Origin of the sequence: Sinorhizobium sp. BJ1 (assembly GCF_002531555.1) — a bacterium.
Classification (GTDB): domain Bacteria; phylum Pseudomonadota; class Alphaproteobacteria; order Rhizobiales; family Rhizobiaceae; genus Sinorhizobium; species Sinorhizobium fredii_B.
The window spans coordinates 1-57,671 of sequence record NZ_NWTH01000026.1 but is presented as its reverse complement, the minus strand read 5'-3'; the positions used below and the strand labels follow the sequence as shown (position 1 = coordinate 57,671).

The following is a 57,671-nucleotide window of genomic DNA, read 5'->3' as shown; positions in this document are numbered from 1 at the left end:
TCGAGGAGACCAGGGCTTCCTGGCGCGGCGCATTGCTCTGGTCGCCCGCCACCCGGTCGTAGACCGCCTTGTCCTGGTTCGGCACCATCTTGCCGCCCTTCTGTTCGGGCACGATCTTAACCGGGTCCTTGTCGGCCAGGATGATCTTGGGGCCGTCGCCGGACAGGACCGCGCTGCTCCCGCCCATCCAGGCGTAGACGGCGGCACCCCCGAGGATGATGACACCGGCAACACTTGCGGCGAGCAGCATCGTGGCCTGCGAACGGCGGCCGTAGCTCTGTTCAACAAAGTCGTCCGCCTCGGCCCGCGGCATTGCCGCCAGCCCCTCGGCGTCTTGCGCCGCGCTTCGGCGCTCCGACATCGACCGCTGGAAGTCCTCTTCCATCGCCTTCTCGAATTCTTCGAAATCGTTGAGCGAAGCGAGCGGGGCGCCGCCGTTGCCCGCTGATCCGGCGTGCGCTGCGGGCGCGAGGTCGGCCTGGTTGGAGCGCACACCGCCCTTTGCAGCCGAAGCCGGCGTGCTGAAGAGCTGTGCCATTTCCGCGTCGATGTCCAGGTCGAAATCACCCGGGTAGGAAACCGGCTTCTCCTCGGCCTCCAGTGACGGCAGCTGCGGGACATCGAGATCGGCGATCGGTGCGACACCGCTTTCCATCTCGCCGATCATGGCGGGATCGAAGGGCAGCGGACTTTCGGACGTTGTCTCTTCAACCTCGGTGACCGCAGGCGCTTGAGCAACTAAGGGCGCCGGTGCCTGTTCGCGACGCGGTTCCGGCTCGCTCGCCGGAGCGAGTGCCTGCAGGAACGGCTGAGCAGCCGGCTCGACCAAGGCAGGATGACCCACCACCGGCGGCGCTTCTGCAACTGCCTGCGGCTCATCGTCTTTCGACATATCCATATCCAGCGCAATGTCGGCGAGTTCCAGCTCGAAATCATCGAGATCGAAGCTCGGCTCGGCCTCACCCTGCGGCAGCCTGTTTTGCGCGATCTCCGGTTCCGGTTCGGCGACTGCCTCCGGCGGGACGACCGGAGCGACCGGTGTCTTCACCGCCTCCGGAGCCGACATCGGCGTGGCGAAGGCTCGCTGCTGAGACGGACCGGCGCTCGAGGCAACCGGCGTCGCGCGGCTGAACGTCGGCGTGAAGGGATAAGTGTTCTTTTTTGCGACAGGGGCCGGAGACGCCGCCTGCGCCGCCGCGGTTGTGACCGCAGCGCCTGCCGCGACAATCGGCATTACCGGAAAGCGCTCCACATCGGCGAGCAGCCGATCGACATGGTCCGAAGCGGCCGGCTCGGACGGCATCGGCGGCGATACATGCGCGGCAATCGCCTCGGTGACGGCTGCCTCCTGCGGTAGATCGGGTCCGGCCATATCGAGATAGACCGGTTCCGCGATATTCGCGCGCTCGGCAGCCTTGCCGGCGGCAGCGAGCCTGGAGGCAAGCGGCTCCTGCCAGTCTTCGAATGCCGGCAGCTCCGGCGTCTCGGCCTGCGGACCGGATTCCACCGCATCGACGCGGTGTGCCGGCTCCGCCGACAGATCTTCGTAGCCGAGCGACAGCTCGAGTTCGCGTTCCAGGTCGACCGTGGAATCGACGTCCTGCGTCGCAACAACTTCCGTCTGGTGGTCGTTGGCGATCTGGTCTTCGGAAGCCGGGGACAACGCTACCAACTCGTGGGCCACCTCGTCGACGGGTTCGACGTTCGGCGCGGAACGCTCAGCGCCTTCAGGTTCTTGGCTTTCCAGCACCGGCTCGGCACGCGTGCCGGCAGACGCGTTGGCGGCCGGATGCTCGACGAGCCCGCTGTCGGGGTGAACCGGCGCCGCGCGCGGGGCGTCGTAGCTGTCGAATGCGCGCAGCAGCTCGTCTTCGAGGTCAAAAGTCGGATCGCGCCGGATCGCCTCCTGGTGCCGCTGCAACTCCTGCAGTTGCTGAACTGCTGGCCGAGCATCGTAACCGACAATGCGGGCAAGTTCGCTCAACGGATCATCATCGGCCAATCTATCGACTTCTGCCGGCCCGCTTCGTGCGAATTGTTTGTCTGCCATAGTTTCCACTCACAACTGCCTGCGTTGAATTGCCAGCGCATTGTGGGGAAATGGTGACACTACTTACCGCATCTCTTCCGGTGCCGAGGTGCCCGTAACAGACAGACCCGACTTCAATACCGAGGCGACAGCATGCACCAGCCCGAGTCTGGCAATGCTCAATTGTCTGTTCTTATCGTTAACAAAACGTAATTCCGGATTTTCCTTACCTTTGTTCCAGAGTGCGTGGAAGGCTGCAGCAAGATCATACAGGTAAAAAGCGATTCGATGAGGCTCCTGCGAGAGTGCTGCAGCCTCGACGACGCGCGGATATTCTGCGAGCTTGGCGACGAGCTGCAGTTCGGCAGGATCAACGATAGCCCCGATCACTGCACCGGCAAGATCGATCGAAGCCAAATCGAGATCGGAGAAAGCTTCTTTTGCCTGGCGGAGGACCGAGCAGCAACGCGCATGCGCATACTGAACGTAGAAGACCGGATTGTCCTTTGACTGTTCCGTTACCTTGGCAAAGTCGAAGTCAAGCGGCTCCGAACTCTTCCGGTAGAGCATCATGAACCGGACCGGATCGCGACCGACTTCGTCGACCACGTCGCGCAGCGTCACGAATTCGCCCGAGCGCTTCGACATCTTCACCGGTTCACCGTTACGGTAGAGCTTAACGAGCTGGCACAGCAGTACCGTCAGCTTCGCCGTCCCCTCGGATATTGCCCGCGCCAGCGCCTCCAGGCGTTTGACATAGCCGCCGTGGTCGGCGCCAAGGACGTAGATCATCTCGTGGAATCCGCGGTCGAACTTGTCCTTGAAATAGGCAACGTCGGCGGCGAAGTAAGTATAGCTGCCGTCGGACTTGATGAGCGGCCGGTCGATGTCGTCGCCCACCTCGGTCGAACGGAAGAGCGTCTGTTCGCGGTCTTCCCAATCTTCCGGCAATTGGCCCTTCGGCGGCGGCAGCGTGCCTATGTAGACATGGCCCTTGAAGGTCAGGTCGTTGATCGCCGTGCGAATCCGCGCCGCGCCGTTGTCGTGCAGCGTCCGTTCGGAGAAGAAGACATCGTGATTGACGTTGAGCGCCGCCAGGTCCTCGCGGATCATCGCCATCATCGCGTCGATCACGCGCTCCTTGACGAGCGGCATCCATTTGTCTTCCGGCATGATCCGCAGGCTCGTGCCGAACTCGTCGGCAAGCGCCTCGCCGACCGGCACGAGATAATCGCCGGGATAAAGCCCCGCTGGAATCTCGCCGATTTCCTCACCGAGTGCCTGCCGGTAGCGCAGGAATGCCGAGCGGGCGAGCACGTCGATCTGCGAGCCAGCGTCGTTGATGTAGTATTCCTTGGCGACGTCATAGCCAGCGAAGGCGAGAAGATTTGCCAGGGCGTCGCCGACGACGGCGCCACGGCAATGGCCGACATGCATCGGCCCGGTCGGGTTCGCCGAAACATATTCGACGTTGACCTTCCGCCCGGCGCCGACTGTGCTGCGTCCAAAATCCGTCCCTGCCCGAACCATCGCCGAAAGAAGCTTCTGCCAATAGGATACCGACAACCGGACATTGATGAATCCCGGCCCGGCAACGGTGACCTCCGCCACCTCCGGGTCCTGGCGCAACTTCTCAACGATAAGGTCGGCAAGGGCGCGCGGGTTCGTGCCGAGCGATTTGGCGAGAACCATCGCTGCGTTGGTCGCAACATCGCCGTGGCTCGGATCGCGCGGCGGCTCTATGCTAACCCGTCCGAAGTCGATTTCGGATCGCTTTTCACGAACGATATCAAGCGATTCCAGAATTCTCTTAATTCTTGATTCGAAGTCTGTGAAAAGGTTCATCTGATCCATCCGCTCTTTCCAGGCCAACTGGAAAATGGCGCAAAACTATAAAAGGAGGCCGGGTCCGTAGGGAACCTGCAGCCTCCGCGCGGCGCGTCACTACCGCAAATCCGGCGTGTGGTCAAACAAGCGCCGGTGCACGCTGATCGCGAAGGTATCGGTCATGCCGGCGAGATAGTCGCCCACATGGCGCGCTCGGGCCGGCTCGGCCATCCCGGCGATCTGGTCGATCCAGTAGTGTTCATTCATCAACAGCGGGTCGGCCATGAACGCCCGATAGAGGTCGGTGACGATCGATGCCGCTGCCTGGCGCACACGCATGACCTCCGGGTGACGATAGATGCGCGTCATCAGCAGGTTCTTGATCTGCCGGTCGGTCCCGCTCATCTCCTCGGAGAAGGTCGCGATGACCCGGCCGGCGTTACGCACGTCGCTGGCGCTCTTGGGGCGAACTTCGCGCAGACGCGTCTGGGCGACGCCGATGACGTCCTCGACCATCGCGGTGATCTGCCGGCGCATGATCTCGTGGGTGAAGCGGCTGGTTTCCAAGGCGGGATAACGGTCGTGCACCTCGCGCATCACCCGGGCCAGGAACGGAACCTCTTCCAGCATCTCGAGCGTCAGGTAGCCAGCGCGCAATCCATCGTCGATGTCATGGGTATTATAGGCGATATCGTCGGCGATTGCGGCCACTTGGGCTTCGAGGCTGGCGAAGCTCGCCAGTTCGAGATCGTGGACGGCGCAATAGTCAAGGATCGGTTGCGGCACCGGGCCGCGGATTCCCTCGCCTTCCGGCGTCATCAGCGGCCCGTTGTGCTTGACCAGGCCCTCGAGGCTCTCCCAGGCGAGGTTCAAGCCATCGAATTCCGCATAGCGACGCTCGAGCTTCGTGACGATGCGCAGCGACTGGGCATTGTGATCGAAGCCGCCATAGGGCTTCAGCATCTCGTGCAGCGCATCCTCGCCGGTGTGGCCGAACGGCGTGTGGCCGAAGTCGTGGACAAGCGCCACCCCTTCGGCCAAATCCTCGTCGAGCTTCAAGGCCCGCGCCAAGGCGCGCGCGATCTGCGCGACTTCGATCGTGTGCGTGAGACGCGTGCGGTAATGGTCGCCGTCGGCGGCAATGAACACCTGGGTCTTGTGTTTCAGGCGACGGAAGGCGGTCGTATGGACGATGCGGTCGCGGTCGCGTTGAAAATCGGAACGTGTCGGACTGGAGGCTTCGGGATAGAGCCTGCCGCGCGACGCCCAAGGATTGGAAGCGAAAGCTGCGTGCTCACCATAACCGAAGCCCAGGGCCTTTGTGTCGAAAGCCATTTCACACCTGCGATGCCGTCCCATTGACGGGACATTCAAGCCTTCATACCTATAGTATGCGTTGCAGGAAAGCGACGAGGGAGTCGCCGCTTAATGACCGGGACACCCCGCGGCTCGCTTCTCAAGCGCAGCAATTGTAACGCCAGGACGCTAACGAATCTCTCCGGTTCTTGACCCCGGCAGGAGGCCAGACATGATGCAGGAAACAGTGACGCTTTCGGATGCGGCCGCCAGGCGCATCGCCACGATACTTCAGACAGAACACGACAAGACGGCGATGCGCGTCTCCGTCGAAGGCGGCGGCTGTTCCGGCTTCTCCTACAAGTTCGACCTGGTGGACCAGGAGAACGATGACGATCTCGTCCTCGAAAAGGGCAATGCCAAGGTGCTGATCGACAGCCTCTCGCTGGTCTATATGGGCGGCTCGGAAATCGACTTCGTCGACAATCTGCTCGGCCAGTCGTTCCAGATCAAGAATCCGAATGCCGTCGCAAGTTGCGGCTGCGGAACAAGCTTCTCGGTCTAGAGGACCTCCTCCACCCACCCCAAGTGCTAGAGATAGGGCGAACCGAGCCAAAGAAGGCGGTTCGCCAGTCGGTTCAGCAAGGGCTGCGCGTCAAGGCTTGCGAGCGTCACTTCCGCGGCCGACTCGCGTACCGCGCAGAATTTGTCGCTGATCGTCCTCGCAAAATCCTCGTCGAGAATCTCGACATCGAATTCGAAATTGAGGCGGAGCGAGCGCGGATCCAGGTTGCTCGAGCCGACATAGGACCAATGACCGTCGACGACGACCAATTTCGAATGGTTGAAGCTGCCTTTCGCCCGCCACACGCGACAGTGACCTTCAAGCACCTGGTCGAATTGCGCGGTCATTGCACGATCCACAAGGGTCAGATTGTTGACAGCCGGCACGATGATATCGACTTCGACGCCTCTGCGCGCAGCCGTCACCAGCGCGCTGATCAATTCCCTGTCGGGAAGAAAATAGGGCGACATGACCCGGATGTGCTTGCGCGCAATGGAGAAGGCCCCCATCAGCATCTTGTGGTTGGTCTCATTGGTGCTGTCAGGTCCCGATGGAACGGCTCGCATCAGCACGGATGGCGTATCGCCCCGCTCCTGAAGGTCGGCCAGCCCCCAACTCTCGCCCGCGAGCAGTTCTCCGCTCGAGAACTGCCAGTCTTCGGCCGCCACCTGGAAGATGTCGGCAACGATCGGTCCGGTAACGCGGAAATGCGTGTCGAACGAAGCGGCGATGCCGGCCATCTCCGTCGTGAAGCCCGCCCGTATGTTCATGCCGCCGGTAAAGGCGACCCCACCGTCGATGACGACGATCTTTCGGTGCGTCCGCAGATTGGCATAGGGCAGCCTCAGGCCCATGATGATGTTGCCATTGAAGACTGCGGTCGTGACCCCTCCTTCCTGCAGATAGCTGACGATGCTCGGCACGGAATAGCGAGCACCGACCGCGTCGATCAGCACCCGCACGCTGACGCCGCGCTTGACCGCGGCGATCAGTGCATCGGCGAAACGAAGCCCGATCTGATCGCGATCGAAGATATAGCTTTCGAACAGTATGCTGCGGCGAGCGCCGGCAATCGCCTCGAGCATCGCCCCATAGACGTCGTCGCCGCCCTCCAGCATGGCGATGTGGTTCCCGGTCGACATCGCGAAACGCGACACCCGGTCGCCGAGGATCTTCATCGCCGCGAATCGCTGTCCGAATCGCACCGCAACGTTTTCGTCCGTGACATCGAAACCGAGAAGCGGATCCGGACCGCTCGTGCGCAGCAGCGAGCGTTGCAAGCCGATCGAGGAGCGGCGAATGCGGTTGATGCCAGCAACCGCATAGATGGCTGCCCCGATTACAGGCGAAAGCAGGACGACGCCGACCCAACCGGCGGCAGCGCGTACATCGTCCTTCGTCATGGCCGCATGAATGATCGCCGGCACCCCCAGTGCGAACGACAGGAGCGCCAGGAAATGCGGCCAATAATTCTCGATGAACGCGATCATGCGCGGGACTATAGACGGACCGAATGAGGAATCAATTCCGCCACCGACGGCTGCATTTCCTTATGCGAACGCACGGAAAATTCGGCCCGTTGCCGATCACCTCCCAGCGAAGCGAATGTTGCAGCTATCGGATTTGTCAAAAGAAATGGCAGCCGCTACAACGACTCGGCGCCAACGCGAGACCATAAAAGAAAGGCAGATGCGGCCCCATGAAGATCGCCACCTGGAACATCAACGGCGTCAAGGCGCGGCTCGATGGCCTCGTTGCCTGGCTCAAGGCATCGAACCCGGATATCGCCTGCCTGCAGGAAATCAAGTCGGTCGATGACACCTTCCCGAGGGAGGAGATCGAGGCGCTCGGCTACCACATCGAGACGCACGGTCAAAAAGGCTTCAACGGGGTCGCGCTGCTTTCGAAGCTGCGTCCGGACGAAGTCAACCGCGGACTGCCGGGCGATGATTCCGACGAGCAGTCACGGTTCATCGAAGGCGTCTTTTCCGTTGCGGGCGGGGCGATCCGCGTTTGCTGCCTCTATCTGCCGAATGGCAATCCGGTCGAATCGGAGAAATACCCCTACAAGCTTGGATGGATGCAGCGGCTCGCGTCCTTCGCCAAGGAGAGACTGTTACTCGAGGAGCCGCTCATCCTCGCCGGCGACTACAACGTCATTCCGGAGGCCCATGACTGCTGGGATGTCAATGTCTGGCGCAACGATGCGCTCTTCCTCCCCGAGACGCGCGCAGCCTTCCGGCGGCTGCGCAATCTCGGCCTCACCGACGCCGTTCGCACCACGACGGACGAAGTGCCGCTCTATTCATTCTGGGATTATCAGGCCGGATGCTGGCAGAAGAATTTCGGCATCCGCATCGACCACCTGATGCTGTCGCCCGAGGCGGCCGACAAGCTCGTATCGACATCGATCGAAAAGCATGTCCGCGCCTGGGAAAAGCCGTCCGACCATGTGCCGGTCGCCGCCCAATTTGCATTCTGAGTAGGCTTGAGAATCGAAAAGCGAGGCGTCCGCCTCGCTGCATGCCGGTCGGAGACGTTATAGGAGCCGGCTCGGCCCGCTCACTCGTCGGCCTGCGGATGCATATTCTGCGCCATAGCGATTGCGACGCGGCGGTCGTCCTCGGTCGCGAGCGAGAAGGCCTGCTCCTGCATAGACTGGAGCCATAGCCTGTCCTTCGGCGAACATTGGTCGAGCGCCGCCGTCATGTAGGCGAGCCCGCGCACCGTCTGCCCCTCTTGAAAGATGACGTTTCCAAAAACGCCCATGGCGCCGGCATGGCCGTTCTTGCGCGCCCGGTTCAGCCATTTCTTGGCCTGCTGGACATTGACCGTGCCGCCCTCGCCCGAAAGCAGCATCCGTGCCAACTGGAACTGCGCCTCGGCAATGCCGAACGTCGAGGCCGCCTGGAAATAAAGCTGTCTTGCCTGCGGCAGGTCCGCCGCTACTGGGCTGTCCGGAATGCCGCGCCGGTAATAGCCAGCAAGCGCGATCAGCGCGTTGACAAAATAGCCGGTATCTTCCGAACCGGGCTCGACGCCCTGCTGGGCAATCTCGCTGTAGATCTTGAATGCTTCGAGATCGTTCTCGGCGACTCCGTCGCCATAGGCGTACATATTGGCAAGCGCCCAGCGCGACCCCGTATGGCCCTTCTCGGCGGCGTAGCGATAGGCCTCGACCGCCTCGTCCTTGCGGCCGTTCTTGTAGGCGGAGAAGCCGAACTTGAAGAGCGCGAACGGACCGGATTCCTTCGTCACGCCCGCGGACGGATCGAAGGCTCGCGCCGGCCCGGCGGCGGCGCCAACCGCCAGTGACATGCCCAGTACCGCCACCCTAAGCGACTTGAATTCACCCGTGCGCATCACAATCAGTTTCTTCCGTTCCGGCCGGCTACGCCGACCCAAGCACCATCCACAACATCGACCATGCCCTGTGTCGTCCGAGCGCTCTCTCGCAGCGACGCCGGTCGGCTCATTCGCTTGCCGCGCTCGTCAGCCTTGCCGCGATCGATATCGGTCCGACCACGCGCAAAGCGCCAGTTGCTAGGGGATGTCTTGGCGGCACACAAACTCAGTTCACCTCAAACGCAAACACGGCACTCGCACGTCTGTCGCTAATATCGCTGCTCCCATTTTGTGGCGGGAAATGGACATATCCGACACGGACAGGATACTAGCAAACCATAGTAATAAATGTGTTGCTGAATCGTCACATTCGCGATTGCTCATAAGAGGCGGCCGAACTGCGCCGCCCAGCCAAAAAGAAAGGCCCGGCGAACCGGGCCTCGAGATGCTGATCGATGGAGATCAGAACCTGACTTTTAGCGATGTCGAGATCGCCCCGACGAAGTCATTGTCGAAGTCATAGGAGACGTCGTCGCCAATGACCTCGCCTTGGTAGGTGACCTGCCCCGAACTGCCGCTAGTCATGATCCCAGCGACGCCAGCGAAGCGAAGTTCGACATTCTGGGTCGGCGCGTAGGTCACGCCTGTCCCAAGCAACCAGGTATCGGTTTGCGCTCCATAGCCATGGCTCGTGCCGCGGTCCCAAGTGAGACTGATGGCTCCACTCCACTGATCGTTGAACTTGTGGCCAATGCCGCCGGTGACTGTCCAACCATCACGATACAGCAGGTCAAGGCTCGTGCCGAACCTCCCAAAGCCCGGTTCATTTGGCACGAAGCGCAACACTTGCAACTGGCTCCAGTCAGTCCACTTAACCGAACCAAAGGCCAGCCACCCGGGAGCAATGCCGGATTGAACCTTGAGCTCCAGCGAATCTGGCATTGATGCAGAGCCGTGGACATCATACTTGCTGCCGCTGACTACTCCAACACCGGGGATCACAAAACCGACCTGACGTAGGTCGATGGAGCCGCTGAGGTTGTCGAGGTCGACAGCACTATTATAGACGAGGCTCGCCCGCATGGCATATTCGGGGATTTCGTAGGCGACACCCGTCCGCCAGCCCCATCCGCTGTCCTCAAGTTCAAGCCTTCCGACGCCCGAGAATGGGAGCCCGGTACCGGTAAAATCCTGTACAAGCCGCTCTTTAAAGCCGCCCACTTCCTGGTAGAAGACACCTCCGATAACGCGCATAAAACCGGGCCCCATGTCCCATTTGTAGGAGCACGTCGCCGCGTAGTTATTGCTCTCGACTTTGGTTTCAATATTGTTGTTTGCGCCGGCCCAGTTTTGGCCGGGATTGGTGTGGGCGCCCCAAGGCTGCGAGTAGTCCGCCATACAGTCAACACTGTCACCCAAAGCAGCCTTAAAGCCGATGCGGGGCGCCCAATAACTCTCCGTCTCATCTGCAGAATTGGGACGGTAGTTCAAGTCACCACCCCCGAATGTCTCCGCGACCGCATCCGAATTTGCGGGGTTCGTATCGACGACATTCTTCAATTCACGCTGAGGATTGACGTAAGTCGCCGTCGCTTCCGCCGCGAAATCCGAAGGATCGAACAAGAGATCGATATTGTAGCCGCTGCGCTCGAGCCCCCCCGCCTGCGCAGCCGACGCGACGAGCATTCCGGCAAACGCTGCGAGAATGCTCTTCTTCAATCTATTTCGAGCCATTCAGCTCCTCCCCTGCATTTCATGAATGCGGCGTTTCACCTCGCGCCGCCGCACTTGGGCTGAATATTCGTCACGATCCGGTGATTGGCAATTCGCGGCGCGGGGCCTGAACCCGACAGATTCGGTCATCAAATTTACGTAAGAATTTCACGATTCGGCCATATTCCCAAGTACACGAAATGCATTTCCCACTTTCAGTATGAACTCTCCCCAGTTTAAAAAAGAATTCTAACAAACCAGCAATGTGTGACGTCACGACAACAACATTGCTTTTTGCAAAGCAGCCCGGATAAGGCCCCTTGGAAAAGGTCTCATCAAAACCCATGCGTGTAATTGTCCCATTGATCGCCCGGAGCGGACCGATTCGCAGTTGCACTGCGACGAACAAAAATCCGCGGCATTTCTGCCGCGGATTCGCGTCTTCATCCTAGCACGAAGAAGGCTAACCTGCTTCCGAGACGCGGCTTAGAGCGACTCCAAGCGAGTCCTTCTGCAGGGTGAGTTCTGCCAATCGCTCCCGTTCCGCTTCGACCAGTTCGGGTTTTGCGTTCGCGACGAATTTTTCGTTGGCAAGTTTGCCGAGAATTCTCTCGCGCTCGACCTCGACCTTGGCGATTGCCTTCTCTAGGCGAGATTTTTCGGCTGTGAGATCGATGAGGCTGCCGAGCGGAAGGCATGCCGTCGCCTCGCCTATGACGATCTGGGCGCTGCCGCGCGGCGCCGCCGCCGCGTGCTCGATGCTCTCCACCCTTGCCAGCCGCTTGATCGCGGAGGCATGCCGATCGAGCCGCTCGCCCGTCAAGCCCTTGGCGCCGACGATCACCAGCGGCGCCATTGCCGCGGGCGGAACGTTCATTTCCGCCCGCACCGAGCGAATCCCGGAGACGAGATCGATCAGCCAGTTGATCTCGTCCGCGGCCAGATCATCCGCGTAAAAGGCCCCCGGCCATTCGGCGTGGCACAGAAGCGTCGCCCGATCGCGTCCCGGACCGGCGGTCTTTTCCCAAAGCTCCTCGGTCATGAAGGGCATGAAGGGATGCAGCAGCTTGTAGGTTTCATCCAGAACGTAGGCGACGCAGGCCTGCGATTCGCGCTTGGCGGCCTCGTCCTCGCCGCTGAAGACAGGCTTCAACAGTTCGAGGTACCAGTCGCAGAACTGGTTCCATATGAAGCGGTAGAGACTTCCGGCCGCGTCGTTGAACCGATATCCCTCGATCGCTTCCGTGACGTCGCGGATCGTGCGCGACAGCTCGGTCAGGATCCAACGGTTCACCGTCAGCGAGGCGGCTTCCGGAATGAAGCCGTCGCTGCTCGTGGCGCCGTTCATCTCGGCAAAGCGCGTGGCGTTCCAGAGCTTGGTGCCGAAGTTGCGGTAACCGGCGATGCGGGCGGGATCGAGCTTCACGTCGCGGCCCTGGGCCGCCATGATCGCCAATGTGAAACGCAGCGCGTCGGCACCGTATTCGTCGATCAGTTCGAGCGGATCGATGACGTTGCCCTTCGACTTCGACATCTTCTGCCCGTTCTTGTCGCGAACGAGCGCATGGACGTAGACGGTGTGGAACGGCTCGACCGGCGTTCCATCGGCGTCCTTCATGAAGTGCAGGCCCATCATCATCATCCGGGCGACCCAGAAGAAGATGATGTCGAAACCGGTAACCAGCACATCGGTCTCGTAGTATTTTTCGAGCTCCGGCGTCTCCTTCGGCCAGCCGAGCGTCGAAAAGGGCCAGAGGGCGGACGAGAACCAGGTATCCAGCACATCCTCGTCGCGCGTCAGGATTTCACCCGGCTTGAAGTTCTCGAGCAGGTCCTCGACATAGGCCTTCATCGGTCCTTCATGCGCCAGGTAATGCTGAATCGCCGCGTGCAGCGCCTCTTCCTCCGTCTTCTCGACGAAGACCTGACCGTCCGGGCCGTACCAGGCGGGGATCTGATGGCCCCACCAGAGCTGACGCGAAATGCACCAGGGCTGGATATTCTCCATCCACTCGAAGTAGGTCTTTTCCCAATTCTTGGGAACGAAGGCCGTGCGCCCTTCCCTGACAGAGGCAATGGCTGGCTTGGCCAGCGTCTTTGCGTCGACATACCACTGCTCGGTCAGGCGAGGCTCGATCGGCACGCCGCCGCGATCACCGTGCGGCACCGTGTGCTTGTGCGGCTCTATATGGTCGACGAGACCCGCGGCCTCGAGGATCTCGACGATCAGCCGGCGCGCCTCGAACCTGTCCTTGCCCTCGATCTGGTCCCAGGCACCGTGGAGCGCTGCCGGGTGATCCAAGCCCTCGAGGAAGTCCTCATTGTTCTTGATCGAGATCCGTCCGTCGGGCGTCAGTACGCTGACCTGACGAAGCCCCCTGCGCTTGCCGACGTCGAAATCGTTGAAGTCGTGTGCCGGCGTCATCTTCACCGCACCGGTCCCAGTCGTCGGGTCCGGATATTCATCGGCGACGATCGGTATGCGGCGCCCGACGATCGGCAGGATGACGTGCTTGCCGACGATCCCCTTGTAGCGCGGGTCGTCCGGATGCACCGCTACACCCGTGTCGCCAAGCATCGTTTCCGGGCGCGTGGTGGCAACGACCAGGTAGTCGCGGGTTTCCCACTCGGTGGCGTTGCCGTCTTCGTCGAAGGCGACCGGATGCTGATAGGTGACGCCCTCTTCGAGCGGATAGCGCAGATGCCAGAGATGGCCGTTGACCTCGACCTGCTCGACCTCGATGTCCGAGATTGCCGTCTGCAGTTTCGGATCCCAGTTGACCAGACGGGTGTCGCGGTAGATCAGCCCTTCCTTGTAAAGGCTGACGAAGACCTCGATGACCGCTTCGGACAGCCCCTCGTCCATGGTGAAGCGCTCGCGCGACCAGTCGCAGGAGGCGCCGAGCCGCTTCAACTGATTGAAGATCAGCCCCCCGGATTCGGCCTTCCATTCCCAGACCTTCTCGATGAAGGCCTCGCGTCCCATCTCGTGGCGCCCCGGCAGCTTGCGCTGTGCGAGCTGCCGCTCGACGACCATCTGCGTGGCAATGCCGGCATGGTCCATGCCCGGCTGCCAGAGCACATCCTTCCCGCGCATGCGTTCGAAGCGCACCATGACATCCTGCAGCGTGTTGTTGAGCGCATGGCCCATGTGCAGGGAGCCGGTAACATTCGGCGGCGGAATCACGATGCAGAAGGTCTCGGCACCCGGATTTGCGCCGGCGCCGGCACGAAACGCGTTTTCATCGTCCCACGTCTTGGAAATACGCGGATCGACGGATGCGGAATCGTAGGTCTTATCGAGCATTTTTTGACCAATTTTGGAGATTGATGTCTGCGTTTTGTAAACCGGAACGGCCTGGGCAAGTCAACACACACGGGAAAAAGCCGCGACGATTACGGTTTTATCTTGTCGAATCGCGAGTGTCTGGCAGCGGCTTGCGTCTGAACTGCTCTACCGGATAGAATCTCGGACTTGCGTCCCGCCGCTATCTTGAGCGCGTAACAGCTCAGCGACGGGGGCCGCGTGCGACCCGTTCGATTTCTTCGCGAACCAATCGCTCGACCAGCGTCGGCAAATTGTCGTCGAGCCATTCCTGCAGCATCGGGCGAAGCATGGCTTCGGCAATTTCGTCGAAAGAGCGCCTCGGCCCCCGGTCCACCGCATGCGCCAGATCGTCAAAAGCACGCGCCACCTGACGGCTCACGGCCGGTGAAACGATCGCGCCGCCGGTCATCTCATTCTCTGCAGCCGCTTCCGGAGCGGGCGGGTACGATGGAGCCGCTGGCACGGCGGCCACCGGCGCAGGCTCTTCGGCAAGGATGCGCGACGAAGCGCCTTCGGGCGCCTGTTCGGCGGCGGCCGAAGGCGCTTTCGCAAACGACACTGCCGCCATTCGCGAAGTGATCAGCGGGCTGTCCTCGACCGGACCTGCTGGCTCCGGGTTTGTCGGCTCCTTGGCGCCGTAATGCGATGCATGCCGCTCGGAGGCCGCTCGCACGCGTGCCGCCACATCGGCAAGCGAAAGCGGCGGCGAAGAGGATGCAGCCGCCGCGCCGGCGCCGCTATAGGTCGGCTCGGCGCCCGATGACGAGATGCGAGAAGAGGCATGGTGGTCGGATGAATCGAATACCGCAGCATCGATTTCAGAGTCGATCGTCAATTCGATCTCGTCGTCCGTACCTTCCTCGAAGTTTTGCAGTGCAGAGGCGCCGGCAAGACCAGGCTCGTTGTTCTCGATGATCTTGCGAATGGATGCCAGGATCTCATCCATCGAAGGTTCTCGTGCGACATTGAGCTGTGCCATTTCCATCCTCGTTTGCTGCGGACGAGCGCGAGTCAAAAGCTGTCCGCGTGCCGATTTCGAACGAACCTTATGTGAGTTCGCGAACGAAACAAATGTCGCGAATCAGCTGAGGAAATTGTTGCACAGATTTGTTTTTTTCAGCAGGCGCCACAGCAACGAAAGCAAATCGCGCGCCCATGATAACCCATGGGCGCGCGATACTTCGTTACAATAGGAGCCCTCTGCTTAAACCGAAGCGGGTTCAAGCAGAGCGAAGCGTGGAAATCTCAGCGTCCGTCGACCGTACGCAGGCCGAACCACTTATCCTTGACGGCTTCGTAATGCTGTTCCGGGCGATACTCGGCCACTTGCAGACCTTGAACCGAGACGGTCAGCTTGCCCATGGCCGCGAGCAGCGCGTAGCTCGCCACGACGGCATCGCGCTGTGCGCCGGCGAGCGATTCCTGCGCATCCAGAACGTCCTGCTGCGCGTCGAGCACGTCCAGCGTCGTGCGCTGGCCGACCTTGCGTTCTTCGATGACGCCTTCCAGGGCGAGGTTTGCGGCCGAAATCTGCGACCTGCTGGCCGTGATCCGGGCAAGGGCAGATTCGAGCTGGGCATGGGCCGTAACGACCGTCTGCTGCACCGAGGCGCGTGCGGAATCGACGAGGATGCGCTGCTGACCCAGAACTTCCTTCGCCTGGCGAATCTGGCCGTATTCAGCGCCACCCTGGTAAATCGGAACCTCGACACGGGCAGTAACGCTCGCGGTGGTATCGTCGAGGCCGCCGCCGGAATTGCCGGTGTTGCGCGTGACCGATCCCTGAAGAACGACACCGGGCAGCATCGTGCCTTCAGCCGATTTCACCTGGAAGCCCGCCGAGTCGACGTTGTACTGGGCGGCGATGATCTGCGGGTTCTCCCTCAGGCTCGTGGCTACCGCCTGATCCAGAGACCTCGGCATGCCCTTCGAAGCCGGCCTCGGCTGCCGGATGCCCGTCGGAGCGGCACCGACGATCTGGACATAGACCGCCTCACTCTGCTTCAACTGTGCAACTGCCGAAACCAGCAGCGACTGCGCATTGGCGAGTTCCGCCTGCGCCTGGCTCACATCCGTCCGGGTCCCCTCGCCCACATCGAGGCGAGCCTGAGCGGCATTCAACTGCTCCCGGAGGAAGGCCAGGTTCTGACGTCGTATGGAGACGATCTGCTGGTCGCGGGCGATGTTCGCATAGGACTGGGCGGCCGACAGAAGAATCTGGATCTCGTTCGCCTTCAGCGTCTCCCGTCCGGAGAATACGTCTGACTGCGCCGCCCTGACGTTGTTCAGGGTCTGAAATCCATCGAAGATCATCTGGGTGATCGATATCCCGACCTGCCCGTCATGAAAGTTGAAAGTTCCGTCCTCTCTTTCGACGCGCGTCAGCGTGCCGGTCGCCGAAGCTGCAACTTGAGGGCGGTAACCGGACTTGGCTATCGGAACGCCTTCGTCGGTGGCACGCAGGCCGGCACGCGCGGCATTCAGATCCGGATTGTTGGCATAGGCCTTGGCCATTGCCCCGTAGATCGTCTCAGCGAGCACGGCGTGCGGCGCAAGCAATACGCTGGTCGAGACAGCCGCCCACAAGGCTGCTTTGCGGACAATCGACACCATCTTCCCTCCGTTCAGCCAGGCGGCACGCACCCGGCAATTTCCAGCAGACCAATCCTCATGGGCGGCCTGTTCAATTCCATGCAACGATCCGCCCAGCCACCCCTCGGCGGGCAAATCACCGCTTCTTTCCACTTTGAACCCCGGATTCGAACTTACGACAACCGTGCACTGCATACGAGGGGGGTATTTCAAAAAGAAACACATGGTACGTTGCCGATTGGCAACATTGCAGATTTGGTCTTCACATGCGTATGCTGAGGTGCCTCAACAAGGGGCACCTCAGAAAATGAACGACCGCGCGCGATGGAAGCCAGGCAGCGGCTTCACCGACGTGTTGAAATCGGATCGCTCGGACGTCCTGCCCGATTCGCGTACATAGAGTTTCGCACGCGATGCGTTACCAAACCCTTCAACGGCGACCAGGCGGCCGCCGTCTCGAAGCTGCTCGAAAAGGGAAGCGGGAATCACTTCAACCGCGCCGTTGATGAAGATCACGTCATAGGGCGCTTCGGCAGCGTGTCCCTTGGTGAGATCGCCAGTCGCGACCGTAACATTGCCATAGTCGAGACGCGCCAGCGTCTCGGTCGCTGACCCGGCCAGCGACTCATCATTCTCCAGCGCCACGACGGAGCCGGCGATGAGCGACAGCACCGCGGAAGCGTAACCGGTCCCCGAACCGATCTCGAGCACCTTGTCCGATTTGCTGATCTCAGCGAGCTGCAGCAATTTGGCCAGCGGAGAAGGCTCCATGAGGTAGCGCGGGGCGGTGCCGCCAGTGAGCTCGATATCGGTATCGATATAGGCCAGTTCCTTCATCTTCGCTGGCACGAATTCCTCGCGTGGCACCGAGAGGAAGGCAGTCAGAACCGAATGGGATGTCACATCCGTCGTTCGGATCTGATTGTCCACCATCTTAATGCGCGCTGCTTCGAAGTTCATGATACTGCCTCGTGTGCGAATGGACGCGGCGCCGCCGACCCGGCACCCCGCGCGATCTTAGCCTGGCTGCGTGACAGCCTCTTCCTAAGCTCATAATTCGCCACACCGCCGGTTTCAAGCGACCGCGGCATTCAGCCCGCAAAAAGCGAAGCCGCCAGCGGGCAAGGCTGGCGGCTCGATGCGATCGGATTGACGACGGTTGACAAGGCGAGAGCCGTCAGCGCCCCGGAGCAGCCTCGAGCCCGACGAGCGCTATCTTGGCGTAGCCCGCTCCCTGTATGAGGTTCATGACCGCCATCAACTCGCCGTAGTCGACCAGCCGGTCGGCGCGAAGCAGGACGCGGGTTTCCTTGTTTCCGTTCGTAAGCCGGTCGAGTTCTGCCACAAAGGCGTCGCGTCCCGTCTCCTCATTGCCGATCGCGAGTGAGAGGTCCGCCTTCAACGTCACGAACACCGGCTTGTCGTCGCGTGGCGTCGGCCTGGCGACCGATTGCGGCAAGTCGACCTTCATGTCGACCGTCGCCAGGGGCGCCGCCACCATGAAGATGATCAAGAGAACCAGCATCACGTCGATGAACGGCGTGACATTGATATCGCTGTTCTCGTCGAGATCGCCGCTGCCTTCGGATATTCTTCCCGCCATGACCCTCACCCGATCCTGGCGATCGACGCATCGGCACCATGGCCGTAACCATCCTGCCGGCGCGGCTGCGTCTTGCGGATATGACGATGGTCGAGATCGCGGCTGACGAGCCTTTCAACCGCGGCGGCGGCATCCGCCAGGATCAGCTTGTACCCTCCGACCGAGCGGGCGAAGTAATTGTAGATCACCACGGCCGGGATGGCCGCGACAAGCCCGATGGCGGTCGCCAGCAGGGCCTCGGCGATGCCGGGCGCGACGATCGCCAGATTGGTGGTCTGCGCCTTGCTGATGCCGATGAAGGAGTTCATGATCCCCCAGACTGTGCCGAACAGGCCGACGAAGGGACCGACCGAGCCGATCGATGCGAGAATGCCGGTGCCTGCGCTCATCCTTTTGCCGGCGCGGATCTCGATGCGCGCGAGCAGCGAGGCGACACGTTCCTTGACGCCTGCTACCGGCGCTTGATCCAGCACCGCCTCGGAACGGGTGATCTCGTCGATTGCAGCAGCGACCATCTCGGCAGCCGCTCCAGTCTTGCGGTCGAGTTCCACCTCGGCCAGACCCTTTGCTGCACTGAGCACGCGAGCCGCGCGCTTCATCCGCGATTTCGCAAAGGCAAGCTCCAGCGTTTTGACGAAGAAAATCGCCCAAGTGACCACCGAGGCCAAAGCAAGAGATATCATCACGCTTTTGACGACCACGTCCGCTGCGAGGAACATGCCGACCGGCGACAGGTCGTGCGGAAGGATGGGGGCGCTTCCGACGACGCCTTCGGCTGGCAACGGCGTCGTTACGGGAGCCGGATTGCTCTCCGCCGCAGCCGGAGCGGCGGTCTGCTGCCCGACCGGCGCCGATGGTGCCGTCTGGGCTACGACCACAGCCGGACCCGAAAGGAAAATGGCAAGCGTAGCCGCCAGCAACATGTTCAAGGTCGGTCGGCTCCGATTCGACATCTCGTTCCTCACAATTTCGCGCGCTTTCCGATCGACGTCGGCGCGTCAGGCAGATCAATCTCAACAGGTCGCCGCTCTTTACGACAAACCAGGCTCCGATGACAAGGATTTCTGGAGTATAATAATCAGGAATAACGGCGGGGCAACGCCGAAACGGAACGGCGCGCCGCGGTACTTCCTAAATCGCGCCGCATTCGAACGTATTCGTGCGGCGCGCTTTAGGATCTGTTTGCGTGCATGTCGTCATCCCAATACCGCTGCACACTTTTGGGCGACATGCACTAGTATGCCGCCTGTTGCGAGGCAAAAGTGTCGCTGCGCCAGTCATAGCGGCGATGCTGCTGCCAAGGCCTCTGCGTCGATGGAAACGACGTCACAATGCGAAAGCGCGCAGGCCGCGCCGCACTAACAGCCGCACTAACATAAATCTCGACCGCACCGGTCTGCCGTAATGTCCTGCCCGTCACGACCAGTGACTTATCTGACGAACAGGTCGGCAACGTCCGCCGCGTTGCCGCGACCAGCAGATCGACGCGGCCGCACAGGACGGCGAAGATATCCGGCGCATCGACCACGGCAACCGTCCAGCCTTCTCGGCTGCGGCCGACGCACCATTCGTCCTTGCGGCAAGAAAAGGCTCCTGGCTTCGCGGCAGCCAGGGCCGTCGTCGCCTTGGCGGCACTCGCCACGCTATCGATCTGTTGCGAGCCTGCGCCATTCCGCGCGGGGCGGTCGACACCGTTCTTAGGGGCCTGGCCTGAGGCGGACGTCTCGACTGGCGCGGTATGGTTGTCGAGGGCAAGCGCCCGTTGCCATTGCGAGAAGATGAACTCCGGCGGCCGTGCCTTGTTGGTAGCGATCGCGTCGCCGGAGATCAGACCGACTAACTGGCCGTCCTCGGATATCGTGATCGAGGGTCGTTCCGCCTGGCGTTCCAGCGCGATGGATGACCCGCCCAGAAGGATCAGTGCGGCACCGGCGGAAGCGAGACGGGTCCTCAGCACGCAGAGCAACACGCCGCCGAAAGCGAGCAGGAAAAAGCCTGTGACGCCGATCCGACCGGTGACCCACTCACCATCGAGCGCCGCTACATAGCGCGCGACGGCAAGCATCCAATCCAGCCCCTGCCCCATCACCATCAATGGGTAAGATTCGAGCCCAAAGGGCATGAGCAGCATGGCAAAGAGGCCGAACGGCATGATGAAAATGCCGATCAACGGGGTCGTGAGCACATTCGCCAGCAGGCCGTATGCCGGCAGGCGGTGGAAATGCGCTGCGGCATAGACGGCAGTGGCCAGGCCGCCTATCAGCGATGTCGCGACGGTGGCGACGACCGGACCGGAGACTTGGCCGAGGCTCAGTCGAGACGTCTTGGCCTCCGCGTTCCGCAGCCGATGGTCGCGCCAGCGGGCGTAGCCGGCCACGAGCGCCAGGGTCGCAGCAAAGGACATCTGAAAGCCGGGACCGGCGACTGCCGAGGGCGACCACACGATGATGATGAGCGCGGCAAGCGCGACATTGCGCAGGCTGATCGAGACGCGGTCGAAAAGGACGGCGACGAGCATGATCGAGATCATGATCCAGGATCTGAGGGCCGACACCGCGCCGCCGGAAATCAGGATGTAGAGGAAAACCATCAGCAGCGCGCCCGACGCTGCATATTTCTTGATCGGCCGCTTCGCCGCAAGGCCGGGGACCAGGCTCAGCAGCGTTCGCGCGCCGATGAGGAAGGTGCCGGCTGCCAGTACCATGTTGAGCCCGGAGATCGCAAGCACGTGCGAAAGCCCGGCGGCCCGCAACGTCTCGACGGTTTCGCGACTGATGGCGCGTTCCTCGCCGGTGACCAGTGCGGCAGCGATGGCGCCGGTATCCCCGCCGATCGCCGAGCGAATCCGATTGCCGACCGCTTCGCGCAACGCCGCCAGGCGGGCGCTCGCCTGCAATGAGAGGGGGAGATCGGCGCTATCCTCCGCCCTGCGCGGCGCACCGTAGAAGAAACCGACGGCGCCCACGCCTTTGAAATAGGCATCTAACGTGAAATCGTTGAGGCCCGGCAGCGCCGGACCGGAGGGCGGCGAGAGACGAACCCGGCCCTTGATACTCGAGCCAATGGGGAAGGGTTCGTGGCGACTGCGTGCCAAAAGCGTCGCCTGCTCGGGGGGCCTGCGAAGCTTCGGCCCGGACGTCCGGACGATCTCGACCAGGTAGCGCCATCGCCCCTTGTCGTCCGGCTGACGCCATAGCACCGTCCCGCGCAGGTTCGTCGTCACCGGACCATCGAGGATAACAGTATCGACACGGCGCGTCTCGAGCGCGGCGAGCAGCATGCCGGCTGCCAGGAGAGTTGGCGCGAGCGCCAGCGGCCGCCACGCACGCATTTTTCCCCTGCACAGCGATGCAGATATGCCGAAAATGCAAAGCAGCGCTGCGAGTTTAGCAATACCGACGGTCTCTGGCAGCGAAAACCACAGAATGGCGCCAAGCGCGAGAAGCACCGGGATCAACACGAAACCATGGCCGAAATCATCTTCCTCGAGCAGCGCTGAGCGCAGAGGACCAGCTATGGAGCCCGCCGCAGATCGGAGCCGGCCGGCAGAAAAGCGGCGATCGAGCCTCGCCGAGGGAGGTTGACCTGCCTTGATCTGCGGGAGTTCGGCAGTCTGAAGGACGACCTCGGGGCCGGAGAGACGCCATGCGCTACGTTCCGTGTCGCGCATCGCTGCCTGTCCCTGCCCCTCCTGCATTTCGTTCCGCTCTGTCCCTCAGGCTGCCCGCATCGATCCTGCAACCAAAGGAAACGTATTGCAATCGGAAGACTAGCTGCCGAAAAAATAGGCAGAACTTCGAGGATAAGGCTGCCCCGCCAGATTAGCGATCATTGATCTTTGCGGATATATTGCCATAGCATACGATTGTTGCGCCGCCATATGCACATTTTCGCATCGCACAATTTGCCTTTCGTACAGCTTGGCAGTCGAAAGTAAATCATATAGCAAAATCGCAACGCTTAATTTGGTGGCACTGGACGACGTGCCACAGCGCCACTAGACGGAGGGCCCCATGTCAGGAACAAACGCGACGATCTCTATCGATGGAAAAACAGCGGACCTCCCGGTACGATCGGGCTCCATCGGTCCGGACGTGGTCGACATCGGCTCGCTCTACAAGCAGACCAAGATGTTCACCTACGATCCTGGCTTCACGTCGACGGCATCGTGTGAATCCAAGATCACCTATATCGACGGCGACGAGGGCGTATTGCTGCACCGTGGCTACCCGATCGAGCAGCTTGCCGATCACGGTGACTTCCTCGAAGTCTGCTATCTTCTGCTTTACGGCGAGCTGCCGACCAAGGCGCAGAAGGACGACTTCGACTATCGCGTGACGCATCACACCATGATTCACGAGCAGATGTCGCGGTTCTTCACCGGCTTCCGTCGCGACGCCCACCCGATGGCCGTCATGTGCGGCTGCGTCGGGGCGCTGTCGGCCTTCTATCATGACTCGACCGACATCACTGACCCGCATCAGCGCATGGTCGCCTCGCTGCGCATGATCGCCAAGATGCCGACGATTGCGGCAATGGCCTACAAGTACCATATCGGCCAGCCCTTCATTTATCCGAAGAACGACCTCGACTACGCCTCGAACTTCCTGCGCATGTGCTTTGCCGTGCCCTGCGAGGACTATGTCGTCAATCCGGTCCTGTCGCGCGCGATGGATCGCATCTTCATCCTGCACGCCGACCATGAGCAGAACGCCTCGACCTCGACCGTTCGCCTTGCCGGCTCGTCGGGCGCCAATCCGTTCGCCTGTATCGCTGCCGGCATTGCCTGCCTGTGGGGTCCCGCTCACGGCGGCGCCAACGAGGCGGCCCTCAACATGCTCGCCGAGATCGGCAGCGTCGATCGCATTCCGGAATTTATCACCAGGGCCAAGGACAAGAACGACCCGTTCCGCCTGATGGGCTTCGGTCACCGCGTCTACAAGAACTATGATCCGCGTGCGAAGATCATGCAGAAGACGACGCATGAGGTGCTGGCCGAACTCGGTCACAAGGACGACCCGCTCCTCGAAGTAGCGATGGAGCTCGAGCGCATCGCACTGACGGACGAGTACTTCATTGAGAAGAAGCTCTACCCGAACATCGACTTCTATTCCGGTATTACGCTGAAGGCGCTGGGCTTCCCCACCACGATGTTCACCGTTCTCTTCGCGCTTGCCCGCACGGTCGGCTGGATCGCCCAGTGGAACGAGATGATCGAGGATCCGGAACAGCGCATCGGTCGGCCGCGCCAGCTGTATGTCGGCGCACCGCTGCGCGATTACGTGCCGCTCTCCAAGCGCTGATCGCAGCGAAAAAGCCCGGTCAGGAATGGCCGGGCTTTTTGCTTTGGAGATAGCCGAGAACGATCTCAGCCGCTTCTTCGCCCGGCGGACGCTCTGTCGTCATGCGCTGTTGCACGATCGCGAAGCCATCGAGCATGGCGGCGCGCTGCGGCGTTTCGACCGACAGCCTCTCGAACCAACGAACCAGCGTCCCTGGCCGAATGGCCTTGTTGAAATATTCGGGAACGACCGGAAAATCGGCGATGAGGTTCGGCAGTGCCGCCGTCCAGATGCGGATCTTTTCGTGGAGAAGCGTGACGAGCCAGTCCGCCCGATAGGTCGAAACAACCGGAACGCCTGCCAGGGCCAATTCGAGAATCACCGTGCCCGACGCGGCAATCGCCGCGTCCGCCTCACTGAAGGCACGCCACTTCATCTCCGAATCAACGGTTATCTCCGGCTGGACCTTCCAGGATGTCGTCAATTCGCGCACGCGCCGTTCCTGGCGTGGCACGGTCGGCAACAGGAAACGCGTGCCGGGGTTGCGTGCCGCAATTTCCAAAACGACTTCACCGAACATCGGCAGCAGGCGGCTGACCTCGCCGGCACGCGAGCCAGGGAGCAGCAGACAGGTCTTGGTTTCGTCCCCCGGATTCATCTGCTGTCTCCGACGCCGGTGTTCCCGAACCGCGAGCAGGTTGGCGTCCGACGCCAGCCGGTGGCCGACATAGGTGGTCGGCGGACCGCCGAGCTTCGCCATCACCTCTGGCTCGAAGGGCAGGACGGCAAGTACATGATCGACATAGCCGAGCATCCGCGGCGCCCGCTCCGGCTTCCAGGCCCAGACGCTCGGACAGACATAGTCGATGATCGGCATGTTCGGCAGGGCGGCGCGCACCTGCCGGGCGACGCGATGGGTAAAATCGGGGCTATCGATAATCACGAGGGCATCCGGACACGTCGCCACGATGGCTCGAGCCGTCTGCCGGATGCGCATGAGCAGCTTCGGCAGGCGCGCCAGGACCTGCGAGAAGCCCATGATCGACAGTTCGGAATAATCGAACAGGGAGACGAGGCCCTCGGCCTCCAGCGCATCGCCACCGACGCCGACGAGTTCAATCGGCCCGTCGACCCGTGCCTGCAGCGCACGCACCAGATCGGCGCCGAGCAGGTCTCCGGAAACCTCCCCGGCGATGATCGCCAGCCGGTACGTCTGCTCTGTCATCGCGGCCGCTCCCGAGCATTCCGCTCGATCCCCAGAACAAAGAGTCCGCATCCATTCGCCGTCTCGATTACCGTCGACCGTTCGAGGACGAGTGCGCGCCCCGCCTCGACCGCTATGCCGGCGAGCCCCGCCGCCGCGGCACCCGCCACGGTCGAAGGCCCGATCGACGGCAGATCTGCGCGCTCGTCCTGTTGCGGCTTGCAGAGCTTGACAAGAACCCCGCGACGACGGCTCGATACGCGGCCATCCGCCTTCAATTCGGCGACCCGCGCCAGCATTGCGTCCGTTCCCTCGGCGCCCTCAAGCGCCACCACTCTGCCCCCGACCGCGACTGCCCCCTGCCCGATATCTAGCGCCCCCAGCGCGTCGGCGGCAGCAATGCCCGCCTCGACGTCGCGTCGATCCTCATCCGTCGGCGCATGCTCTCCAACAGGACCTGCATCCGCAAGCAGGTCGGGAACAACTTCGTGAGCGCCGATCACTCGGGCGCCGCTTGCTTCGATAAGCTCCATGGCCATGCGCAAGACGGCATCGTCGCCGCCTGAGACCAGCGTCCGCAGGACGCTCGGTACTTTTGCAAGCGTTCTCAGTGTCGGACGAATGTCACGCCAATCCGGCCGCCGACGAACTGCGCCGGAAAGCACGACTCGATCAATCCCCTCCGTCGCGAACGTTCGGCTGATCGCCGCGAAATCGCCAATGGCCAGAGTGGAGTGGTCGAATCCACTCCAGTCGGCATCGGCCTCCCGCGAAAGCGCAATGATGAACGGATCTTCCCCCTGTCTGCGGGCCGCCTCTGCGACGTGGTGGGGAAGCGCGCCGGCGCCGGCGATAATGGCAAGCCTGCCGCCGGTAGCCGGCAGGCGCGGAGCGGCCATGGGCCTCAACCCTTACCGCCGCGATTGGGCGACGACAGCGCGCGGTCGCTTTCCGCGGCAATGAAATCGAGAATCTCCAATGCCGGCGGGCAGTCGAGATATTCGTTGCGGATCGCAGCCGCGTTGGCACGGATCGATTCCGGGCCCTCGAAAATCTGTTTGTAGCAGCGACGCACCGCGTGGATGACCTGACGATCGATGCCGGCGCGCGTCATGCCGACGACATTGAGACCGCTCAGCACGCCGGGATTGCCGTTCAGCATGCCATAGGGAATGACGTCGTAGCTGACAGCCGACAGTCCGCCGATGAAGGCATTCTTGCCGACGCGGGTGAACTGATGAACGGCCGAGCCGCCGCCGAGAATAGCGCGGTCCTCGACGGTCACATGACCGGCAAGCATCACGTTGTTCGACAGGATGATATTGTTTCCGAGCTGGCAATCATGCGCCACATGCGAATAGGCGAGAAACAGATTGTTGTCGCCGACGATGGTCGCCCCGCCATGTTCGACAGTGCCGGTATTCATCGTCACGCCTTCGCGGATCGTGCATTTCTCACCGATCACAAGCGTCGTGTCGACGGCGCTGTGATGCACGCTTTGAGAATCGCCGCCTATCACCGCGCCAGGGAAGATCTTCGTTCCCTTGCCGATCGTCGTGCGCCCGATCACGACCACATGGCTCAGGAGTTCAATGTCGTCGCCCAGAACGACATTCGGCCCGATGTGGCAGAACGGGCCGACCTTGACGTTCTCGCCGATCGCCGCGCCCTCTTCGACAACCGACGCCGGGTGGACCTTGGCACTTGATGCAATCATTTTCAGGCATCTTCCTTGCTGACAATCATCGCGCCGATATCAGCTTCCGCGACAAGTTGCCCGTCAACTTTCGCGTCGCAGTGAAATTTCCAGATATTGCCCCGCTGCTTCTGCTTCGTGACGTGGAACTCGACCCGATCGCCTGGCACCACGGGCTTGCGGAACCGCGCGTTGTCTATCGTCATGAAGTAGACGAGGTTGCTGCCGATGCCCGACTTGCGTGCACAGATGGCGCCCGCCGTCTGGGCCATGCCCTCGATCAGCAGCACGCCCGGCATGATCGGCTTTTCCGGGAAATGGCCGGTGAAATGCGGCTCGTTCGCCGTCACGTTCTTGATGCCGATCGCCGAATTGTCGGCATCGATCTCGATGATCCGGTCGACGAGCAGGAACGGATAGCGGTGAGGAAGAAGTCTGAGTATCTCTTGAAGATCCGCCGTACCGAGAACTGTCGCAGCGTCATTCATCCTTGCCACCCTTTTTCTTATGCCTTTCGCTCGATCGCAGGGCGATTTCCGCGATCTCCCGCAGGAAGTCCCTCATCGGCCGCGCCGGAATTCCGCCGTATCGCTCGCCCGCAGGCACATCGCTCGCCACACCGCTCATCGCGGCGATCTGCGCTCCATCTCCAATCGTGGTATGTCCGTTGACGCCGGCATTGCCGCCGATCATCACGCCATCGCCGATGCGCGCGCTGCCGGCGATGCCGACCTGGCTGACGATGCCGCAATAGCGGCCGATGCGGACGTTGTGACCGATCTGGACGAGATTGTCGATCTTCGTGCCTTCGCCGATCACCGTATCGTCCATCGTGCCACGATCGACCGTCGTATTGGCACCAATTTCCACATGATCCTGGATGATCACGCGGCCGACCTGAACGATCTTGATCATTCCGCCCTTGGGCCCAGGCGCATAGCCAAAGCCGTCCTGGCCGATGCGCGCGCCCGGATGAATGATCACATTGTTGCCGATCAGCGCACACAGGATGCTGGCGCCAGCCGAGATCGTGCAGTCCCTGCCGATCCGAACTTGCGGCCCGATGACCGCACCGGCGGCGATCCGCGTGCCGCTGCCGATCTCGGCACCTGCGCCGACGACCGCCGTCGGCTCCACCTCGACCCCAGGCTCGAGACGGGCCGTCGGGTCGACAAAGGCTCCGGGCGCTATGCCCCGCCCGCTCGTGTTGTACGATGGACGCAACGCCTCCTCATGCAGCAACGCGCCGGCGAGCGCGAATGCGGTATGCGGCTTCTGGGTCAGGAGAACGGGAATATGACTTGGAACGATCGATGCGATCGCCTTGTCGCAGATGATCGCGGAGGCTTGGCAGGTCTCCAACTCATCCCGGCTCTTGCGCGACAGCATGTAGCAAACGTCGCCGGGCTTGGCGCGATAGACCGGCGCCACCGTGCGGATGGCATGATCGGCCACGCTGGCGTCAGTGAGTTCCGCCCCAATCCGATGCGCGAGGTCACCCAGACGAATCCCTTGATGGGGCGGAAAAAACCAGTTCTGTTCCATGGACACTCCAGAACGATTTATTGGCAGTTCTGGACTGCACTTATCAGAACGACGAGTTGATACCAAACTTGAAGTTCTGGATCTCGTCGAAGTCTTCCTTCGCAACCGGCACTGCGTAATCGACGCGAAGCGGACCGAACGGCGAAGCCCAGATCAGGCTGACACCGACGGAAGCGCGCAAGGAGGCGTCAGTACCGCGGGCGAATTCGCCCGCTCCGGTCAGCGCTACGTCGTTGCCATACAGCGTGCCCGCATCAACGAAGAAGGCACCGCGGAAGCCGCTGTCACGCGGAATGCCTGGCAGCGGGAACGACGCCTCGGCCGAGGCGGTGAAATAGGTCGTGCCGCCCAGCGCATCGCCATTGTTGGCGCGCGGACCGATACCGTTGCGCTCGAAGCCGCGAATGTCGTTGCTGCCCAGTTGGAACTGGTCGAAGACTTCCATCGAACCCGAGGTCTTGAACAGGTGCCCGGCGCTACCGGCGAGCGAGGCAATGATGTCCGCTTCGTCGTTCACCGTGTAATACCACTTGGCCTTACCTGTAAGCTTGTAGAAATCGGACGTGCCGCCAAGGCCGGCGAACTCCTGCGTCACCGATGCGAGGATACCCTCGTGCGGCAGTTGCGCGTCATCCAGCGTGTTGTAGGTGACTGACTGCGATACGGACGAACGCGTCCAGGGGCTGCCGTCGATCACGCGGTCGTAAGGCGACGACAGTTCGTCCTGATCGCCGAAATATTCAAGCTCTGTGTAGTTGTAACGCAGCGTCGTCGACAGGTTCTCGGTGATCGGCGCCGTAACGCGCAGGCTGAAGCCCTGGTCGTTGTAGCTGTAGTGATCGTCGTCGTAGTCGTGCTCGTTCTTGAAGAGGTCGAAGCCCGCAGCCAGTCGGTAGCCGAGGAAATACGGTTCCGTGAACGAGACATTGTAGGTCTGGCTGTCTTCGCCCTTGCCGGCGGCCAAGCGGATATATTGACCGCGACCAAGGAAATTCTTTTCCTCGATCGAGGCCTCGACGAGGAAGCCGCCGCCGCTGCCGGCCGCATAGCCGGCGCCGATGCCGAACGAGCCCGTCGACTGGTCCTGCACGTCGACAACGACGACGACGCGGTCAGCCGCGCTGCCCGGCTCGGTCGTGATGTTGACTGTCGAGAAATAACCGAGGGCTTCAAGCCGGCGCTTGGCGCGCGCGATCATTTCCTGGTTGAAGGCGTCGCCTTCGCCGACATCGAATTCGCGACGAATGACATAATCGCGCGTGCGGGTATTGCCGCGGATCTCGATGCGCTCGACATAGGCACGCTCGCCCTGGTCGACGAGATAGTCGACGGCGATCGTGTGGTTGGCGAGGTCGCGGTTGCCGCGCGGCGTCACGCGGGCGAAGGGATAGCCCGCCGAGGCGACACGCTTGGAGATCGCGCTCATCGTGTCCTGGATGTCCTTGGCCTTGTAGACCGAACCTTGATGGCTCTGAACGAGGCCCTTCAACTCCTCGGCATTGACGCCTTCGACGGTCGATTCGACATTGATCGCGCCGAAGTCGTAGCGCGGCCCTTCCTCGACGGTGATCGTCACCGTGTATTCGTTGGACGCCTCGTTGAGCGTCGCTTCGGACGAAATGATACGGAAGTCGGCAAAGCCGCGATTGTAGTAGAACTGGCGGAGCAGTTCTTCGTCGGCGCGGAGCTTATCGGGGTTGTAGACGTCCTTGCGTGTCAGGAACGAAAAGATTCCGGACTCCTTGGTCGCAATCACCGACTGCAGGCGACCGTCACTGTAGGCCTCGTTGCCTACGAAATTGATCTGCGTGATCTTCGTGCGCTCGCCTTCGTTGATGACGAAGGCGAGGTTGACGCGGCCTTCGGCGATCGGAACGACCTGCGTCGTCACGGTGACGTCGCTGCGGCCGATGGCGGCATAGGCATCCTTGATGGCCTGGATATCGGTCTCGACCGTTGCTTCGCTGTAGGGACCGAGCGGCTGCGTGCGGACGACACCCTGGAGCTTATCGTCCTTGATCTTGCGGTTACCGTTGAAGACGACCTGGTTGACGAGCTGATTCTCGCTGACGTTCACGACGAGCGTGCCGCCGGATACGCTGATGCTGACATCGGAGAAATAGCCGGTTGCATAAAGGCGCTTCACCGAAGCGTCGATATCCGCGTTGCTGAAGGTCCTGCCGGGGACAATAGTTATGTTCGCGCGAACGGTTTCCGGGCTGACACGCGTGGCACCACGCACTTCAACACGGTTGATGACCGCGGCTTGTGCGACCGACGCGCTCGCAACCAGCGCCGCACCGGTTCCTGTCGCAACCATGCTTGCCGACAGCGCAAACGCCGACACCGCGTTCAAAAACCTTGAACCAGCTTTCATTGCAATTCTTACCTTTTTCCAACGTCCCGCGGCAATTTCGTACCGACTCCGGTCACGGTTGCCGTTTTACCCGCTTTTCCCATACAAGCAAGCCAGCTCGTTAATTTCTGTTTACTTCAATTCGAACCGTGGCTTAACAGCCACTACGGCGTTGCGTTATCGTAAACAAATCGTTGCAAAGCAAGCTTGTGAAACTCGCTCGTTCACAGCTTTCCTGAAAGTTCGGATCCCCTCATTCGCGCCCGCAATGCTAACCGAACAGCCAGTTGATGTCGTTCCAGGCGGCAAAGACGGTGAGCATCAGCACCATGGCAAAGCCGATCCGGAACGCGAGCTCCTGGGCCGCCGGGCCGACCGGTTTGCCGCGCAGCGCCTCGACCGCATAGAACATGAGATGGCCGCCATCAAGAACCGGAACCGGCATGAGGTTAAGCAATCCTATCGAAACCGAGAGGACCGCGGCAAAGTTGAGCACTTCGGCAATGCCGAGTTTTGCCATCTGTCCGGACATTTGTGCGATGCGGATCGGTCCGCCCACCTGGTCGGCGTTCATCCGGCCGACGAACAAATTCGATAAATAATCGAACGTACCGGTGACGATCCGCCAGCTCTGCAACGCCCCCTGCCCGACCGCCTCGAGGGGACCATAGGTCTCGACGCGGAAATTGCCGGCCTCTTGATTCGTACCGATGCCGATCTTTCCTTCCTCGACCTTGTTGCCGAGCGGGTCGACCGATTCGGTGCGTTGCGGCACCATGTCGAGGTCGACGACCGCGCCGGCACGATCGATACGCACCTTGATCGGCAATTCCGGGCGAACACTGACGTAACGGCGAACGTCGTCGAAGGTGGCGATCCGCTTGCCGTCGATCGAAATCAACCTGTCGCCCGGCAGGACGCCGGCCTTTTCGGCTGCACTGCCAGGTGCCACGAATGCCACCACCGGATCGGCGACGGCCCGGCCGTAGATCGAAAAGAGGACGGCAAAGATCGCAATCGCCAGGAGAAAGTTGGCGATCGGCCCGGCCGCGACAGTTGCCGCCCGCTTCCACAGCTTGGCGCCGAGGAAGGTCCGGGCGCGCTCTTCCGGTTTTATCGTTTCCAGCCGCCGGTAGTCGGGCGTGCTTGCCGCATCCTCGTCGCCGAAGAACTTCACATAGCCGCCAAGCGGAATTGCACAGAACTTCCATCTCGTTCCGAGGCGATCCGTCCAGCCGAAGAGTTCCGGGCCGAAGCCGACGGAGAAGGCGACGATGCGAATGCCGGACCAGCGACCTACGAGGTAGTGCCCCATTTCATGGACGAAGACCAGCAGTGTCAGGAGGAACAGGAAGGTGGGAATGGTGTATTGCAGATTGTCAAGCAGAAGGCTCATATCGATTCCTATCGCATCCGCTGTTGTCGCCGCCGTCAGACTTCGGATTGCCGCGCGATCTTACGCTGATTTCTAGTGGTGTTTAAGAAACTATGCAGCAGCCCCGGATGTGATGACAAAAGCGTGAGGCTTCCTGGTTACAGTCCCAACAGGACGGAAGCGAAGTTCTCGTTCCTTCCGCCACCAAGCAGGAGCTGAACCAGGACCAGAAGCAGCGCCGCGACACTGGCGAAAATCAACCCGTCAACTCGGTCCATGACGCCGCCGTGTCCAGGGATCAGTCGGCCGGAATCCTTGACGCCGAAGCGGCGCTTCACGAAGGATTCGAAAAGGTCCCCGATCTGGCTGGCAACAGAGAGCAACAGCGCCACGACCGGGAGACGCACCTCGTCGAGCGAGAAATGCGCCATGAAGACTGCGACGCCCGCGAGAACACCGCAAACCGCGCCACCGATCGCCCCCGACCAAGTCTTGCCGGGCGAAATCGCAGGGGCCAGTTTCGGACCGCCGACCGCCCGCCCGACGAAATAGGCGAAGATATCCGTTCCCCAGACGACGGCGAACACGAAGAGCATGGCAATGAGGCCCAGGTAATCCGCACCACGGATGGCCGCCAGCGATATGCTCGTCAGTCCGGCATAGGCGACACCAGCCGGCAGCCACCAACTCGTCTTCTTGAGCAACACCCAGAGACCCGAAAGGACCAAGCTGCCGCCGAGCACCGGCAGGCTGTAGGGCATGTAGTCCATCAGCACCAGGGCGGCGATGACGACCTGCGCAAGCCAGCCCACGGCATTGCCCTGGAAATCCCGCTCGGCAAGCTTCGTGATCATCGACCATTCGTAGTAGACGAGCAGGCCGATTGCGACAGACAGAAGCTGGAAGGCGAAGCCGCCCGCCCAGGTGGCGCCGAGTGTTATCGCCGCGAGCACGAGGCCCGATGCAATGCGCAGCTTGAGTTCTCTCTGCATCAGGACCCGACCGCCAGAGTCGGTTGCGGCAGCCCGCCGAATCGGCGTTCGCGGGAGGCGTATTTCTCGATGGCGGCGATGAATGTATCGCGCGTGAAGTCCGGCCAAAGTTCGGGAATGAACAGCAATTCGGAATAGGCCCCCTGCCAAAGCAGAAAGTTGGAAAGGCGCTCCTCGCCGCTCGTTCGAAGAATGAGATCCGGGTCGGGTATGCCTGCGGTGTCGAGCGTCGCCGCGATCCGGCCGGCGGTAATATCGTCCGGACGAAGGCGGCCGGCGGCCACCTCTTCTGCGAGACGCCGCATCGCTCTCGCCAGTTCGTCGCGTGCGCCGTAGTTGAAGGCGATCACCAATGTGATCCCGGTGTTGCCGCTCGTCGTCTCCTCGGCCTCGATCAAGAGCGGCAGGATGTCGCCGCTCAAATTAGCGCGATCGCCGATGACGCGGATACGGACGTTCTCGCGATGAAGATCCGCGAGATCCCGCCGAATAAACGCCTTGAGCAAGCCCATGAGGTCGCTGACCTCGTCTTCCGGCCTGCTCCAGTTCTCCGAGGAAAACGCGAAGAGCGTCAGATAGCGGATGCCGAGCTCGGCAGCCGTCTTGACCGCACCGCGTACGGCCTCGACGCCCTTGCGGTGGCCCATCGTCCGGGGCAATCCACGCGCGTTCGCCCAACGACCGTTGCCGTCCATGATGATGGCGACGTGAGCCGGCACGTTTGTGGAAACGAATTCTTGCATGGGCCGTCCGAAACTAGAGACTCGATTTTCCGCGGTCAGACCTGCATGATTTCCTTTTCCTTCTCCGCGAGCAAGCGGTCGATTTCGGAAATCACTTCGTCGGTCATCTTTTGCACCCGCTCGGACTGAGCGCGGCTCTCGTCCTGGCTGATCTCGCCATCCTTTTCGGCTTTTTTCAGACCGTCCATGCCATCGCGCCGGACGTGACGCGCCGCGACTTTGCTCTTCTCTGCATAGTCGTGCGCGACCTTGACCAGGGATTTGCGCCGCTCCTCGTTCAGTTCCGGCAGCGGAATGCGCAGATTCTGCCCATCGATGATCGGGTTGAGACCAAGATTGGACTCCCGTATCGCCCGATCGACAGCACCGACCATGGACTTGTCCCAGACGGAAACCGAGAGCATCCGCGACTCCGGTACCGTGATGTTCGCGACCTGGTTTAGCGGCATGCGCGAACCGTAGGCTTCGACAGTCACCGGATCGAGAACGTTCGCGGATGCGCGGCCGGTGCGCAGCGACGCGATGTCGTGCTTGAATGCGGCGATCGCTCCGTCCATGCGGCGCTTCAATTCCTTCAGATCCACACCTTCACTCATGGTTCAGACTCCCATTCTTCATCTCGAGGGCCGTTTGGGCCTCTGCAGATTATCAATTATTATCCGACACGATGGTGGCGCGACCGCCGCCGGTCAATATGTCCGCGAAGCCACCTTTCTCATGGATCGAGAATACGACGATCGGAATGGCATTTTCCCGCGCCAGCGCCACTGCGGCAATGTCCATGACGGCGAGCCCCTTCTCGAGGACCTCGCTGTGGGTCAGGCGATCGAAGCGCGTCGCGGATGGGTCCTTCTTCGGATCGGCGGAATAAATCCCGTCGACCTGCGTGCCCTTGAAGATCGCCTGCGCCCCCATTTCCGCCGCGCGGAGCGCCGCTGCGGAGTCCGTGGTGAAGAAGGGATTGCCGGTGCCACCGGCGAAGATCACGACCCGGCCGAGCGAAAGATGATAGAGCGTGGCGCGCTGCGAGAAGCTCTCGCAGATCTCCGGCATGGCGATCGCCGACAGCACGACTGTATCGATATCCAGCTTGCGCAGCGAGGTCGCGAGCGCAAGCGCATTGATGACGGTCGCCAGCATGCCCATGTGGTCGCCGGTCACCCGGTCGCCGCCCTTCGAGGCGACGGCGACGCCGCGGAAGATGTTGCCGCCGCCGACGACGACGCCGACTTCGACACCCATGGCTCGCGCCTCGGCAATGTCCGAGGCGATCCGATCGGCCACGGCCACATCGATGCCGAAGCCCTGGCTTCCCATCAAGGCTTCACCGGAGGCTTTGAGAAGAACGCGCGTGTAGATTGGCTTGGCCGACATCATCACTCCTGAGCAGATCGGCACGCATGCGACAGACGCGCACAGCGGCGTGAGGACAAATCGTCTTGCGTGGTATCGACCGACCTGGCACAGCCCGGGCGGGTCCGCCGCAATAACGCATGCCGGATACACGAAGGGCACCGCGTTGTCACGCGATGCCCCCAGCTTTTCCCAATTGGAAAGAAGAAATCAAGCCTTTGCGGCCGCCGCAACTTCCGCCGCGAAATCGGATTCTTCCTTCTGAACGCCTTCGCCGAGCAGCAGGCGCGCGATACCGGCAACCTCGATCGGTGCACCGACGGTCTTCTCGGCATCCTTGATGGCTGCCTCGACGGTCTGGTCGGGGTTCATGACGAAAGCCTGCGACAGAAGCGCGACTTCTTCGAAGAACTTGCGCATGCGGCCGTCGACCATCTTCTCGATGATGTTGTCCGGCTTGCCGGAAGCGCGCGACTGTTCGATGAAGACGTTGCGCTCACGCTCGGCGACGGCCGGGTCGATCTCGCTCGGACGAACGGCGAGCGGGTTGGTCGCAGCAACATGCATCGCAACCTGACGGCCGATCGCATTCAGCGCTTCCTTGTCGCCAGTCGACTTCAGCGCGACCAGAACACCGAGCTTGCCGATACCGTCGCCAGCCACGTTGTGGATGTAGGTCGCAACCACGCCGTCCTCGACCTTGAGCAAGGCGGCGCGGCGCAGCGTCATGTTTTCGCCGATCGTTGCGATCGCATCCTTGATGGAATCCTCGACAGATTTTCCGGTCGCCGGATAGGTCGCCTTGGCGACGGCCCCTACGGTGCCGTCGGTGCCAAGCGCGACATTAGCGACGCCGCGAACCAGGTCCTGGAAAGCATCGTTGCGGGCCACGAAGTCGGTTTCGGAGTTGATTTCGACGACGACGGCCGTGTTGCCGGCGCTGGCGATGCCGATGAGGCCTTCGGCCGCCGTGCGGCCGGACTTCTTGTCGGCCTTGGCAATGCCCTTAGCGCGCAGCCAGTCGATGGCAGCTTCCATGTCGCCGTTGGTCTCGGCAAGGGCCTTTTTGCAATCCATCATGCCTGCGCCCGTCTTTTCGCGCAGTTCCTTCACCATTGCGGCAGTAACAGTCATCTTGTTGCCTCTTGTCTGTTTCGCTGGCGCGCCAACCGCGAATGGCGCCGTGCCAGTGGGTTTGGCAGGGAATGGCCCTTCACTGTGACATCGTTATGACGCCGTCATTCGATGCTTGCGCGGGTAAGGGTAGTCCCGGCACCATTCCTTGCTGAAAAGAACAAGGCCGTTCAGATTTTCATCGCAAACGGCCTCGTCCCGCTATTTCCTGGGTGCGACAGCTTACTGCATGTTTCCTTAAATCCTAGCCGATTCAAGGACAAAAACATGCAGCAATTCAAAGTGCTACAGCGACCTTTGTGCGTCTGAAGAGACGCACGGCGCGGTAGGCTGCCGGACGCCCGATCAGGCTTCGGACGATTCGTCGAGAGCCGGCTCGACCGGAGCCTCTTCGGCTGCGCCGAGATCACGACCGGAAGCGCCCTGCTGGCGGGCGATGCCATCGATGGCGGCACGGGCGATGAGATCGCAATAGAGAGCGACCGCACGCGACGCATCGTCATTGCCGGGGATCGGATAGTCGATCTGGTCCGGATCGCAGTTGGAATCGATGACGGCAACGACCGGAATGCCAAGGCGCTTGGCTTCTTCGATCGCGATCGATTCCTTGTTGGTGTCGATGATGAACATCAGGTCCGGCGTGCCGCCCATGTCGCGGATACCGCCGAGGGCGCGGTTCAGCTTCTCGCGCTCGCGTTCGAGGTTCAGGCGCTCCTTCTTCGTGAAGCCGGAGGCTTCCGAAGCGAGGATTTCGTCGAGCTTGCGCAGGCGCTGGATCGAGTTCGAGATCGTCTTCCAGTTGGTCATCATGCCGCCGAGCCAGCGGGCATTGACGTAATACTGGGCAGAGCGCTTTGCAGCGTCGGCGATGATCTCGGACGCCTGGCGCTTGGTGCCGACGAAGAGCACGCGGCCGCCATTGGCAACGGTGTCGCTGACGACCTGCAGGGCACGCGACAGCAGCGGCACGGTCTGGGCGAGGTCGATGATGTGAACGTTGTTACGATCGCCGAAGATGTACGGCTTCATCTTCGGGTTCCAGCGGTGCGTCTGGTGACCGAAGTGCACGCCTGCTTCGAGAAGCTGGCGCATGGTAAAGTCAGGCAATGCCATGCCTTTTTCTCCTTTTCCGGTTGAACCTCCGCAAGGCGTCGAGCGCATCTTGATGCGCCCACCGGCGGAACAATCCGGATTTCTCCCGGAAAATCCCATGCCTCACGTGTGGAATGGTCAGCCCCTTAGCTGCAACTGCCCGATAAATCAAGGCAGGAAGTCTGTTTTTTACCGCTGTCTAGAGGGTGTCGCATGTCTTTGCCCCGAATCCGCTCCACAGTTCGGGTGACAGGCGCTACTTGCACTCTTCCGCATTGAAGACTTCGAGATCGGCAAGCTTACCGGAAAGCACGAAGTCGCCGTAGTCCATCGTCAGGTCGCGCGTGACGCCATTCTCGTAAAGCTTGAAGGACATGCGGTAGATGGGCAGCGCATCGCCGCTCGCCTCGTCGTTGAAGTAGGATATCGTCACCGGCCAATAGCTGTCGCCGGCGAGCTTCCCTGCCTTTCCGGCGTCCGCATCGTCGGACGTGGGCTTGCCCGGCTTGCCGACGAAGGTAGAGGTGATCAGCGTCTTGTCGCCCGAATCGGAGCCATCGAAGATACGGGATTCAAAAAGCGTCTCACCGCGCTTGGCCCGCTCGATCACCTCCAGCATATGCTCGGTCGGGAACCGGCTCTGGGCCAGAGCCACTTCGCGCTTGTCGGGCGCGGTGAGTTCGACCTTGACACCGGACTTGTCGTCGTGAGCGCTTCCGCGCACCTCCTTGTCCAGCTTCTCATCGGTAAAGGAGCGGGTGAGGAAGCGGAAACTCCTGTTCTTCATGTCCTCGTAGGTGGTGGTCTGCTGGTCGGTCAGGCGAACTTCCTCGCCGGTGTCGACCTGGGTGACGAAGCGGAAGCTCACCGTATATCCCTCGCAGGCCGACCCGTTGAACTCATAGACCATGCGTCCATACATGCCGGTGATGCCGGAGCGATCGGAGGCATTTTTCAGTTCAAGATCGTAGACGGCGCGGTGCGGTGCCAGTGCGCTCGCGTGCGCAGCGCCCGCGACGGTCACGGCGGCGAGGCAGGCGCTCCCCAGTGTGAGACGACCGAAGCCTTTACGAAACATCCGTTTCCTCCTGTTGGACTCGCCGGCAATGGGATAAACAAACATTCGGCAGAAGCGAGGCAGATCCGTTCCGTGCCTGTCACGATCCTGTTTTGCATGCAGGATTTTATCACAAAAGACAACAAGGGAGCCTTCCATGTCCGCAGAGATCGAAACGCGTCTCAACGAACTTGGCATCGTCATTCCAGAGGCGGTGGCGCCGGTCGCGAATTATGTGCCTTACGTCATTACCGGCTCGACGCTCTACATCTCCGGCCAACTGCCCATGGAAGCAGGCAAGGTCGCTGTGACTGGCCATGTCGGCAAGGATGTCGACGTCGCGGCCGCGCAGCGCGCCGCCGAACTCTGCGCAGTCAACATCCTGGCCCAGGCCAAAGCCGCTCTTGGCGGCGATCTCGGACGCATTCGCCGGCTCGTGAAGATCAACGGCTTCGTCGCCTCCGTTCCGGAGTTCACCGAGCAACACCTCGTCATCAACGGCGCGTCGAACTTCCTTGCCGCCGTGCTCGGCGAAGCCGGCAAGCATGCGCGGGCCGCCGTCGGCATGGCGTCCCTGCCCTTCAACGCGGCCGTCGAAATCGACGCCATCCTCGAAATCGCCTGATCAGGGACTCTCGATGAAGGATATTTCCTGGCTCAAAGCCCAGCCGATCGCCCATCGCGGTTACCACGACATGAACCGAGAAGTCTGGGAAAATACACTCTCAGCCTTCTCCCGCGCCGCAGAAGCAGGCTTTGCGATCGAATGCGATCTGCAGTTTACATCGGATAGCGTTCCGGTCGTCTTCCACGACCACGACCTTCAGCGTCTTTGCGGCATTAGGGGGGACGTGCGGGCGAAGACCGCCGGCGAGCTCGGCCTATTGTCGATCGGCGGCACGAAGGACAAGGTGCCGACGCTCACGCAGATGCTCCGTCTCGTCGACGGACGGGTGCCGCTCGTCCTCGAACTCAAGGGCCGCGAAGATGACGACGAGGGCTTTGCGGCGGCCGTGCTCGAGACGCTCGAGGGGTACAAGGGACCGGTCGCGCTGATGAGCTTCGATCACTGGCTGCTCAAGGATCTGAAGGCGCTCGACGCCCCTTATCCGCTCGGCCTTACCGCTGACGGCGCCAATCCGGAAAAATTCTTCGTGCACGAGGAGGCCATGCAGCTCGGGCTCGATTTCATCTCCTATTTCTACGGCGATCTGCCGAACCCCTTCGTAACCAAGGAGCGAGCGCTCGGCCGTACCATCATCACCTGGACGGTGCGGGACGGCCGAGCGCAGGAGCACACCTTCGCCCACGCCGATCAGATGACGTTCGAGGGTTTCGATCCCAGGGAGACCATGATTTCCTAGGCGCATGTCAGACGCGATCAACATCCGCATAGAACATTCGTTCACTTCGATCCCGCCGGCGAGCTGGAACAGGCTTGCCGGCGCCTCGAAAGACTTCCCCGGCACGGCCTATAATCCCTTCGTCTCGCACGCCTATCTGTCGGCGCTCGAGGAGTCGGGCTCGGCGACGGCGGAGACGGGTTGGCTCGGTCAGCATCTCTTGATGGAGGATGCCGATGGCTTCCTGCGCGGCGCCCTCGTCTGCTACATGAAGAACCATAGCCAGGGCGAATATGTCTTCGACCATGGATGGGCAAACGCCTTCGAACAGGCCGGCGGCCGCTACTATCCGAAGCTGCAATGTTGCGTGCCGTTCACGCCGGTGGCTGGGCCACGCCTGCTCAGCGCCGCGGGCGGCGATCCGCGCCCGGTGCGCGAGGCGCTTGCCGCCGGCCTCAAGGAACTCTCGCGCCGTCACGGCGTCTCCTCCGCCCACGTCACCTTCGTCCCCCCTGAGGAAATGCCGAGCTTCGAACGATCCGGGTTTCTGCACCGGATGGACCAGCAATTCCATTTCATCAATGAAGGCTACGGCTCGCACGACGACTTCCTCGCCACGCTTGCGTCGCGAAAGCGCAAAGCGCTGAAGAAGGAGCGTCGGGCAGCCGTCGAAAATGGAATTACCATCGACTGGCTGACGGGCCGCGATCTTACCGAAGCCATCTGGGACCAGTTCTTCGCTTTTTACATGGATACCGGCGGACGCAAATGGGGCCGGCCCTATCTGACCCGCGCCTTCTATTCGCTCATCGGCGAGCGGATGGCAGACGACATTCTATTGGTCATGGCCAAGCGCGGCGGCCGATATATCGCCGGCGCGATCAATTTCATCGGCGGCGATGCGCTCTACGGGCGCCATTGGGGCTGCATCGAGGAACATCCCTTCCTGCATTTTGAAGTCTGCTATCACCAGGCAATCGACTTCGCGATCGCCAGAGGGCTGAGGCGCGTCGAAGCGGGCGCGCAGGGCGAGCACAAGTTGGCGCGCGGCTACATGCCGGTCACGACCCATTCCGCCCATTTCATCACCCATCCAGGTCTGGCAAGGGCGGTCGCGGATTACCTCGAACGGGAGCGCCGCGACGTCGAAGAAACCGGCGAATTCCTTGCCGAGCACGGGCCTTTCCGCAAGGGTGAGCGCCAACAACATTGACCAAAAGCGAACTTCCGCGACGAACCGACAAGAGGAAACGACATGAGCGGCTATGACACCAACAACATTTTCGCCAAGATCCTGCGCGGCGAAATTCCTTCGCATCGGGTCTACGAGGACGACGCAACGGTGGCGTTCATGGACGTCATGCCGCAGGCGGAAGGGCATGTGCTCGTCCTGCCGAAGTCGCCATCGCGCAACATTCTCGATGCGGACGCCGCCACCCTGCCGGCGCTCATCGCCACTGTCCAGAAGATCGCGATTGCCGCCAAGGACGCTTTCGACGCGGACGGCGTGACGATCATGCAGTTTAATGAGCCGCCGGCCGGCCAATCCGTCTTCCACCTGCATTTCCACGTGATCCCGCGCCGGGAAGGCATTCCGCTGAAGCCACATTCCGGGAAGATGGAGGATGGCGAGCTATTGGCAGCCAATGCCGAGAAGATCCGGCGAGCGCTGATCTAGACGACCTGCCGTCAGAACCCCAGCCACCATAGCCCGATGGCGAGCACCGCGATCGATGTCGCGATGCCCGCGACCGGCTTTTGCCGGGCGAGAAAGAAGGCGATTGCGCCGATGACAACGGCGCCGAGCCGCAGCCACAGGGGCGACTGCGCGAGGACCCCGGTCGGATAAAGGATGAGCTTCGCGATCACCGCGGCGACCAAGGCGGTCGCGACCGCCCTCACCCAATTCAATGCCTCCGAATCATCGCGAAGCCGCTTGCCGGCGAGCACGCCGAGCCAGCGCCAGAGATCGGTGGCGAGCCAGCCGGCTACGGCAATGAAGGCATAGGCCCACCATCCGTCGGTCCAGGTCACGGGCGCGCCTCCCGTCGCGAACGCCAGAAGCGCTCCGCGCCCCAGGCAAGCGTGCCGCCTATGACGCCGGCCAGGAGGATGTCGAATTCCGGTGCGATCCAGTAGAACAGCGGGCCCGCAACGAGGCCGATCGCAAGCGCCACATAGATGACCGGCTGTCGGGCCGAGTGCCAGATCGAAGTGAGAAAATAGACCGGCGTCAGGAAGAAAAGGCAGCCCGCCACCAGCGGCGGAAAGTCGGCGACAAGATGATAGACGATGCCGACCAGCACCATGTTAGCCGCCACCAGGGTAATGCCGAAGCCGGCGAAGAAGGCGACGCGATGGTCGCGCGGCACCTGCGGTACACGCTCCATCGCGAAGACCCACGCGGTGATGGCCACGAAGTGCGACAGGACGAGCAGCAGCCAGGTCGGCGTTTTCGAGCTGCGCAATTCCGGAACGAGCGCCGCGACCATCGGCATCAGGCGGACCGATGAGAGAGTAACCGCCAGGAACGCAGTCGCAAGACTCGCGCCGCTCAGGATCGAGCTGACGAGAATGACCTTCGCCGGCAAGGCCCAAACGATTCCGGTCATGAAGACGACCTGCTCCGGCGGGATGCCGGCCTGAACGGTCAGCGAGCAAAAGCCGACGAAGGAAAGCATCAGGATGACGGCCGGAAGACTGAAAATCCCCCGGGCGCCCGTCAAAAACCAGGCAAGCGTTGACCGTTCGTCTTCGAAATCATCCATGGAAATCACGCGGAATGGGACTGCCCCGCTCAACAAGACGGTGCCGGGTGAAGCCACCCGGCACCGTCTGCGAAAATCGCGATTGCGCTATTTCTTGCGCGGGACTTTGGGGACCGTTCTGCCCTTCAGCGGAACCGCATCCGAAGCTGCCTTGGCGGACTTCTTCGGTTTCGATTTCGGCCCAGCCTCGGCGGCGACGGTTTCCACCTCCGATTTCTTCGGCTTGACGTTCTTGCCGCCGGGCCGCGACACTTCCGCCTTCGGCTTGATCGGTGCCGTCTCGGGCACGGCATCGAGGAGCAACCCCTCGGTACCGTCCTCCTTCGTGCCGATCGTCACCTTGACGACGCCGCCCTTCTTGAGCTTGCCGAAGAGGATTTCGTCGGCGAGCGGCTTCTTGATGTTTTCCTGGATGACGCGCGCCAGCGGCCGTGCGCCCATCTTTTCGTCGTAGCCCTTGTCCGCAAGCCAGGCGATCGCCTCCGGCGCGAGGTCGAAGGTGACGTTGCGCTCGGCCAGCTGCGTCTCGAGCTGCATGACGAACTTCTGCACGACCTGATGAATGACAGGCGTGGGCAGCGAGTTGAACGGAATGACCGCATCCAGACGGTTGCGGAACTCCGGCGTGAACAGGCGATTCAGGGCTTCGACGTCCTCGCCGGTGCGCTTCGACGAGCCGAAACCGATTGCCGGCCGCGCCATGTCGGAGGCGCCCGCATTGGTCGTCATGATCAGGATGACGTTGCGGAAGTCGATCTTCTTGCCGTTGTGGTCGGTCAGCGAGCCGTGATCCATCACCTGCAGAAGGATGTTGAAGAGGTCCGGATGGGCCTTCTCGATCTCATCAAGCAGCAGCACGCAGTGCGGATGCTGGTCGACGCCGTCGGTCAGGAGACCGCCCTGGTCAAACCCGACATAGCCGGGCGGTGCGCCGAGCAGACGGGAAACCGTATGCCGCTCCATATATTCCGACATGTCGAAGCGCAACAGTTCGACGCCGAGCGACGTCGCCAGCTGTTTCGCCACTTCGGTCTTGCCGACACCGGTCGGGCCGGTGAACACGTAGCAGCCGATCGGCTTGTTCGGTTCCCGCAGCCCGGCGCGTGCGAGCTTGATCGACGAGGCGAGTGCCTCGATCGCCAGATCCTGGCCATAGACGACCGAGCGAAGTTCCTTCTCCAGACTGGCGAGAACGGCTTCGTCGTCCTTGGAAACCGACTTCGGCGGAATGCGCGCCATCGTGGCGACCGTCGCCTCGATCTCCCTTTCGGTGATCAGCTTGCGGCGCTTGCTGACAGGCAACAGCATCTGCGCCGCTCCCGATTCGTCGATGACGTCGATCGCCTTGTCCGGCAGCTTGCGGTCATTGATGTAGCGGGCCGAAAGCTCGACGGCCGCCCTGATCGCATCGTTCGAATATTTGAGGTGGTGATACTCCTCGAAATAGGGCTTCAGCCCCCTCATGATCTCGATTGCGTCAGCGACCGTCGGCTCGTTGACGTCGATCTTCTGGAAACGGCGGACAAGCGCCCGGTCCTTCTCGAAGAACTGGCGATACTCCTTGTAGGTGGTCGAACCGATGCAGCGGATCGAGCCGGAAGAGAGCGCCGGCTTCAGAAGGTTGGACGCATCCATCGCACCGCCCGAGGTCGCGCCGGCGCCGATCACCGTATGGATCTCGTCGATGAAGAGGACGGCGCCGGGATAGTCCTCGAGTTCCTTGACGACCTGCTTCAGCCGCTCTTCGAAATCGCCGCGATAGCGCGTGCCGGCGAGCAGGGTTCCCATGTCGAGCGCAAAGATCGTGGCGTCCTGAAGTGCCTCCGGCACCTGCTTCTCGACGATGCGCTTGGCAAGCCCTTCAGCGATCGCCGTCTTGCCGACGCCGGGGTCGCCAACATAGAGCGGGTTGTTCTTGGACCTCCGGCAAAGGACCTGGATGGTCCGGTTTACCTCGGCGTGCCGGCCGATCAGCGGATCGATCTTACCGGACTTGGCCTTTTCGTTCAGGTTGACACAGTAGGCCGTCAGCGCATCCTGCTGCTTTTTCGGACTGGCTTCCTCGCTCTCGCGCGGTGACTTCTGTTCCGATTCCTGGTCCTCTGCGCCACGCACCGGCCGCGATTCCGAACTGCCCGGCCGCTTGCCAATGCCGTGCGAAATGAAATTCACCGCATCGTAGCGCGTCATTTCCTGCTCCTGCAGGAAATAGGCCGCATGGCTCTCGCGCTCGGCGAAGATCGCGACGAGCACATTGGCTCCCGTCACCTCTTCGCGGCCGGAGGACTGCACATGGATGACGGCCCGCTGGATCACGCGCTGGAAGCCGGCGGTCGGCTTCGAATCTTCGTCATAGCCGGTGATCAGATTGGATAATTCGTTGTCGACATAGTCCGTCACGGTCTTGCGAAGCGTTTCTAGATTTACATTGCATGCGCCCATCACGGCCGCCGCATCGGCATCATCGATCAATGCCAGCAGCAGGTGCTCGAGCGTCGCATATTCATGATGGCGCTCGTTGGCAAAAGTCAGTGCCTGATGCAGCGCCTTTTCGAGGCTGGGCGAAAATGTTGGCACGTTAGATCCTCATTTCTTTTCCATGACGCATTGCAAGGGATGCTGATGCTGCCTGGCGAAATCCATTACCTGCGTCACTTTGGTTTCGGCGACTTCGTAGGTAAAGACGCCGCATTCTCCAACGCCGTGGTTGTGGACATGAAGCATGATGATCGTCGCTTGTTCCCGGTCCTTTTGAAAAAAACGTTCCAGGATATGGACGACGAACTCCATCGGCGTGTAATCGTCATTCAAAAGCAGAACGCGGTACAAACTCGGCTTCTTGGTCTTCGGCTTGGTGCGTGTGATAACGGACGTGCCGCGATTGGGGGCGCCTCCGTTTCCATCGCTACCCTGCTGCATCCGGACCGGCATGGCGATCATTCTGTTTCATTCCCTTGACAGCCGCAATCCATGAAGGTGGCTGCAGCATGCTTGCCTTTATCTAATGGTTCGTTCTTGGATTTTAAGACCGAACCAACGCACTGCAATCATATTCGCACGGCCGAACACAAGATTGATCAAATTTCTTCGGGCGCTACGCTCGGCATTAAGCCTCTTCCCAAGATCTCCAGGGGCCGAGCATTTCAGAACGACAAGGCCGGCCGCGGCAACCGCGACCGGCCTTGTTGCGATAGCAATGGTCTCTAGCGTCAGGCGGCGGCAGCAGACTTCACGGCTGCAGTTGTCTTGGCGACCGGTGCCTCATAGGGCTTGTAGGCGTCCTTGGCGAGATCGGCATACATTTCACCGATCTTCGATGCTTCGGCGACGAAAGCTTCGTAGCTCGACTTCAGATAGTTCGTCTGGAGTTCGAAAGCAGCCTCGAGGCTCTTGGTGCTGGACAGCTTTTCGAGATGAGCGATACCGTCTTCGAAGGACTTCTTCGAAAAGTCTGCTGCTTCGGTCGCAATGGCCTGATAGCCCTTGGTCAGCGCCGAGTAGCTCTTCACAGCCACATCCAGTGCTTCCTTGCTTTTCTTGTTTGCGTCGTCGAGGTTAAACATCAAGCTTCTCCTTGTGGGCGGTGGGCAGGCGTTAGTCTAGGTGCACTGCACAAAAAGTCAAGTTCAGTGTGCGATGCAGTAAACCATAATGCTTGCAACGACTTGATGAAGCTTCAGCCGTCATCGACAAATTTCAGTAAAAATATGACTTAATAAGAAAAGCCGGCCCGATAGTTCAGGCCGGCAGCGGTGGGTGATGAGTTCCGCGGGGCCCTCACGGCCGGCGCGTCGCTGCAGTTCACAGATCTACGTCGAGGATCGCCATCGAGAAATTATAGGAAAGCTCGCCGTCTTCATCGTCGCGAAAAATGACGCCGAGGAATTCGTCGCCGAGATAGACCTCGGCGGATTCGTCCTTCCTGGGACGGGCCTTGACAACCATCGCCGGATTCAAGGTGCGCTTGAAATAGGCCTCAAGCTTGCGGATTTCTTCGGGCTTCAAATCTATTCTCCGTAGCCGATTGATTTGCCGCGCTTCTCGCATGCGGCATTGCCGGGTGTAAACCCATCACGACGCCGAGCACTCATGAAGATGATCAAGGATAGCCGTAACGCATTGTATTACCGCTCAGATTTTTCCGGATCTGCAGCGAATGAGGCGAAAAAGCGCGCCCCTCCTCCGCCTCAGATATCGAAGCTTGCCAGGATCTGGTCCATCTGCCGCGACGGCTCGGAGCACCCGGCCTCGCCAACGACCTTGGCGGGGACACCGGCCACCGTCGTCTTCGGGGGAACCGCCTTCAGCACGACCGATCCGGCCGCCACCCGCGAGCAATGGCCGATATGGATATTGCCGAGGATCTTCGCCCCGGCGCCGATCAGCACGCCATCGCCGATCTTCGGGTGACGGTCGCTGCCCTCCTTGCCGGTGCCGCCGAGCGTCACCCCGTGCAGGATCGACACATTGTCGCCGATGACCGCCGTTTCGCCGACAACGAGGCCTGTCGCGTGGTCGAGGAAGATGCCGCGTCCGACGCGGGCGGCCGGGTTTATATCGGTCTGGAAGACGCTCGAGGAGCGACTCTGGAGATAAAGCGCGAAATCCTTCCGCCCGCGGTTCCACAGCCAATGGGCAAGCCGGTGCGTCTGGATCGCGTGGAAGCCCTTGAAATAAAGCACAGGCTCGAGGAACCGGGTGCAAGCGGGGTCGCGGTCGTAGACGGCCTGGATGTCAACCCGCAGGATCGTGCTCCATTCAGGCCAATCTTCGAGCATCTCAACGAAGGTCTGATGGAGCAGATTTGCCTGCAGGTCGGGATGGTCGAGCCGCTCGCAAATCCGATAGATCACGCTCTCTTCAAGCGAATGCTGGTTGACTACAGTCGAATAGAGGAAGGCTGCAAGCATCGGATCGCGCTCGGCGGCGAAGCGGGCCTCTTCACGCAGGCTGTCCCAGATGGGATCGATCGCCTTCAGCGGTTCCGTGTGGCGAAGTTCGGTCTTGGCGACCATGGTCGCGCTCCTTCCTGGTCAAACGTGGCCTAGTCAGACGTGGCCGAGTCAAACGTGGCCTGGTCAAACGCTGCCGGGCCGATCTTTGGCCTGCGCTGCCACATATATAGGGCAAATCCCGATCGACATAAATGGGCGCGCAGCGTTTCGATCGGCGGTCACTTCGAGCCACTATGCTCGGCCGACCTCACCGAGAAACTCCAGGACCGCCTTCTTGAAGACGCGGTCGCCGACCGCCAGCATATGGTCTCGGCCCGGAATATCCAAGGCCCTGGCATGCGGCATCAGAGCGGCAAGGTCCTGGGCGGAACCCGCTACGTCATCCTTCGTTCCAACCCCGATCAGAACGGGCACATCGATGCGCCCGACATCCTCTGCGGAAAGCAGGTCTCGTGAGGTCGATATGCAGGCGGCAAGCGCGTGGCGGTCGCTTTTCGTCTGGTCGGCAAAGGCGCGGAACATGCGGCCACGCTCATGCGTCACATCTTCGAGCGACGGTGCAAGCAGCGCCTCGGCGATCGGATCCCAGTCCCCCACCCCGGTCACCATGCCTATTCCGAGGCCCCCGAACACGAGCGAACGGACGCGATGCAGGTGATGCAACGCCAGAAATGCCGAGACGCGCGCGCCCATCGAGTAACCCATGACATGCGCCTCGGCGATACTAAGATGGACGAGGAGGGCGGCCGCGTCGCCGGCCATCTGGTGCGGATGGTAAACCGAAGCGTCATAGGGCTTGCTGCTCGCGCCATGGCCGCGGTTGTCGAGCGCGACGACCCGATAGCCGGCGTCGCCGAGGGTCTTCAGCCAGCCGGGGTAGACCCAGTTGACATTGGCGCTCGAAGCGAATCCGTGAATGAGCAGGACTGGATCTCCCGACGGGTCACCCGCGTCGAAGTAGGCGATTTCCAGGCCGTCATGCGTGAAGAGCGAATATGGCGGAGGGTTCAAATCCATGGTTTTCCCAGACATCAATCCGTTTCCCGGCAAACTAGATGGTAACGGAATTGTCGAAAACCCCCGCCGGCTCAAAAACCACAATCGCGTCATGATTGCTGCTACACATTTGTGCCAAAGCTTACTATGGTGCCGGCAAAATCGACACCAGACTTGCATTCATCGGAGTACGACATGGCCGGCCACAGCATCCCCCATTTCCAGAATGACGGCGGGCATCGGGTCATCGAGATCGGCGTCAAGGAATTCATGTGCACCGGCGCATCCGTTCCCTTCGACCACCCGCATATCTTCATCGACATGGGCGACGACAACGAGAAGGTCTGCTCCTATTGTTCGACGCTCTATCGCTACAATTCGAGCTTGAAGGCGACCGAAACAATCCCGCCGGGCTGTCTCTTCGAGACCAAGGCTGCCTGACCTCCCTGCCTCCGCTGGCGCGAAGTCGATGCAAGACTCTGCTTCGGTCGCGATCGTCGGCGCCGGCATCGCCGGATTGACAATGGCGCTGTGCCTCGCACGGAACGGGATTGCCGCGGATATTTTCGAGCAGGCCGCCACCTTGGACGAAGTGGGCGCCGGCCTGCAATTGTCGCCGAACGCCTCGCGCATTCTGGTGGAACTCGGCCTGCTCCCTGCCCTTGAGGACGTGTGGAGCGAACCGGAATCGATCACGCTTGTCGACGGACGCTCTCTGCGACCGCTCGCGGAAGTGCCGGCCGGTGCGAATGCGCGTAAGCGCTGGGCCGCCCCCTACGGGGTGCTGCACCGCGCCAGTCTACAGGAAATCCTTTTGAACGCCGCACGGTCGGAGCCACGCTGCCGCCTTCATTTGGGAAGCCGCATTGAAGGTGATCCGGTGGCGGCCGTTGCCGCGGCAACGGGACGCCGCCCGACGGTGGTCATCGGCGCCGACGGCATCTGGTCGCAGGCAAGAGCGGCCATCCCCGGCGCGGGCGCCGTCCGGTTTTCCGGCAGTATCGCCTGGCGACTGTTGCTACCGCGCGCCGGAGCGTCCGCCTGCCTGTCGTCAAATCGCATCACCGCCTTCCTCGGACCTAGAGCGCACCTGGTTGCCTACCCGCTGCGCGAAATCGACGGCTTCAATCTCGTCGCGATCGTCGACGGCAAGTCGAGCGACGCTGAATGGGTCGGCAAGGAATCAGAGGAGCGACGGCTGGAATTTGCGGCCGCTTTCGAAGCCTGGCACCCCGACTTGCGTTCGATGATCGAAAATGCCGTCTCAGCCACCTATTGGCCCTTGTGCACCGTCGACGAGGGGGCCTGGCACAATGGGCGAGACATCATCCTCATTGGCGATGCCGCCCATGCGATGTCGCCCTTTGCTGCCCAAGGCGCGGCGATGGCGATCGAGGATGCCCGCGAACTCGCGCATTGCCTTGCGGCGTGCGCCGAGGCTCCGGCCGCGTTCGCGCGCTACGAGCACGCGCGTCGGGCACGGATCGCCCGGGTGCGCAAACGCGCCGCCTTCAACCGCTTCGCCTACCACGCCCGGGGACCGGTCCGGGTCGCACGAAACCTGGTCCTCGCGCTGAAGGGCGCGGAAGCGCTCGCCGCCGATCTCGATTGGCTCTATGGCTACGACGCCTCGGAACGCAAAAAGCGCTAAACGGCAGACAGAAATTCTTCCCGCCTGCCCCGGCCCTGTTCATTACTCAGACCGCATTGGCCGCCGCGAGACCTGCCTCGATGTCGCGGCGCAGGTCGGCAACATCTTCGAGGCCGATCTGCAGTCGAATGACCGGACCTCCGTCCGGCGCCTTGGCTACCTTGCGATCGGAAAGGTTCGCATGCAGCGCGAGGCTTTCGAATCCGCCCCAGGAATAACCGAGGCCGAAGAACGAGAGCGCATCGAGGAAGGCATGCGCCTTCGCCTTGCTTGTTTCGGGTTCGGCCTTCAGCACAAATGAGAAAATGCCGCTCGCCCCGCCAAAGTCGCGCTTCCAGAGCTCGTGCCCGGGAAAGCTTGGCAGCGCCGGATGCAGCACGCGCGCCACCTCTTCGCGGCTTTCGAGCCAACGGGCGAGCGCCAGCGCGCTTTCCTGGTGGCGCTCGAGGCGTATGCCCATGGTCCGCAGGCCGCGCAGGATCTGATAGCTGTCGTCCGGCGAGACGCAGACACCGAGCGTCACCATCGCCTCCGTCAAGGCCGGCCAATGTACCGCGTTGGCCGAAACGGTTCCGAGCAGCACGTCCGAGTGCCCGGACGGGTATTTCGTCGCCGCGTGGATAGAAACGTCGACGCCGTGGTCGAGGGGGCGGAAGTAGAGCGGCGTTGCCCAGGTGTTGTCCATAGTGACGACACAACCGTGGCGGTGGGCGGCATCGGCGATCGCCCGGATATCCTGCATCTCGAAGGTGTTCGAGCCCGGTGCCTCCGTGTGCACCAGCCGCGTGTTCGGCCTGATCAGGTTCTCAATAGCAGCACCGATCATTGGATCGTAATATTCGACCGTGACGCCAAGCCGGGTCAGCATCGTGTCGCAGAAGTGCCGGGTCGGGAAATAGACCGAATCGACGATCAAGGCGTGATCGCCCGAGGAGAGATAGGCGAGGAAGGGCACCGTGACCGCGGCCAGGCCCGAGGGGACGAGAATCGTTCCGGCCGCTCGCTCGAGTTCGTTGATTGCGTCGCAGAGCGCATCGGTCGTCGGCGTGCCGCGCGTGCCGTAGGTGTATTTCTGCGCCCGCGTTTCCATGGTTTTCGCGTTCGGGAAAAGCACGGTGGACGCGTGGACCACCGGCGGATTGACGAATCCATGGTAGTCCAAAGGATTGTTGCCGGTGTGCGCGAGGCGGGTGTTGATGCCGATCTCTCCGCGCGCGCTCATTTTGTCTGCCATTGAACGATTCCGCCGTTGAAAACTCGATGGAAACTCATCGAACGCTGCACGGGTGGGGTCAAGGGAAAAATCAATGCCGAGATGTGCATCCGCGACAAGGGCACAATTGGTGGTTTTTTATTCAGGATCGGAGCTTTTCCAGCGAAATCTGCTTAAACTTCTGGCGAAATTTCAGTTTTTCACATCGAAAATGAGAAAATCGGCAACATCTCTTGACCCTCATGGATTTTGAGCATGAGATAGATTGCACTCATGCCAGGAGGGTGGCTGAGGCTGCACGCGCCGACAGAACGCACGGTGCAGACGGGAACTTACGAACAACCGAAAAGGTTCAAAAAAATGGCAAGAAGAATTCTGACAGCTCTTTTTGGCGCTGCTGTCATGGGGATTGGCGCACATGCGGCATCGGCCGCGACCCTTGACGACGTGAAGGCCAAGGGCTTTGTCCAGTGCGGCGTGAACACCGGTCTCGCCGGGTTCGCAGCCCCTGACGCTTCCGGCAACTGGAGCGGTTTCGACGTCGACTATTGCAAGGCGATCGCTGCAGCCGTTTTCGGCGATGCCACGAAGGTGAAGTATACGCCGACCTCCGCAAAGGAGCGTTTCCCGGCGCTGCAGTCCGGCGAGGTCGACGTTCTGGCCCGGAACACGACCTGGACCATCAACCGCGATACGGCGCTCGGCTTCAACTTCCGCCCGGTCAACTATTATGACGGCCAAGGCTTCATGGTCCGCAAAGGCCTCAACGTGAAGTCCGCGCTCGAACTCTCCGGCGCTGCTGTCTGCGTCCAGACCGGCACCACGACCGAGTTGAACCTCGCCGACTACTTCAAGACCAACAACCTGCAGTACAACCCGGTCGTCTTCGAGAAGCTCGAGGAAGTGAACGCGGCTTATGACGCAGGCCGTTGCGACGTCTACACCACCGACCAGTCCGGCCTGTACTCCCTGCGCCTCACCCTCTCGAAGCCGGATGACCACATGATCCTGCCGGAGATCATTTCGAAGGAGCCGCTCGGCCCGGCCGTCCGCCAAGGTGACGACCAGTGGTACGACATCGTCAGCTGGGTTCACTTCGCCTTGGTCCAGGCCGAGGAATTCGGCGTCACCCAGGCGAATGTCGAAGAGATGAAGAAGTCGGCCAACCCTGACGTCCAGCGCTTCCTTGGTGTCGAAGCCGACAGCAAGATCGGTACGGACCTGGGCCTCACCAATGAATGGGCCGTCAACATCATCAAGGCCGTCGGCAACTACGGCGAGGTCTTCGACCGCAACATCGGAGCTGGCAGCCCGCTGAAGATCGAGCGCGGCCTGAACGCGCTTTGGAACAAGGGCGGCATCCAGTACGCACCGCCGGTCCGCTAAAAGCTGGTCGGCTTGAGAGTCTCGGAGGAGCGGCACGCCGCTCCTCCGTTCTACAATAAGAACGCCCGAGAACAGGGCGGATCGGGGAAAGAGGCATTGTATGGCCATTGGCGTTACAAACGCGCCTGAGAAGAGCAAATCCTCCGGATCTATCATCAACGATCCTCAGGTACGCGGCATATTCTACCAGGCAATCACCATCATCATCCTCGCGGTTCTCATCTACTGGACCATCCAAAACACGGTCGAGAACTTGCAGCGCGCGAACATCGCATCCGGCTATGGCTTTTTGAACGGCCGGGCGGGGTTCGATCTCGGACAATCACTGATCGCCTTCACGAGCGATTCCACCTACGGCCGCGCTCTCGTCGTCGGTTTCGTCAACACAGTGCTGGTGGCGATCACCGGTATCATCACGGCAACGATCATCGGCTTCATCGTCGGCGTTGGACGTCTGTCGCACAACTGGATCATCGCCAAGCTCTCGCTCGCCTATGTCGAGGTGTTCCGCAACATTCCACCGCTGCTGGTCATCTTCTTCTGGTATAGCGGCGTTCTGGCGATCTTACCCCAGGCGCGAGATGCGCTCGCCCTCCCCCTCGATATCTACGTGAGCAACCGCGGCGTTGCGTTTCCGAGGGCCATCTTCGGAGAGGGTTCGCAATATACGCTGTTCGCGTTGATCATCGCCGTCGTCGCGAGCTTCGTTTTCGCCCGCTATGCCCGGCAACGGCAGGAGGCAACCGGTCAGCGATTGCCCGTTTTGTCGATCGTGCTCGGCTTGCTCATCGGTCTGCCGCTGATAACGTTCCTGGCGACCGGCGCTCCGCTGACTTTCGACATTCCGATCGCCGGCAAGTTCAATCTTACGGGCGGTTCGGTCGTCGGACCGGAATTCATGTCGCTCTTCCTCGCGCTTTCCTTCTACACTGCGGCCTTCATCGCGGAAATCGTCCGGGCCGGCATCCGGGGAGTCTCGAAGGGGCAGACGGAAGCCGCTCACGCACTTGGCATACGCCCAAGGCTGACGACTCGTCTGGTCGTCGTTCCGCAGGCAATGCGCATCATCATTCCGCCATTGACCAGCCAATATCTCAACCTCACCAAAAACTCATCGCTCGCGGTCGCCGTCGGCTATGCGGATCTCGTCGCCGTCGGCGGCACGATCCTCAACCAGACCGGACAGGCGATCGAAGTGGTCAGCATCTGGCTCATCGTCTATCTCAGCCTGAGCCTTGCAACCTCGCTGTTCATGAACTGGTACAACGCCCGCATGGCGCTGGTGGAGAGGTGAGAACATGAGCACGCATCAGGCAAGTTTTGTTCGTGCTTCGATGATCGAAGCCTCACCCGCCCCCGCGTTGGAAGCTGGCATCGTCCGATGGCTGCGCAAGAATCTCTTCGCCACGCCGAAGGACAGCGTCCTGACGATCATCAGCCTACTCATCCTGGCATGGCTGGTGCCGCCTGCGATCCAGTGGCTTTTCGTCGACGCCGCATGGACAGGCGGCGGTCGCGGCGTCTGCGCCACGGTCGCCCAAGGCGGCTCGCAACCGGAAGGCTGGAGCGGCGCCTGCTGGGCCTTCGTCAATGCAAAGCTCGGGCAGTTCGTCTTCGGCCGTTATCCGCTCGAGGAGCAGTGGCGTCCCGCCCTCGTCGGCATCCTTTTCGTGCTGCTCCTCGTTCCGATGTTGATCCCAAAGATTCCTTACAAGGGGTTGAACGCGGTTCTGCTGCTGGCGGTCCTGCCGATCCTCGCCACGATCCTGCTTCCCGGCGGCTGGCTCGGCCTCACCTATGTCGAGACGGCACTGTGGGGCGGCCTGATGGTCACCCTGGTCCTCTCGTTCGTCGGCATCGCGGTTTCGCTGCCGCTCGGCATTCTACTGGCACTCGGACGGCGATCGAACATGCCGGTAATCAAGATGCTCTGCACCGTCTTCATCGAGATGGTGCGCGGCGTCCCGCTGATCACGGTTCTGTTCATGGCTAGCGTGATGCTGCCGCTGTTCCTGCCGCAGGGCGTCACCTTCGACAAGTTCCTGCGGGCGCTGATCGGTGTGTCGTTCTTTGCGTCCGCCTACATGGCCGAGGTCGTCCGCGGCGGGCTGCAGGCCATTCCGAAGGGCCAATATGAAGGCGCCGATTCGCTCGGTCTCAGCTACTGGCAGAAGATGAACCTCATCATCCTGCCGCAGGCGCTGAAGCTGGTGATTCCCGGTATCGTCAACACCTTCATCGGCCTGTTCAAGGACACCTCGCTCGTTTCGATCATCGGCATGTTCGACCTGCTCGGCATTGTCCGCCTGAACTTTAGCGACGCGAACTGGGCGTCCGCGGTAACGCCGCTGACGGGCCTGATCTTCGCGGGCTTTGTATTCTGGCTTTTCTGCTTCGGCATGTCGCGCTATTCAGGCTTCATGGAACGCCTGCTCGACAAGAGCCACCGATAAAAAGGGGAAACATAAATGGCAAACACGGCCACCGCGTCAAAGATGACCGTCTCGAAGACGGATGTCGCAATCGAAATCACCAACATGAACAAGTGGTATGGTGACTTCCACGTACTGCGCGACATCAATCTTAAAGTGATGCGCGGCGAGCGCATCGTCATCGCCGGCCCGTCGGGCTCTGGCAAATCGACGATGATCCGCTGCATCAACCGTCTCGAGGAGCACCAGAAGGGCAAGATCGTCGTCGATGGCATCGAACTCACCAACGACTTGAAGAAGATCGATGAAGTGCGCCGCGAAGTCGGCATGGTGTTCCAGCACTTCAACCTCTTTCCGCACCTGACCATCCTGGAAAACTGCACGCTGGCGCCAATCTGGGTGCGCAAGATGCCGAAGAAACAGGCCGAGGAAATCGCAATGCATTTCCTCAAGCGCGTCAAGATCCCCGAGCAGGCACTCAAATATCCGGGCCAGCTCTCGGGCGGTCAGCAGCAGCGCGTCGCGATTGCCCGCTCGCTTTGCATGAACCCGAAGATCATGCTTTTCGACGAGCCGACCTCGGCGCTCGATCCGGAAATGATCAAGGAAGTGCTCGATACGATGGTGGGCCTTGCAGAAGAAGGCATGACGATGCTGTGCGTCACTCACGAAATGGGCTTCGCCCGCCAGGTCGCCAACCGGGTCATCTTCATGGACCAGGGCCAGATCGTCGAACAGAATTCGCCGGCCGAGTTCTTCGACAATCCGCAGCACGAGCGCACCAAGTTGTTCCTGAGCCAGATCCTGCACTGAAGTCTCGAAACGACCTCAGACGAAAACGGCCCGCCATCAGGCGGGCCGTTTTCATTGTCTCCAAGGAGAAAAAAGCCACCGGGCGACGCCCGGCGCATGCTCCACTAAACCGGGAGTGCCGGCCGCTTCGCAAGCGCTGCTTCGATGATGCCCTGGACCCGCTGACGCTCGGCGCCGGCAAGCGGCAGCCGCGGCGCACGGACGCGATCGTTGGAATCGATCGCGAAGACTTCGGCGAGCTTGATGTTCTGGACGAGATTGGTGGAGACGTCGAGATCGAGCAGCGGACGGAACCAGCGGTACATCGCCCTCGCCTCCTCCAGGCGATCGGCCTGGACGAGCTTCCAGATCGCAACTGTCTCCTTCGGAAAGGCGACGACAAGACCAGCAACCCAACCATGGGCGCCCATCAGCAGGCTTTCGAGTGCCAGATTATCGACGCCGGTGAAGCAGTCGAAACGCTCGCCGAAACGGGTCAGCACCTCGGTGATGCGGCGGATGTCGTCGGTCGATTCCTTCATCGCGACGACCAACTCGTTCTTGGCCAGTTCGTCGAACATCGAAAGCGTCACGTCGACGCCGTAGGCGACCGGGTTGTTGTAGACCATGATCGGCAGCCCGCCGGCGACAGCGATCGCCTGAATGTGGCTGAGCGTCTCGGTAGGCGCCGATTTGTAAGGGACGCCCGGCAGAACCATAAAACCGTCGGCGCCGGCCTTGGCGGCGGCGCTGGCCGCCGCTTCGCCGCGGCGCGTTGCGCTTTCGCATATGGTCATCAGCACCGGCTTGCCGCCGGCGACCGACTTGGCGATCTTGAGGATCTCGATCTTTTCGTCCGCCTCCAGCGTCATGTTCTCGCCGAGCGAACCACAGACGATCATGCCGTCGACGCCCGCCTCGAACTGCAGCGCGAAGCAGCGCTCCATCTCGGCCTTGTCGAGATCGCCTTCAGTGGTGAATTTCGTCGTTACTGCCGGAAATACGCCGCGCCACATGGGAAGCCTCCTTGGTTCTGATATATCAGCTCACTTGCCATGATTTCGGAACTGTGTCAACCTCTGATATATCACATGCCCAAGGACATTCATGTCGTCCCAATCGCACCTCGCCTATCTGGCTCTCGAACGGCTGATCGTCACCTTGAAGCTGAAGCCGGGAACGCTCGTCACCGAACGGCAGCTGCTGGCGCTCGCCAACCACGGCCGCACGCCGGTCCGCGAGGCGATCCAGAAGCTCGCCTGGCAAGGCCTGATCGAGGTTCGCCCGCGTGTCGGCTTGCAAATCAGCACCATCCGGCCGGACGATCGAATGCATCTGATGCAGACGCGTCAACAGCTCGAACCGTTGGCGGCAGCCCTTGTGGCGGAGCATGCAAGCGCCGGGGCCCGCCACGAGATTAGCGACTGCCGGCAACAGATGGCGGACTGCGCCGGTCACGGCGATCTGGAGGGCTTTCTGGTGGCGGATAAAAGGTTCGACGAGGTGATGGAAGCGGCCTGCCCCAACCGCTTTTTGACCGCAGCGCTAGCGCCGCTCCAGACCCATGCGCGGCGCATCTGGTTCGCATCCGCCTCGCCGGAAAAGATGAAAGGATCGGTGGAGCGTCACGTGAAGGTGATGCGCGCGATCGAGGCGGCAGACTCAGCGGGCGCCGCCGCTTCCATGTCGCAGCTGATGGATTACCTCGCTGGCGGCTAGAGCCTTTCCTGGTTAAATTGAACCATTCTGTTGGCTCAAGCGGAGTGGAATGTTTGCTCGGCTGGCGCGCGGCGGAGCCAACGCTGCGGCGAAGCCGGCCGAGCAAACAGGCCGCGCGCTTCAGCCAACCCGAAGGGCCGGACATCTTTCCGCCAGCCTCAGAGGCGATCGCCTCTGCTCTGACGAAAACCTGCTCCGGCAGAATGGTTCAATTTAATCAGGAAAGGCTCTAGCATTACAGTTGCATTTTAGTTTTGAGGTGAGCTCGTCGAGCGGCCGCCTGATGGGC

At 61.3% G+C, this 57,671-nt stretch carries 51 protein-coding genes (1 of these 51 running past the window's edge); 14 read left to right on the top strand and 37 right to left on the bottom strand.

The genetic code is table 11. From position 1 onward, the window contains the following. From CO676_RS25850 to CO676_RS25840, 3 genes are all read right to left on the bottom strand, one after another. Positions 1-2,050, bottom strand: the 5' portion of a protein-coding gene (locus tag CO676_RS25850) for an SPOR domain-containing protein (protein WP_097523182.1). It extends 869 nt beyond the left edge of the window; only the first 2,050 of its 2,919 coding nucleotides appear in the window; the start codon lies at positions 2,048-2,050; its stop codon lies beyond the left edge, outside the window. A 63-nt stretch (positions 2,051-2,113) separates the two neighbouring features. After that, positions 2,114-3,874, bottom strand: coding sequence for an arginine--tRNA ligase (gene argS / locus CO676_RS25845; protein ID WP_097523208.1), 1,761 nt, complete (start codon positions 3,872-3,874; stop codon positions 2,114-2,116). A 99-nt stretch (positions 3,875-3,973) separates the two neighbouring features. Further along, the gene (locus CO676_RS25840; RefSeq protein ID WP_097523181.1) at positions 3,974-5,191 is read right to left on the bottom strand and encodes a deoxyguanosinetriphosphate triphosphohydrolase; all 1,218 of its coding nucleotides are present in this window, start codon (positions 5,189-5,191) and stop codon (positions 3,974-3,976) included. Positions 5,192-5,384: 193 nt separating this feature from the next. Here CO676_RS25840 and erpA point away from each other — a divergent pair, with 193 nt between their 5' ends. After that, positions 5,385-5,717 (top strand): iron-sulfur cluster insertion protein ErpA, encoded by a 333-nt coding sequence (gene erpA, locus CO676_RS25835; protein WP_014764259.1) that lies wholly within the window; start codon positions 5,385-5,387, stop codon positions 5,715-5,717. 26 nt (positions 5,718-5,743) lie between these two features. Here the strand turns inward: erpA and CO676_RS25830 are convergent, their stop codons facing one another. Then, positions 5,744-7,207 carry a phosphatidylserine/phosphatidylglycerophosphate/cardiolipin synthase family protein gene (locus tag CO676_RS25830; protein ID WP_097523180.1) on the bottom strand — a complete coding sequence of 488 codons (1,464 nt, stop codon included), beginning with the start codon at positions 7,205-7,207 and terminating at the stop codon, positions 5,744-5,746. 209 nt (positions 7,208-7,416) lie between these two features. On the opposite strand from CO676_RS25830, the gene xth reads away from it, so the two are divergent. Then, complete coding sequence (xth, locus tag CO676_RS25825) at positions 7,417-8,199, top strand: exodeoxyribonuclease III (protein WP_097523179.1); 783 nt, start codon at positions 7,417-7,419, stop codon at positions 8,197-8,199. A gap of 80 nt (positions 8,200-8,279) precedes the next feature. On the opposite strand, the gene exoR is transcribed toward xth, so the two are convergent. The 9 genes from exoR to CO676_RS25780 form a co-directional block, all read right to left on the bottom strand. Next, complete coding sequence (gene exoR / locus CO676_RS25820; protein ID WP_014764256.1) at positions 8,280-9,080, bottom strand: exopolysaccharide production regulator ExoR; 801 nt, start codon at positions 9,078-9,080, stop codon at positions 8,280-8,282. 444 nt (positions 9,081-9,524) lie between these two features. Then, positions 9,525-10,796 carry an OmpP1/FadL family transporter gene (locus CO676_RS25815; RefSeq protein ID WP_097523178.1) on the bottom strand — a complete coding sequence of 424 codons (1,272 nt, stop codon included), beginning with the start codon at positions 10,794-10,796 and terminating at the stop codon, positions 9,525-9,527. Between the two features lie 442 nt (positions 10,797-11,238). Further along, a complete protein-coding gene (locus CO676_RS25810) occupies positions 11,239-14,082 on the bottom strand; it encodes a valine--tRNA ligase (protein ID WP_097523177.1) in 2,844 nt (947 codons plus the stop codon). A gap of 202 nt (positions 14,083-14,284) precedes the next feature. Continuing rightward, complete coding sequence (locus tag CO676_RS25805; protein ID WP_097523176.1) at positions 14,285-15,082, bottom strand: PopZ family protein; 798 nt, start codon at positions 15,080-15,082, stop codon at positions 14,285-14,287. A gap of 266 nt (positions 15,083-15,348) precedes the next feature. Further along, positions 15,349-16,716: an outer membrane channel protein TolC gene (tolC, locus tag CO676_RS25800; protein ID WP_097523207.1), complete on the bottom strand. Its 1,368-nt coding sequence runs from the start codon at positions 16,714-16,716 to the stop codon at positions 15,349-15,351. A 279-nt stretch (positions 16,717-16,995) separates the two neighbouring features. Beyond that, on the bottom strand, positions 16,996-17,655 hold the full coding sequence (locus tag CO676_RS25795; protein WP_097523175.1) for a protein-L-isoaspartate O-methyltransferase: 660 nt from the start codon (positions 17,653-17,655) through the stop codon (positions 16,996-16,998). A gap of 217 nt (positions 17,656-17,872) precedes the next feature. After that, on the bottom strand, positions 17,873-18,298 hold the full coding sequence (gene exbD, locus CO676_RS25790) for a TonB system transport protein ExbD (RefSeq protein ID WP_097523174.1): 426 nt from the start codon (positions 18,296-18,298) through the stop codon (positions 17,873-17,875). Positions 18,299-18,303: 5 nt separating this feature from the next. Next, positions 18,304-19,251, bottom strand: a complete 948-nt coding sequence (exbB, locus tag CO676_RS25785) for a tonB-system energizer ExbB (RefSeq protein WP_097523173.1) — start codon at positions 19,249-19,251, stop codon at positions 18,304-18,306. Between the two features lie 281 nt (positions 19,252-19,532). Further along, positions 19,533-21,995 (bottom strand): ComEC/Rec2 family competence protein, encoded by a 2,463-nt coding sequence (locus CO676_RS25780; protein ID WP_097523172.1) that lies wholly within the window; start codon positions 21,993-21,995, stop codon positions 19,533-19,535. A 316-nt stretch (positions 21,996-22,311) separates the two neighbouring features. Between CO676_RS25780 and gltA the strand changes: the two genes are divergently transcribed. Beyond that, entirely contained in the window at positions 22,312-23,601 is a 1,290-nt protein-coding gene (gene gltA / locus CO676_RS25775) for a citrate synthase (protein WP_014764247.1), read from the top strand. Positions 23,602-23,620: 19 nt separating this feature from the next. On the opposite strand, the gene lpxB is transcribed toward gltA, so the two are convergent. From lpxB to CO676_RS25700, 14 genes are all read right to left on the bottom strand, one after another. Further along, the gene (lpxB, locus tag CO676_RS25770) at positions 23,621-24,805 is read right to left on the bottom strand and encodes a lipid-A-disaccharide synthase (protein ID WP_097523171.1); all 1,185 of its coding nucleotides are present in this window, start codon (positions 24,803-24,805) and stop codon (positions 23,621-23,623) included. Continuing rightward, a complete protein-coding gene (locus CO676_RS25765) occupies positions 24,802-25,683 on the bottom strand; it encodes an LpxI family protein (RefSeq protein ID WP_097523170.1) in 882 nt (293 codons plus the stop codon). Before CO676_RS25765 ends, lpxB begins: the two co-directional genes overlap by 4 nt. 5 nt (positions 25,684-25,688) lie before the next feature. Further along, positions 25,689-26,507 (bottom strand): acyl-ACP--UDP-N-acetylglucosamine O-acyltransferase, encoded by an 819-nt coding sequence (lpxA, locus tag CO676_RS25760; protein ID WP_179875650.1) that lies wholly within the window; start codon positions 26,505-26,507, stop codon positions 25,689-25,691. Continuing rightward, positions 26,504-26,968: a 3-hydroxyacyl-ACP dehydratase FabZ gene (gene fabZ / locus CO676_RS25755; RefSeq protein ID WP_014764243.1), complete on the bottom strand. Its 465-nt coding sequence runs from the start codon at positions 26,966-26,968 to the stop codon at positions 26,504-26,506. The genes lpxA and fabZ overlap by 4 nt, the downstream gene beginning before the upstream one ends. Then, complete coding sequence (gene lpxD, locus CO676_RS25750; protein WP_097523168.1) at positions 26,961-28,025, bottom strand: UDP-3-O-(3-hydroxymyristoyl)glucosamine N-acyltransferase; 1,065 nt, start codon at positions 28,023-28,025, stop codon at positions 26,961-26,963. Before lpxD ends, fabZ begins: the two co-directional genes overlap by 8 nt. 43 nt (positions 28,026-28,068) lie before the next feature. After that, a complete protein-coding gene (gene bamA / locus CO676_RS25745) occupies positions 28,069-30,402 on the bottom strand; it encodes an outer membrane protein assembly factor BamA (RefSeq protein ID WP_014764241.1) in 2,334 nt (777 codons plus the stop codon). Positions 30,403-30,652: 250 nt separating this feature from the next. Then, on the bottom strand, positions 30,653-31,777 hold the full coding sequence (gene rseP, locus CO676_RS25740; RefSeq protein ID WP_014764240.1) for an RIP metalloprotease RseP: 1,125 nt from the start codon (positions 31,775-31,777) through the stop codon (positions 30,653-30,655). A 137-nt stretch (positions 31,778-31,914) separates the two neighbouring features. Further along, a complete protein-coding gene (locus CO676_RS25735) occupies positions 31,915-32,748 on the bottom strand; it encodes a phosphatidate cytidylyltransferase (protein ID WP_097523167.1) in 834 nt (277 codons plus the stop codon). Then, positions 32,748-33,491 (bottom strand): isoprenyl transferase, encoded by a 744-nt coding sequence (locus CO676_RS25730; RefSeq protein WP_097523166.1) that lies wholly within the window; start codon positions 33,489-33,491, stop codon positions 32,748-32,750. Before CO676_RS25730 ends, CO676_RS25735 begins: the two co-directional genes overlap by 1 nt. A 35-nt stretch (positions 33,492-33,526) precedes the next feature. Continuing rightward, positions 33,527-34,087 (bottom strand): ribosome recycling factor, encoded by a 561-nt coding sequence (gene frr, locus CO676_RS25725; RefSeq protein ID WP_097523165.1) that lies wholly within the window; start codon positions 34,085-34,087, stop codon positions 33,527-33,529. A gap of 52 nt (positions 34,088-34,139) precedes the next feature. Then, positions 34,140-34,865, bottom strand: a complete 726-nt coding sequence (pyrH, locus tag CO676_RS25720) for a UMP kinase (RefSeq protein WP_014764236.1) — start codon at positions 34,863-34,865, stop codon at positions 34,140-34,142. A 189-nt stretch (positions 34,866-35,054) separates the two neighbouring features. Continuing rightward, complete coding sequence (gene tsf / locus CO676_RS25715; RefSeq protein WP_097523164.1) at positions 35,055-35,978, bottom strand: translation elongation factor Ts; 924 nt, start codon at positions 35,976-35,978, stop codon at positions 35,055-35,057. 345 nt (positions 35,979-36,323) lie between these two features. After that, positions 36,324-37,091, bottom strand: a complete 768-nt coding sequence (rpsB, locus tag CO676_RS25705) for a 30S ribosomal protein S2 (RefSeq protein WP_014764234.1) — start codon at positions 37,089-37,091, stop codon at positions 36,324-36,326. Between the two features lie 235 nt (positions 37,092-37,326). Continuing rightward, entirely contained in the window at positions 37,327-38,148 is an 822-nt protein-coding gene (locus CO676_RS25700; protein WP_097523163.1) for a cell envelope integrity EipB family protein, read from the bottom strand. A 136-nt stretch (positions 38,149-38,284) separates the two neighbouring features. Here CO676_RS25700 and CO676_RS25695 point away from each other — a divergent pair, with 136 nt between their 5' ends. From CO676_RS25695 to CO676_RS25680, 4 genes are read left to right on the top strand one after another with little or no spacing between them, the layout of a single operon-like run. Beyond that, positions 38,285-38,752 carry a RidA family protein gene (locus CO676_RS25695; RefSeq protein ID WP_014764232.1) on the top strand — a complete coding sequence of 156 codons (468 nt, stop codon included), beginning with the start codon at positions 38,285-38,287 and terminating at the stop codon, positions 38,750-38,752. Between the two features lie 13 nt (positions 38,753-38,765). Next, positions 38,766-39,491 carry a glycerophosphodiester phosphodiesterase gene (locus CO676_RS25690; RefSeq protein ID WP_097523162.1) on the top strand — a complete coding sequence of 242 codons (726 nt, stop codon included), beginning with the start codon at positions 38,766-38,768 and terminating at the stop codon, positions 39,489-39,491. Between the two features lie 4 nt (positions 39,492-39,495). Then, positions 39,496-40,683 (top strand): GNAT family N-acetyltransferase, encoded by a 1,188-nt coding sequence (locus tag CO676_RS25685; RefSeq protein WP_097523161.1) that lies wholly within the window; start codon positions 39,496-39,498, stop codon positions 40,681-40,683. 42 nt (positions 40,684-40,725) lie between these two features. Further along, entirely contained in the window at positions 40,726-41,148 is a 423-nt protein-coding gene (locus CO676_RS25680) for an HIT family protein (protein WP_014764229.1), read from the top strand. Between the two features lie 11 nt (positions 41,149-41,159). Here the strand turns inward: CO676_RS25680 and CO676_RS25675 are convergent, their stop codons facing one another. The 8 genes from CO676_RS25675 to CO676_RS25640 form a co-directional block, all read right to left on the bottom strand. Next, positions 41,160-41,504, bottom strand: coding sequence for an AzlD domain-containing protein (locus tag CO676_RS25675; RefSeq protein WP_014764228.1), 345 nt, complete (start codon positions 41,502-41,504; stop codon positions 41,160-41,162). Further along, positions 41,501-42,238, bottom strand: a complete 738-nt coding sequence (locus CO676_RS25670) for an AzlC family ABC transporter permease (RefSeq protein ID WP_097523160.1) — start codon at positions 42,236-42,238, stop codon at positions 41,501-41,503. Before CO676_RS25670 ends, CO676_RS25675 begins: the two co-directional genes overlap by 4 nt. Before the next feature lie 87 nt (positions 42,239-42,325). After that, entirely contained in the window at positions 42,326-44,815 is a 2,490-nt protein-coding gene (gene clpA, locus CO676_RS25665) for an ATP-dependent Clp protease ATP-binding subunit ClpA (RefSeq protein WP_014764226.1), read from the bottom strand. Positions 44,816-44,824: 9 nt separating this feature from the next. Beyond that, positions 44,825-45,178: an ATP-dependent Clp protease adapter ClpS gene (gene clpS / locus CO676_RS25660; protein ID WP_014764225.1), complete on the bottom strand. Its 354-nt coding sequence runs from the start codon at positions 45,176-45,178 to the stop codon at positions 44,825-44,827. Between the two features lie 269 nt (positions 45,179-45,447). Then, positions 45,448-45,801 (bottom strand): phasin family protein, encoded by a 354-nt coding sequence (locus CO676_RS25655; protein ID WP_097523159.1) that lies wholly within the window; start codon positions 45,799-45,801, stop codon positions 45,448-45,450. 238 nt (positions 45,802-46,039) lie between these two features. Further along, entirely contained in the window at positions 46,040-46,243 is a 204-nt protein-coding gene (locus tag CO676_RS25650) for a DUF3126 family protein (protein ID WP_014764223.1), read from the bottom strand. Between the two features lie 182 nt (positions 46,244-46,425). Beyond that, complete coding sequence (gene cysE / locus CO676_RS25645; RefSeq protein ID WP_014764222.1) at positions 46,426-47,253, bottom strand: serine O-acetyltransferase; 828 nt, start codon at positions 47,251-47,253, stop codon at positions 46,426-46,428. 171 nt (positions 47,254-47,424) lie between these two features. Then, positions 47,425-48,210, bottom strand: coding sequence for an alpha/beta hydrolase (locus CO676_RS25640; RefSeq protein ID WP_097523158.1), 786 nt, complete (start codon positions 48,208-48,210; stop codon positions 47,425-47,427). Positions 48,211-48,384: 174 nt separating this feature from the next. Here CO676_RS25640 and CO676_RS25635 point away from each other — a divergent pair, with 174 nt between their 5' ends. Both CO676_RS25635 and CO676_RS25630 read left to right on the top strand, forming a co-directional pair. Next, positions 48,385-48,630: a zinc-finger domain-containing protein gene (locus CO676_RS25635; RefSeq protein WP_014764220.1), complete on the top strand. Its 246-nt coding sequence runs from the start codon at positions 48,385-48,387 to the stop codon at positions 48,628-48,630. Positions 48,631-48,658: 28 nt separating this feature from the next. Beyond that, positions 48,659-49,840, top strand: a complete 1,182-nt coding sequence (locus CO676_RS25630; RefSeq protein WP_097523157.1) for an FAD-dependent monooxygenase — start codon at positions 48,659-48,661, stop codon at positions 49,838-49,840. 46 nt (positions 49,841-49,886) lie between these two features. Here CO676_RS25630 and CO676_RS25625 read toward each other — a convergent pair whose 3' ends face one another. Next, entirely contained in the window at positions 49,887-51,074 is a 1,188-nt protein-coding gene (locus CO676_RS25625) for a cystathionine beta-lyase (RefSeq protein WP_097523156.1), read from the bottom strand. A gap of 339 nt (positions 51,075-51,413) precedes the next feature. Here CO676_RS25625 and CO676_RS25620 point away from each other — a divergent pair, with 339 nt between their 5' ends. The 4 genes from CO676_RS25620 to CO676_RS25605 all read left to right on the top strand — a co-directional run bounded on the left by CO676_RS25620 (position 51,414) and on the right by CO676_RS25605 (position 55,684). After that, on the top strand, positions 51,414-52,439 hold the full coding sequence (locus CO676_RS25620) for an amino acid ABC transporter substrate-binding protein (protein ID WP_097523155.1): 1,026 nt from the start codon (positions 51,414-51,416) through the stop codon (positions 52,437-52,439). Positions 52,440-52,539: 100 nt separating this feature from the next. After that, on the top strand, positions 52,540-53,733 hold the full coding sequence (locus tag CO676_RS25615; RefSeq protein WP_097523154.1) for an amino acid ABC transporter permease: 1,194 nt from the start codon (positions 52,540-52,542) through the stop codon (positions 53,731-53,733). Between the two features lie 4 nt (positions 53,734-53,737). After that, the gene (locus CO676_RS25610; RefSeq protein ID WP_014764214.1) at positions 53,738-54,892 is read left to right on the top strand and encodes an amino acid ABC transporter permease; all 1,155 of its coding nucleotides are present in this window, start codon (positions 53,738-53,740) and stop codon (positions 54,890-54,892) included. Positions 54,893-54,907: 15 nt separating this feature from the next. After that, positions 54,908-55,684 (top strand): amino acid ABC transporter ATP-binding protein, encoded by a 777-nt coding sequence (locus CO676_RS25605; RefSeq protein ID WP_014764213.1) that lies wholly within the window; start codon positions 54,908-54,910, stop codon positions 55,682-55,684. Positions 55,685-55,788: 104 nt separating this feature from the next. On the opposite strand, the gene CO676_RS25600 is transcribed toward CO676_RS25605, so the two are convergent. Further along, a complete protein-coding gene (locus CO676_RS25600; protein ID WP_097523153.1) occupies positions 55,789-56,679 on the bottom strand; it encodes a dihydrodipicolinate synthase family protein in 891 nt (296 codons plus the stop codon). A gap of 91 nt (positions 56,680-56,770) precedes the next feature. Here CO676_RS25600 and CO676_RS25595 point away from each other — a divergent pair, with 91 nt between their 5' ends. Then, on the top strand, positions 56,771-57,382 hold the full coding sequence (locus tag CO676_RS25595; protein ID WP_097523152.1) for a GntR family transcriptional regulator: 612 nt from the start codon (positions 56,771-56,773) through the stop codon (positions 57,380-57,382). Positions 57,383-57,671: the final 289 nt, after the last annotated feature.

Excerpts from the sequence above, each read along its gene's own strand:
- argS (WP_097523208.1), bottom strand. The coding sequence starts at position 3,874 with ATGAACCTTTTCACAGACTTCGAATCAAGAATTAAGAGAATTCTGGAA.
- CO676_RS25840 (WP_097523181.1), bottom strand. The coding sequence starts at position 5,191 with ATGGCTTTCGACACAAAGGCCCTGGGCTTCGGTTATGGTGAGCACGCA.
- erpA (WP_014764259.1), top strand. The coding sequence starts at position 5,385 with ATGATGCAGGAAACAGTGACGCTTTCGGATGCGGCCGCCAGGCGCATC.
- CO676_RS25830 (WP_097523180.1), bottom strand. The coding sequence starts at position 7,207 with ATGATCGCGTTCATCGAGAATTATTGGCCGCATTTCCTGGCGCTCCTG.
- xth (WP_097523179.1), top strand. The coding sequence starts at position 7,417 with ATGAAGATCGCCACCTGGAACATCAACGGCGTCAAGGCGCGGCTCGAT.
- exoR (WP_014764256.1), bottom strand. The coding sequence starts at position 9,080 with ATGCGCACGGGTGAATTCAAGTCGCTTAGGGTGGCGGTACTGGGCATG.
- CO676_RS25815 (WP_097523178.1), bottom strand. The coding sequence starts at position 10,796 with ATGGCTCGAAATAGATTGAAGAAGAGCATTCTCGCAGCGTTTGCCGGA.
- CO676_RS25810 (WP_097523177.1), bottom strand. The coding sequence starts at position 14,082 with ATGCTCGATAAGACCTACGATTCCGCATCCGTCGATCCGCGTATTTCC.
- CO676_RS25805 (WP_097523176.1), bottom strand. The coding sequence starts at position 15,082 with ATGGCACAGCTCAATGTCGCACGAGAACCTTCGATGGATGAGATCCTG.
- tolC (WP_097523207.1), bottom strand. The coding sequence starts at position 16,716 with ATGGTGTCGATTGTCCGCAAAGCAGCCTTGTGGGCGGCTGTCTCGACC.
- CO676_RS25795 (WP_097523175.1), bottom strand. The coding sequence starts at position 17,655 with ATGAACTTCGAAGCAGCGCGCATTAAGATGGTGGACAATCAGATCCGA.
- exbD (WP_097523174.1), bottom strand. The coding sequence starts at position 18,298 with ATGGCGGGAAGAATATCCGAAGGCAGCGGCGATCTCGACGAGAACAGC.
- exbB (WP_097523173.1), bottom strand. The coding sequence starts at position 19,251 with ATGTCGAATCGGAGCCGACCGACCTTGAACATGTTGCTGGCGGCTACG.
- CO676_RS25780 (WP_097523172.1), bottom strand. The coding sequence starts at position 21,995 with ATGCAGGAGGGGCAGGGACAGGCAGCGATGCGCGACACGGAACGTAGC.
- gltA (WP_014764247.1), top strand. The coding sequence starts at position 22,312 with ATGTCAGGAACAAACGCGACGATCTCTATCGATGGAAAAACAGCGGAC.
- lpxB (WP_097523171.1), bottom strand. The coding sequence starts at position 24,805 with ATGACAGAGCAGACGTACCGGCTGGCGATCATCGCCGGGGAGGTTTCC.
- CO676_RS25765 (WP_097523170.1), bottom strand. The coding sequence starts at position 25,683 with ATGGCCGCTCCGCGCCTGCCGGCTACCGGCGGCAGGCTTGCCATTATC.
- fabZ (WP_014764243.1), bottom strand. The coding sequence starts at position 26,968 with ATGAATGACGCTGCGACAGTTCTCGGTACGGCGGATCTTCAAGAGATA.
- lpxD (WP_097523168.1), bottom strand. The coding sequence starts at position 28,025 with ATGGAACAGAACTGGTTTTTTCCGCCCCATCAAGGGATTCGTCTGGGT.
- bamA (WP_014764241.1), bottom strand. The coding sequence starts at position 30,402 with ATGAAAGCTGGTTCAAGGTTTTTGAACGCGGTGTCGGCGTTTGCGCTG.
- rseP (WP_014764240.1), bottom strand. The coding sequence starts at position 31,777 with ATGAGCCTTCTGCTTGACAATCTGCAATACACCATTCCCACCTTCCTG.
- CO676_RS25735 (WP_097523167.1), bottom strand. The coding sequence starts at position 32,748 with ATGCAGAGAGAACTCAAGCTGCGCATTGCATCGGGCCTCGTGCTCGCG.
- CO676_RS25730 (WP_097523166.1), bottom strand. The coding sequence starts at position 33,491 with ATGCAAGAATTCGTTTCCACAAACGTGCCGGCTCACGTCGCCATCATC.
- frr (WP_097523165.1), bottom strand. The coding sequence starts at position 34,087 with ATGAGTGAAGGTGTGGATCTGAAGGAATTGAAGCGCCGCATGGACGGA.
- pyrH (WP_014764236.1), bottom strand. The coding sequence starts at position 34,865 with ATGTCGGCCAAGCCAATCTACACGCGCGTTCTTCTCAAAGCCTCCGGT.
- tsf (WP_097523164.1), bottom strand. The coding sequence starts at position 35,978 with ATGACTGTTACTGCCGCAATGGTGAAGGAACTGCGCGAAAAGACGGGC.
- rpsB (WP_014764234.1), bottom strand. The coding sequence starts at position 37,091 with ATGGCATTGCCTGACTTTACCATGCGCCAGCTTCTCGAAGCAGGCGTG.
- CO676_RS25700 (WP_097523163.1), bottom strand. The coding sequence starts at position 38,148 with ATGTTTCGTAAAGGCTTCGGTCGTCTCACACTGGGGAGCGCCTGCCTC.
- CO676_RS25695 (WP_014764232.1), top strand. The coding sequence starts at position 38,285 with ATGTCCGCAGAGATCGAAACGCGTCTCAACGAACTTGGCATCGTCATT.
- CO676_RS25690 (WP_097523162.1), top strand. The coding sequence starts at position 38,766 with ATGAAGGATATTTCCTGGCTCAAAGCCCAGCCGATCGCCCATCGCGGT.
- CO676_RS25685 (WP_097523161.1), top strand. The coding sequence starts at position 39,496 with ATGTCAGACGCGATCAACATCCGCATAGAACATTCGTTCACTTCGATC.
- CO676_RS25680 (WP_014764229.1), top strand. The coding sequence starts at position 40,726 with ATGAGCGGCTATGACACCAACAACATTTTCGCCAAGATCCTGCGCGGC.
- CO676_RS25670 (WP_097523160.1), bottom strand. The coding sequence starts at position 42,238 with ATGGATGATTTCGAAGACGAACGGTCAACGCTTGCCTGGTTTTTGACG.
- clpS (WP_014764225.1), bottom strand. The coding sequence starts at position 45,178 with ATGATCGCCATGCCGGTCCGGATGCAGCAGGGTAGCGATGGAAACGGA.
- CO676_RS25655 (WP_097523159.1), bottom strand. The coding sequence starts at position 45,801 with ATGTTTAACCTCGACGACGCAAACAAGAAAAGCAAGGAAGCACTGGAT.
- cysE (WP_014764222.1), bottom strand. The coding sequence starts at position 47,253 with ATGGTCGCCAAGACCGAACTTCGCCACACGGAACCGCTGAAGGCGATC.
- CO676_RS25640 (WP_097523158.1), bottom strand. The coding sequence starts at position 48,210 with ATGGATTTGAACCCTCCGCCATATTCGCTCTTCACGCATGACGGCCTG.
- CO676_RS25635 (WP_014764220.1), top strand. The coding sequence starts at position 48,385 with ATGGCCGGCCACAGCATCCCCCATTTCCAGAATGACGGCGGGCATCGG.
- CO676_RS25630 (WP_097523157.1), top strand. The coding sequence starts at position 48,659 with ATGCAAGACTCTGCTTCGGTCGCGATCGTCGGCGCCGGCATCGCCGGA.
- CO676_RS25625 (WP_097523156.1), bottom strand. The coding sequence starts at position 51,074 with ATGGCAGACAAAATGAGCGCGCGCGGAGAGATCGGCATCAACACCCGC.
- CO676_RS25620 (WP_097523155.1), top strand. The coding sequence starts at position 51,414 with ATGGCAAGAAGAATTCTGACAGCTCTTTTTGGCGCTGCTGTCATGGGG.
- CO676_RS25615 (WP_097523154.1), top strand. The coding sequence starts at position 52,540 with ATGGCCATTGGCGTTACAAACGCGCCTGAGAAGAGCAAATCCTCCGGA.
- CO676_RS25610 (WP_014764214.1), top strand. The coding sequence starts at position 53,738 with ATGAGCACGCATCAGGCAAGTTTTGTTCGTGCTTCGATGATCGAAGCC.
- CO676_RS25605 (WP_014764213.1), top strand. The coding sequence starts at position 54,908 with ATGGCAAACACGGCCACCGCGTCAAAGATGACCGTCTCGAAGACGGAT.
- CO676_RS25600 (WP_097523153.1), bottom strand. The coding sequence starts at position 56,679 with ATGTGGCGCGGCGTATTTCCGGCAGTAACGACGAAATTCACCACTGAA.
- CO676_RS25595 (WP_097523152.1), top strand. The coding sequence starts at position 56,771 with ATGTCGTCCCAATCGCACCTCGCCTATCTGGCTCTCGAACGGCTGATC.